This window comes from Streptococcus sp. 1453 (assembly GCF_013276955.1).
Classification (GTDB): Bacteria; Bacillota; Bacilli; order Lactobacillales; family Streptococcaceae; genus Streptococcus.
On sequence record NZ_VMLZ01000003.1, the window covers coordinates 173,015 to 230,685 of the forward strand.

A 57,671-nucleotide genomic window follows, 5' to 3' on the forward strand; every position below is an offset into this window, starting at 1 on the left:
TCCAAAAGCCAACATGGTCCGTTTGATATTCCCTGTCATAAAGGCATTATTGTAAGCAATACCCGACACTTCTCCAAAAGCAGTTGTCACCAGTCCCATACAGAAGGCCAAGGGCGGTACTAGATAGATATTATCTACAGTTTGCGGCACAAAACCAATAATAATTGATAAGATTGCCAAAGGAATCAGTGACAGAATTGGCTTTTTCACAATTCTCAATTTTTCCTTATAAATCGTTAGTAAAAAAACTCCCAGCATAAATGCTATTAAAGTTAAAAGCTTATCCCTAACATCCGAAACATTATTTTGTATTAGCTCTACCGAAAGAAAGACAACATTTCCAGTTTGTCCAGCTACAAGGGTATTCCCGCGAACAATAAAAGTGTAAGCATCCACATATCCAGCACAAAAGGTCAAAAAAAGTGCTAACCTTTTAGACTGACGTGATATTTTTCTTATAGGTAATAACCTCATTTTCCCTCCTATTGTATTTTCTCTTAGAAATATTGTACCATTTTCTTTCTAAAAAATCGTAGGCTACCATTTAGATTTTACTATTAGCATAAAAATAATAACAGACAACTATTTATCCAAAAATAGATAGAGGTAACATGTTTGTAAACAAAGCATACGAACCTTTAGTAAAATCATTTCCATGAAACTAGAATAGAGCCCCTCTTAGCAAAAATCATTATTTTAATTTATGTCTAATCACTCCTTGACATAAATAACTCTCACCAATAAAAGACTATGTCTTAAAAAAATGGTATAATAAAATCAATACTTGGGCTTGATGGCTATGCTACTAATAACAATTAGGAGAGAAAATCAGGCACTTGTTAACAACAAGGATTATCCCCTTGAGATGAAAGGAATTTTAGAAATCTTATGATGAACATGCAAAACATGATGCGTCAAGCACAAAAACTTCAAAAACAAATGGAACAAAGCCAGGCCGAACTTGCTGCCATGCAATTTGTTGGCAAATCTGCTCAAGACCTTGTCCAAGCGACCTTAACTGGAGATAAGAAAGTTGTCAGCATTGATTTCAATCCAGCTATCGTTGACCCAGAGGACGTTGAAACTCTTTCTGATATGACCGTTCAAGCCATCAACTCTGCTCTTGAACAAATCGATAAAACTACCAAGAAAAAACTGGGTGCTTTCGCTGGGAAATTGCCATTCTAAAAACAAGGAGCTAGAAAACAATACTTGTCGATAACAAAGGCTAAGAAAGGTGCAAAAATTATAAAAAACGCATAATAGCAGGTGTACAAAAAACACTCAATATTATGCGTTTTCTCATGAAAAAATTCTCTTTTCATACTCATTTAATACTCTTCAAAAATCAAATTCAAACCATATCAGCGTCGGCTTGTCGTACTCAAGTACTGCCTGCGCCTAGCTTTCTAGTTTGCTCTTTGATTTTTATTGAGTATAAAATCCAAAAGGGAATTTATCGTTTTACGGACATGTATATTACAGATTTCTATAGGTCGTATATAGACAGGATATCATCGCTTGGAAGTTGTCCTTTTTGACACCAATCAGTAATTTAGTTCTCAGGAGTTAATGGTAGTGCTTTTCGTACATAGTTTCATAACTACAGTATAGCATAGTATATCGCTTTATAGTTTTCACTATTGATGAACAGCTTGAGCTGCTGTGATAAGGGTCAACTTGTACACATCATCAGCATTACATCCACGAGAGAGGTCGTTAACAGGCTTGTTCAAACCTTGTAAAACAGGTCCTACAGCCGCAAAGTCACCAAGACGTTCTGCCATCTTGTAGCCGATATTTCCTGCCTCGATACCTGGGAAGATGAAGACATTTGCTTGACCAGCTACCGTACTTCCAGGAGCTTTCAGAGCTGCAGTTTCTGGAACAAAGGCTGCATCAAATTGCAACTCACCGTCGATTTCGAGGTCAGGACGCAAGTCGTGAGCAATTTTAGTTGCTTCAACAACCTTATCAACACTTTCACCAAAGCCTGAACCTTTACTTGAATAGCTCAACATAGCAATTTTTGGTTCTATACCAAACATCTTAGCTGTGATTGCTGAGTTGATGGCAATCTCAGCCAAAGCTTCCGCGTCTGGATTGATGTTGATGGCACAGTCTCCAAACAGGTAACGTTCCGTACCACGAACCATGAGGAAGGCACCTGAAGTACGAGTCACATTTGGACGAGTTTTAATGATTTGTAGGGCTGGGCGAACTGTTGAAGCAGTTGAGTGAATCGCACCTGACACCATTCCATCAACCAAGCCCAAGTAAACCAACATAACACCAAAATAGTTGACATCTTCAACCAAAACCTTGCGTGCATCTTCTTCAGACATTTTGCCCTTACGACGCTCCACCAAGGCAGCAACCATTTCTTCAAATTGAGGATAATGTTGAGGGTCAATGACTTCATAACCATCCATGATCCCTTCAATTTCAAGATAAATTTTAATTTTTTCAGGATTTCCTAACAAAACAGGAATCACTTCTGTTTCTTTTACCAAACGTTTAGTCGCTTGAAGAATACGCGGCTCTTCCCCTTCAGGGAGAACGATACGAGCATTTTTACCAACAAGGTTGGCTTTTAGACTTTCAAAAACTTCCATGAGTTTTCTCCTTTTAGATAATAATTATACTCTGAATCAGTTTTTATAGAGTATTAGTTGATAACTGGGTAATAAGGTTGCTGAAATCATCCGGCAAGGAACTGTCTAACTGCAAGTCTTGCTCTAAAAATGGATGATAAAAGGATAGGTAATGGCAATGCAGGGCCTGACGTTGGATGCCGTCGTCCAGACTACCACCGTACAAATCATCGCCCAACAAAGGAAAACCAATATGAGAAAAATGGACTCGGATTTGGTGGGTTCGACCAGTATGCAAGCGAATGTCGACCAAGTGAATATTTCCATAGGAAACGACAATCTTATATGATGTATGGGCATACTTTCCACCTTTAGCCACCCGTCTAGTGATAATAGAGTCTTCATCACGCGCAATCGGAGCAATAATTTCCCCCTCTGGCTCCAAGTATCCATCACCTTTAACCAAAGCAAAGTAGCGTTTCTCGATAGACTTTTTCTGCAACTGCTTGTCTAATCGTGCATGGGCATAGCCGTGTTTTGCAAAGAGCATCAGGCCAGAAGTATCTCTATCAAGTCTGGTCACAATGTGAACCTGCTGATTTTCATAATTTTGCTTGACGTAGTAACCCTTGATAAAATTGGCAATGGTATTGGAGTGATTGACACTAGGAATAGAAGCCACTCCATAGGGTTTATTCAAGACTAGAAAATGGTCATCCTCATAGAGAATATCCAGTGGGCGCTCTATAGCTTCCAGAGTTTCAAAGCCTTCCTCAGCAGGAATATCAATGGTAACGCGGTCTCCAAGATCCAATAGATACGTTGCATTTTGCGGTTGGTCATTGACCAGAATAGCCCCACCTCGAAACTTAATCTTGGCCAAAAGTCCCTTAGAAACCTCGTGCTTTTTCAAAAAGGTCTTAACCTTGACATGTTCATCTGCGATAAATTCAAACCTCATTCGTCCACCTCACCGATAAAGGCATCCTTAACGCGGTTCCAGAAACTGGTATGGCTAGGAGTCGCGACAAAGTGAATCTTATGATGATCAATTTGATACTCGATTCGCTCGATACTACGGAAAGAATAAACGCTATTGTCAACCGAAATGGTGTGGTAATCATTTCTTGTTGGAATGAGTTCAATCTTATCCTTCTTAGGCACAATAATGGAAGAGCCCAGCGTTCGATAGACACGATTATTGAGGCTGGCAATTTCCGTCAACTGAAGAGCTTCAATGGTAGGGTGTAAAACAGCACCACCAAGAGACTTGTTATAGGCAGTACTACCAGTCGGTGTCGAAACTGTTAGCCCGTCTCCACGAAAACGTTCAAAGGGAACACCATTGATGACAATATCTGCCACCATGGTTCGATCGGATCTGCGAATGCTGGCTTCGTTGAGGGCACGAAAAATCTTGACATCTCCATTTCCAAGAAAAACCTTCACATTTAGAACAGGGTAAGAAACCCTTGCTCCGGTATCTAGCTGCAAATTGGTCATTAACTTATCCAACTCAAAATCACGATAATCGGTATAAAAGCCCAGATGTCCTGTATGAAGACCGATAAAGCGTACCTTATCAAGTTGGTCTTCGTACTTATGAAAGGCCGACAAGAGCATGCCATCTCCACCAATGGAAATGACAATATCCGGACTGCTATCATTGAGTATAAACTGATTTCTCTTCAAACGATCTCGCAATTCATACAAAACCCTTTGACTCTGCGGTTTTCTATTGGCTATCAAGTCAATTCGTTTACCTGTATTCTTCATCTGTATCGTCACTGTTTCCTACACCGTCATTTAATTTTCTACTCAAGGGATCAAAAAGTGCCTGGGCTTCTTGGATATCATCACGAATTTTACCCATTTCTTCATCCAACTGATGGGCGATTCTAGCTGTAATTTCCAGTCGCTTCTTAATCTCCTCTGGGAAATCCCCTTGGTACTTGTAGTTGAGAGAATGTTCTATCGTTGCCCAGAAATTCATGGCCAAAGTACGAATTTGAATTTCTGCCAAAATAGTCTTAGCTCCATTGATTGTATCAACCATATATTCTACTACCACATGATAGGAACGGTAGCCTGAAGCCTTTCGATGAGTAATGTAATCTCGCTCCTGTATGATACGCATATCCTGACGCTTACGCAAAATTTCCACTACTTCCTTAACGTCATCTACAAACTGAACCATCACACGTAAGCCAGCAATATCCTGCAAATCGTGTTCCAAGGTCTCATAAGTAATGCCACGACGAGCCATTTTTTCCTTGATACTCTCAATTGGCTTGACTCGACCAGTCACAAACTCAATCGGAGAATGTTTATTTTGCTTACGATATTGCTTACGAATACCACGAAGTTTAATCTTTAACTCACCAACAGCTTGAATGTAAGGATCTAGAAATTCTTCCCATTCTAAGGTCATATATTCTCCCTTATTCTCATATTATCCTTCAAAAATATCTTTGATTTTTTCTCCAGATTCATATACAATAAATACAATGCTTATTATACCATAAATCCGCTTTCAACGATAAAGAAAAGGTAAGAAAAATGAAACATTTAGAAATTGAATTGAAAACACTCTTGAAAAAAGATGAATATAACCGTCTAAAAGACCAGTTCACAGGTGTCACTCCTGTTCTTCAAAAAAATTACTACATAGACACGCCTGATTTTGAACTGCGAGAAAAGAAAGTCGCTATGCGCATTCGAACCTTTGAAGACTGGGCTGAGTTGACACTCAAAGTCCCACAAAGTGTCGGAAACATGGAATACAATCAAAAATTGCAACTAAAAGATGCTGAAAACTATCTGATCAAGAAAGAACTTCCTCAGGGGCTGGTTCTTGATGAATTAGCTAAACATGGTATCCAAACTAGTGAATGGCAGGTTCTTGGTTGTCTCACAACACTTCGCTATGAAATGAAGACAGCTATTGGCCTCATGGCACTGGATGAAAGTCAGTACTTTGATATGACAGATTACGAATTGGAGCTTGAAGTGGAAAATCACGAGCAAGGGAAACAGGATTTCCAGCAATTTTTAGAGGAAAATCAGATTTCTTATCAAAAAGCTCCTTCAAAATTGGTTCGATTTGTCAAAAGCATGAAAAATAGCTGAAATAATCTCCATTTTTTGGTAAAATAGAAAAGATAAAAATACACGAATCCCAGTTCATATATGTAAGGCAAATATCACTAGGATTTAAAAAGTTTACAGAGGACGGTCTATAATGTCAGATAGAAAAAACATGAAACTTTTCGCACTCAACTCTAACCAAGAGATTGCACAGAAAATTGCTCAAGCTGTTGGTGTCCCACTTGGAAAACTATCATCACGTCAATTTTCAGACGGAGAAATCCAAGTAAATATCGAAGAAAGTGTCCGTGGCTATGATGTTTACATCATCCAATCAACAAGTTTCCCTGTCAACAACCACCTAATGGAATTGTTGATCATGGTTGATGCTTGTGTTCGTGCAAGTGCCCACAGTATCAACGTTGTCCTTCCATATTTCGGCTATGCACGTCAAGACCGCATTGCTTCACCACGTGAACCACTTACAGCGAAACTAGTTGCCAATATGCTGGTTAAGGCTGGGGTTGATCGTATCCTGACTCTTGATTTGCATGCCGTTCAAGTTCAAGGTTTCTTTGATATTCCAGTGGATAATCTTTTCACTGTTCCCCTATTCGCAAAACATTACTGCGATAAGGGCCTCCTTGGCTCAGATATTGTTGTTGTTAGCCCTAAAAATTCAGGTGTGAAACGTGCTCGTAGCTTGGCTGAGTATCTTGATGCTCCTATCGCCATTATCGACTACCCTCAAGACGATGCAACTCGTAACGAAGGTTATATTATTGGTGATGTTGAAGGTAAGAAAGCCATCTTGATTGACGATATTCTTAATACAGGACGTACCTTCTCTGAAGCTGCTAAAATCGTTGAACGTGAAGGGGCTACAGAAATTTATGCTGTTTCTAGCCACGGTCTCTTCGTTGAAGGTGCTGCTGAACTTCTTGACAATACTAAGATTAACGAAATTCTTGTGACTGATTCAGTAGCAACAAAAGAAAAAACTCCTAAAAACGTATGCTACATCACTGCTAGTGAGTTAATTGGTGATGCCATCGTCCGTATCCACGAAAGAAAACCAGTCAGCCCACTCTTTGCTTACAACAAAAAGAAATAAGGTGATTCTTTGATTTATTTGGACAATGCTGCGACGACTCCTATGTCAGCAGTTGCTATTTCAGCTATGACCAAGGTGATGCAAGAAACCCATGGAAATCCTTCTAGTATTCATGGGCATGGTCGTCAAGCTGGCAAACTCTTGCGAGAAGCCCGTCAGGAACTAGCTCAGTTACTGGGGACAAAACCTCAACATATCTTTTTCACTTCTGGTGGGACTGAAGGAAACAATACTGCCATCATTGGCTACTGCCTTCGTCACCAGGAACAAGGAAAACATATTATCACAACTGCTATTGAGCACCATGCTGTCCTTGAAACAATTGATTACTTGGTTCAACACTTTGGGTTTGAAGCAACCATTATCCAGCCAGAAAATCAAGAAATCACCGCCCAGCAAATTCAAGAGGCCTTACGTGACGATACGATTTTGGTTTCTACCATGTTTGCCAATAATGAGACTGGAAACCTACTGCCCATTGCTGAAATTGGCCAAATACTCAAGCAACACCCAGCCGCCTATCATGTCGATGCAGTTCAGGCTATTGGTAAAATCCCTATACACCCAGAAGAATTGGGCATTGATTTTCTCACTGCTTCTGCCCACAAGTTCCATGGTCCTAAGGGAATTGGTTTTCTCTACGCATCAAGCATGGACTTTGATTCCTATCTCCATGGCGGAGACCAAGAACAGAAAAAACGAGCCGGAACTGAAAATCTAGCTGCCATCGTGGGTATGGTTGCAGCCCTAAAAGAAGACCTAGAAAAACAGGAAGAACATTTCCAACATGTACAAAATCTAGAAACTGCCTTTCTGGCAGAACTAGAGGGCATTCAATATTACTTGAATAGAGGAGAACATCATCTCCCTTATGTCCTCAATATTGGATTTCCTGATCAAAAAAATGACCTCTTACTCCTTCGGCTAGATTTAGCTGGAATTTCAATCTCTACTGGCTCAGCCTGTACAGCAGGCATTGTCCAATCCAGCCATGTTCTTGAAGCCATGTACAGAGCAAATTCAGACCGCTTGAAGGAATCCGTTCGTATCAGTTTGTCTCCACAAAATACTGTTGAAGACCTACAAACCCTCGCAAAAACCTTAAAAGAAATTATCGGAGGTTAGCCATATGGCATTTGAAAAAACCATTCAGTTAAAAAATTGTCGTTACGACTACACTCTTAGCCCTTCTGTTAAAAAATTCACCCTCAAAGACAATACTTTTTTTGAGACAAAGGTTGGTAACTATGAACTAACTCGCCTACTTGAAAAAGTGCCAAACAGCGGTGAAGGCTTCCAACTTAAAATCATCATTAACAAGGAACTTACAGGGGCTAAAATCAATATCACTGACAAGTTTGGGCTACGTCTAGTTGATATTTTCAAATCAGAAGACCACCACATTCATCAGGAAAAATTCTACTTCCTCATGGATAGCTTGGTAGAACGTGGTGTCTTTACAAAATCAGAAAGATAGAGCTAAAATGTTTGAACTGACCTATAAGGACAGCTATCATGTTGAGCGTACTCTCAAGTATGAGGATTATGAAGCTCTCATGCTAGCTCTGTCAGGATGTGTAACCCTACCAGATACACTGTATGTGACTTCTTTGACTTTTGAGGGACAGGAAGTTTACCAAGGACTGGTCGGAGACCTCTACCGTTTTCTATCACATGCAGATTTTTTACAACAAAACTAAGATTTTTCTTAGTTTTTTCTTGTTTTTGTTGATTTTTTCACAATGTTTCTATAAAATAGAAGAATAGAAAGGTTGTGATTTTGTGAAAGATAAACAGTCTGCTATTCCAAAAGCTACAGCGAAAAGACTCTCTCTCTACTATCGAATTTTTAAGAGATTTCATGCAGAAAAGATTGAACGTGCCAACTCTAAGCAAATTGCAGAGGCCATTGGGATTGATTCAGCGACCGTACGTCGGGATTTTTCCTATTTTGGTGAACTAGGTCGGCGTGGATTTGGATATGATGTCAAAAAACTGATGACATTTTTTGCCGATTTGCTCAATGATAACTCTATTACCAATGTCATGCTGGTTGGTATTGGAAATATGGGCCATGCCCTTCTCCACTACCGCTTCCACGAGCGTAACAAGATGAAGATTATCATGGCCTTTGACCTAGATGACCATCCCGAAGTCGGAACCCAAACTCCTGATGGAATTCCTATTTACGGGATTTCTCAAATCAAGGATAAAATCAAGGATGCTGATGTGAAGACTGCTATCCTGACCGTTCCCAGCGTTAAGTCACAAGAGGTTGCCAATCTCTTGGTTGATGCTGGCGTGAAAGGAATTCTTAGTTTTTCACCAGTCCATCTGCATTTACCAAAAGATGTGGTCGTTCAGTATGTCGATTTGACAAGTGAACTCCAAACCCTCCTCTATTTCATGCGAAAAGAGGATTAGAAAGCGAAAATCATTTTATGAAAAAACCAGTTATAGGGATTACAGGAAACGAAAAAACTCATCCTGATGATGACATCATGATGAGCTACGCAGCAAAAGGCTTTGTTGAAGGCGTTAAAGACGCTGGAGGGATTCCCATCATCCTACCGATTGGTGATCAAGAAATGGCTAGCCACTATATCAGTTTGATTGACAAGCTCATCTTGACAGGTGGGCAAAATGTTGATCCAAAATTCTATGGTGAACCAAAAACTATTGATAGCGATGACTACCACCTTCAAAGAGATATCTTCGAACTGGCCCTCATCAAGGAAGCTATTAAACAGAAAAAGCCAATTTTTTCTGTCTGCCGTGGAACACAACTCTTTAACGTTGCCATGGGTGGAACTTTGTACCAAGATATAGAAGACCATTGGCAGGATTGTTCGGCTGAGTACACAACCCAACGCTTGGTGACAGAACCAGATACTGTTCTCCGAGAAATCTATGGAGAAATCTCCCATATCAACTCCTTCCACCATCAGAGTATTAAGGATTTAGCACCTAACTTAAAGATTGCAGCTCATGATCCTAAGGATGGTATCATTGAAGCTGTCATGAGTACGGATGATGTCGCCTTTCTCGGTGTCCAATGGCATCCAGAATTTCTATTTGAAAATCGTCCCAAAGATAAAAACCTCTTTGACTATGTCGTTAATGAACTTTAGATTAAATCCGTCTTTTCACGATAACTAAAGTAATTAGAATGAGAGACAATCAAATGGTCCAAGAGGACAATCCCCATCAGTTCGCAGGCTTCTTTGACAAGTTTAGTGACATGATCATCATTTCGGCTAGGGGCTACCGCTCCTGAAGGATGATTGTGAACTAAGATGAGAGAGGTCGCCATATGCTTGATGGCATAGTGAAGAATCTCTCGCGGTTCAGCGATACTACGAGTTGCAGAACCGATAAAAATGGTCTGTTGATGGATGATTTGATTTTGAGTATTGAGATAGAGCGCCACCAGGTGCTCTTGTTTTTTATCCCCCAATTCCTGTTGCATCTTCTTGGCCAACTTTTGGCTACTAAGAATACTTTCCATCTCAAGGGTCTCATGTTTATGAATACGATGGCCCAGTTCAATCATAGCTTGTAATTCTATTGCCTTAACACGTCCGATACCAGATAGGCTCTGCAATTCCTGCAGGGTCATTTTTTTCAAATCCGTTAGGCTTGAAAGATTGCTCAAGACTTTCTGGGCAATTTCAAAAACGCTAGCCTGACGTGTCCCTGTCCTGAGTAGAATAGCTAGCAACTCTTGATTACTAAGCGCTTCTACTCCTTCCTTGGCCAGTCTTTCTCTTGGTAATAGTGAATCTTCTTGGAATGAAATACTGTACATAAAAATCCTCCTCACTTTATTATTCGTGAGAAGGATGAAAAATTAGATTTTTTTCTCAATTGGGGCTACACTAGCTAAAAGTTTTTTCAAACCTACTTCTGGGAAATTGATTTTTAATTCCTGCGTAGCACCGCTACCTGAAACTTCCAAAACAGTTCCCTCTCCCCATTTCTTGTGGAGAGCAATGTCACCAATAGACCAATTTGCTTCACTAGACGCTGATTTTGCTCCTGCTGTAAATTGACCAAATGGGAGACCGCTTGATTGGATAGTTCTTGGGGCAGCACTACGTTTACGATCTTGAAGAGCTTGAGCCAGGCTCATACCTTGACCGAAGGCAAGACCACCACTGCTATATGCTGCCTTAAAGCTTGAATTTGCTGGACGGGCTAGACCTTGGTACTCAAGCAAGTCTGAACTGATTTCGTTAATAAAACGAGTCGGACGATTGTAGTTGGTACGACCAAAAAGCAGGCGCGAATTGGCATTGGTCAGATAGAGGACTTTCTCTGCACGCGTAATTCCTACATAGGCTAGACGGCGCTCTTCTTCTAGTTCATCTTGATCTTCAGCTGCACGGCTAAGCGGGAAGACATTTTCTTCCATCCCAATCAAAAATACAACTGGAAACTCGAGACCTTTGGCAGCATGCAGGGTCATTAGGGTAACTTCTGATGTCTCCTGACTACCTGAATCTGTGTCGGCAATCAAGGCCAAGTCATTTAAGAAATGACTCAGTTTATCCAAACCAGTTTCCTCTTCTGGATCATCAGAGGTGTCATCAAAGTTCTTCGTAACAGAAAGAAACTCTTCGATATTTTCAACCCGAGCCTTGCTTTCTAGAGTCGCTTGGGCATTAAGAATATCAACGTAACCTGTTTTTTCTAAAACAGCCTCAACCAGCTCAGTAATGCTTAAGTGGTCCAGTTGTTCCCGCAAATCCAGAATCATATTGGCAAAATCCCAGATAGACTGGGCTGTTTTACCCTTGATACCAGATAACATGATATTGGCTGAAGCATCTAGCATGGACATATTTTGCAAATTTGCAAAGTCACGGATTTTCTCAACCGTACCTGGGCCAATTCCACGTTTCGGTTCGTTGATAATACGCTCAAAACTGATATTGTCACTCAAATTAGCAATGAGGTTTAGATAAGCGATAATATCTCGGATTTCCTTACGGCTGTAGAACTTGGTTCCTCCAACCATTGTATAAGGGATGTTAGATTTGAGCAGAGCTTCCTCAATAGTACGAGACTGGGCATTTGTACGATAGAGAACTGCAAAATCCTTGTGAAGAAAGTTTTGACTGCGACTAAGTTCATCGATGGTTTTGGCTACAAATACAGCCTCATCTAGCTCATCATCGGCACGATAGTAAACGATTTGCTCCCCATCAGCATTTTGAGTCCAGAGATTCTTAGGACGGCGGTTTTTATTGTTTTTAATGACCTCGTTGGCCGCTTGAAGAATGGTTTTGGTTGAACGGTAATTCTCCTCCAACAAAACAACCTTGGCTTGGGGATAATCCTTTTCGAAGTCCAAGATATTCTGCATATCAGCACCACGCCAACCGTAGATAGACTGGTCCGCATCCCCAACCACACAGATGTTTTTAAAGCGCGAAGCCAAGAGTTTGACCAATTGGTACTGAGCGTGGTTGGTATCTTGGTACTCATCAACGTGGATGTATTGAAACTTCTGCTGGTAATAAGTCAAAACATCAGGATTTTGATCAAAGAGACGCAAGGTCAGCATAATCAAATCATCAAAGTCAACCGACTCCGACTGACGCAGTTCTTTCTGATAGGCTGTATAACACTGGGCCACGATTTGCGTATACATATCTCCAGCTTGGGCAGCATAGGCAACATCATCAATCAGATCATTCTTAGCATTGGAAATAGTTCCTAAGATACTCCGTTCATTCCATTTTTTAGGATCCAAGTTCAACTGCTTGAGAATGCGTTTCATAAGAGTTCGCTGTTCACCAGAATCCACAATAGTAAAATTACGGTTGTAGCCAATATGGTCCGCATCGCGACGCAAAATACGCACACACATGGAGTGGAAGGTCGCAATCAGACAGTCCTGAGTAGCTGGATTGAGGTTATAAGCACGCTCTTTCATCTCACGCGCAGCCTTATTAGTAAAGGTAATGGCCAAGATATTCCACGGATTGACCAGCTTTTCATCGATTAAATAAGCGATACGGTGGGTCAAAACTCGAGTCTTCCCAGAACCAGCCCCTGCCATGATCAACAAGGGCCCTTCTGTCGTTTGCACAGCCTCAGCCTGACGGTCATTCATTCCATTTAATAATGCGTTCATCTTCTCTTCCTTACTCTTGAAGTCAATATCTCTATTATATCAGAATTCAGGGAAAATAGAAACTTTACAGGGAATAGCAAAATATAGTGGATTGAAACTAAAATACTACACTGTGGGTTTCTAAAACACTCGACTTTTTCACTCAATTTTTTCATAAACTAGCTCAATACCTCAATATAAAAAAGTAAATTTAAGATTGGCAATACGAACGTTAAACAGAATTCCATTTATCTTTTTAAAACCAAAACAACGATATCGTAAAACCTCTACACGAACAATAGATTGCGACACTAAAATATTCTCCCCTAGTTTTGCTTTACTAATAGTATATAGGAGGAGAGCCCTGAATCCTAGATCCTCTGTTATGATGTGGTTACAAACAGAGTTGAAAAAAATCTTAAAATCAGAAAAACGCATTATACCAGGCATTAAAAGCTTGATACAATGCATTTTATTATAAAAAGATCTACTGGATTTTTTATCAAAATAAACTTCCAGTAGTCTTTTCACTTTTTATTAATAAGTTCCTTCTTCACCTTGGCTAGTCAAGATAACAGGACCATCTTTCGTAATGACAAATTGGTGTTCATATTGACAAGATAGGCCACCGTCAATAGTCTTATGGGCCCAACCAGTCTTCATATCTGTATCGATTTCCCAGTCACCGGTATTGATCATTGGTTCAATGGTTAAGACCATTCCTTCACGGAGACGAAGCCCACGACCAGCAATACCATAGTTAGGAACCATTGGTTCTTCGTGCATAGTTGGGCCAACACCATGACCAACCAAATCACGCACTACACCGTAACCACGACTTTCAGCGTATTCTTGAATGGCTGCACCAATATCACCGATACGATTTCCAACAACAGCTTGCTCAATACCCTTGTACATGGCTTCTTTGGTTACATCCATCAAGTTTTTGACTTCTTCGGACGGTGTACCAACAGCATAAGCCCAACAAGAGTCTGCAAGACCACCAGAGTAACTCTGGGTGTATTTTTTCATTTGCTCAACATTGTTGAAGTTTAATTTTGAGACATTTAGGTCAGATTTAGCAATGGGACCTCCCAAAACCATGTCAACCTTGAGCAAATCACCATCTTTCAAGGTATAGTGACGAGGGAAAGCGTGAGCCACTTCATCATTAAGAGAGCAGCAGGTAGCATAAGGATAGTCCATCATGGCACCATCAACCCCAATCTGAAGCGGAAGGAAATTTTCTTCCTTGCAACGACGGCGGACATACTCTTCAACTTCCCACATATCTACGCCAGGCTTAATCAAATCACGTAAGCCTATATGAATACTTGCTAGAAAATCACCAGCCTTGTCCATAGCTTCGATTTCACGAGCTGATTTTAATGTTATCATTTTTTCTCCTAGTTTCTAATTAATTTTAACGGTCACATTTGCCTTTGAAACAATCTGGTGACCATGATAAATATCGTAATCAATAATAGCTGACCGTCTCGTATGGTGGATGATGCGTGCTTGAATGCGCAATATATCATCTATCTGCACAGCCTGCAAAAAGTAGATCAGCATTTGTTCGATGATGAGATTGCGACCACTATTCACAACTAAATCTTGGGTCATATGAGTCAGTATCTCCGCCAATACACCATTAGCCAAAACACCGTTCTTCTCTAGCATAAAGGGTTCCACTGTAATGACTACTTCATCATGGTGATAAGAAAGTTTTTGACCAATCTGCTCAGAAAAAGTCGGTAGAGCCGAAACTTGGGAACGACTCATCTTCTCCATGACATCCCGTCGTGTCACAACTCCAAGCAAGGTTTGATTATTCCGAACAACCGGTACCATTTCAAAGTCTTCTGCGATCATCCGTTGACTCACATTGGCAATATTTGTTGATAATCCAACTAAAAATAGACTACGAGACATGACTTTATCAATTGTGGTACTTGGTGACTTATCACCCGCATCTCTCATAGTAACAACCCCAACAACGACCTGATGTTGATTGATAACAGGGAAACGACTGCTACGATTCTTACGAACTAAGTCCAAATAATCTTTGACTGTGTCAGTCTCTCTCAGAAAACCATATTCATGACTTGGACGATAAAGTTTCTCAACTGTCAAAATATCAGTCTTGATTTGGACATTTGACAAGGCTTTATTGATCATAGTCGCGACGGTGAAAGTGTCATGCTTGCTTCTTAGAACTGGAATTCCTTTTTGATTGGCCAGTTTAAGAACATCATCATGAACATGAAAACCACCTGTAACCAAGACTGCATTTTCATTTTCAAGCGCTAATAATTGAATACGAGTCCGGTCTCCGACAATCAAGAGTCCCCCATCATGAAGGTAAGACAAGATATTTTGTTCAGTCATAGCACCGATTGAGAACTTACTAAATTCTCTTTCTAAACCTTCTTGCCCAGCCAGAACCTCAGAAGAAGTCACTTCTGCAATTTCTGCAAATGTTAATCTTTCAATCGCAACTTTCTGGGATTTGACGCGGATTGTTCCACTTCTAGGACGGGTCTCCACAATTCCACGGTTTTCAGCTTCCTTGATAGCGCGATAGGCAGTTCCATCACTGACTCCCAGATGGTTTGAAATGCTACGAACACTGACCCTTTTACCTACTGGTAATTCCTCCAAATAGCTTAGAATTTCTTGGTGTTTACTCATTAACTTCTCCCTTTACATACCGAAATTCAACATAATCCCGCATTTTTCTTGTGTAACGATCACTTCCCTTAAACTGACGAAACAAACTAAATCCAGACTTAAGAGCAACTCTTTGGCTAGCTTCATTTTCAAGGTGGGTAATGATAGATAATTGTTTTAATCCAAATTCCTCAAAAGAAAGTTGACAAATCTTTCTAACAACCTCTGTCATAAATCCTTGCGACCAAGCATCTTTTCTCAAAAAATAGCCAAGCTCAGCTTCTTTTTTGATTTCATCTAACTTTTCAAACTTAACAGAACCAATCATTTTTTCAGTTTTCTTGTCACAAATAGCCCACACTCCCAAAGGGGACTTCATAAAGTAATTGGCCAACGCATATTGGCTCTCTTCCAGACTTGCCTGAGTCGGGAAAATAAATTGAAGATTTTCTGGATTCGAAGCTATCTCATGGAAGTCCTGACTATCACTAAAAAAGAAAGGACGCAAATACAAGCGATCCGTTTCAAAAAAAGAAAACATTGCTAATTTGGTCCAAATATTCATAAACACCTCTACGGTTTAATCCTCAACAAGTGTAATATCCGCTCCTAGATTACGTAATTTTTCGATAATATCAGAATAACCACGTAAGATAAACTCGATATTGGTAATTTCAGTTTGTCCCTCGGCCATCAAACCAGCAATAACCAAAGCTGCACCAGCTCTTAAGTCGGTCGCTTTAACACTGGCCCCACGCAAATCACGTCCACCTGTGTACAAAATATGACCATTTGTTGTCGAAATGTCCGCATCCATCTTTGCTAGTTCAAAAACATGATTTACACGTTTTTCGTAAATCGTATCAACAATTGTACCACGACCATTCGCTCTTAGTAAAAGCGGGGTAATCGGTTGTTGCAAATCAGTTGCAAAGCCTGGGTAAGGAGCTGTCTTAATATTGATTGCTTTCAAATTAGACTGCTCTTCGACAAAAATGCTGTCTTCAGATACAGTCATTCGAACTCCCATTTCTTCCAGCTTAGCAATAAATCCTTCTAGGTGTTCGTAAAGAACATTATTGATACGAATTCCCTTACCAACTGCGGCAGCTAAAGAAATATATGTTCCAGCTTCGATACGGTCTGGAATCACCTGATGACGGGTTCCATGTAATCTTTCAACACCATCAATAATGATGATATTAGTTCCTGCCCCACGGATATGGGCACCCATATTATTCAAGAGAGTAGCTACATCGATAATCTCAGGCTCACGGGCTGCATTTTCAATAATAGTACGACCATTCGCTTTAACTGCAGCAATCATCGTATTGATCGTTGCCCCTACACTAACCGTATCCATGTAAATACTTGCACCGTGAAGTCCTGTATCTTTGACAGATAACTTCATGTTATCTCCCTCGTAGCTAACAGTAGCCCCCATAGCTTCAAACGCCTTAAGGTGTAAGTCAATCGGACGAGGACCAAGATCACATCCTCCCGGTAGACCAACTGTCGCTTCACCAAAACGACCCAAGAGGCTCCCATAAAAATAGTAAGATGCACGAAGACTATTGATTTTTCCATAAGGCATTGGAATATTTTGAACACCTCTTGGATCAATCTCCAATACATCGTCATAACGCTTAACAGTAGCTCCCATCAATTCCATAATTTCGACAAGACTCGCTACATCCGAAATATCTGGAACACAATCCAAAGTCACCACATCATCAGCCAAGATAATAGCCGGAATTAAGGCCACAACACTATTTTTAGCACCACTAATAGTGATTTCACCTTGTAGTGGTAATCCACCATTGATAACAATTTTTCTCATTCTAAGTTTTTAATACTCTTTCAAGATTTCTAATAAGGTCTTTAAAATAAATTATATCATAAATGCAACCTTTTTTCCATCCTTTTCAATTTTATTGGATAAATCAAAGTTGACGAGTTAGTAACTGAATTACTAATATTCAATGAAAATCAAAGAGCAAACTAGGAAACTAGCCGCAGGCTGCTCAAAACACTGTTTTGAGGTTGTAGATAAGACTGACGAAGGCAGCTCAAAACACTGTTTTGAGGTTGCAGATAGAACTGACGAAGTCAGTAACACATATATACGGCAAGGCGACGCTGACGTGGTTTGAAGAGATTTTCGAAGAGTATAATCTTTCTCGAAGCGCTATTACCCCTTTTTTGTCCCCTGAAACCAAGTAGGAGCTAAGACTAGCTCCCTTATCTAAGTATCGGAATACGGCTGTTCAACTAAATTTTAGCAAGAACTTCTCCCCCTTCTCTCAGTTCACAAAAGCGTTTTATACATACCGTCCTATATTTCATAAACAAGACGTTTTCAGGCTATCATCCTATCAGACAATCTATTTTAAAGATAACCGTGACTCAGGATCACTTCTATCTGTCGTTTTCTCTTTATAGTGATAGACCTCACGGGATAAGTCGTACATCTATCCTCGTTTATACAAGATATGAGGACGTTAAAAGGTTACAGTGAAAATAGGAAATCTTAGTACGAATTCAATTACTCTCGTGCTTTATGTATATAGGTTACGACTACCTTTTTGGAATTTAGAGTTTTGAGCCCCCTTATCTACTATATACGCCTTACTATCACGTTCCTGTTCGTAGAGCCACGATTTCGCTATCCCTTCCTCTGACGATTCTTATTTCCAGCATCAGACTTAAAACGGTCTATCCCTAGACCGTTTTAATCCGCTACCTCACGATAGTCAGGCTTGGGAATCGCTATTTGACTCGCCGAGAACTTTGACATCAGATATACTATAACAAAGTGAAATAAGAATTAAACAATTTAATTTTGAAATTCAAATCAATTGATAACAATATTTTAGAAGATATGCTGTGCTATTCCAGATTCAGTTTGCTATACATCCCGTCGTACCACAAAATCCCGTATCTGATGAGGCACGGGATTTTTTAGCTTCTTTACTGAGATGGATTGTCTTTTTTAGTTCGTGCCAATCTCAGAGCACGATTTGGATTGAGACGATTAAACAGTTCTTCCAATTTCTTTTCATTCCAAACGTCTGCGGCGGAAACAAAATTGCCATCCGCATCTCGGAAAGATATCGGTTTATCTCCCATACCAGTCTCCTAGTCTACAAATTCAAACTCAAATTTACCAATTCGGACCAAGTCACCATCTTTAGCACCACGCGCACGAAGGGCTTCATCAACCCCCATACCACGAAGTTGGCGGGCAAATTTCATGACTGATTCGTCACGATCAAAGTTGGTCATATTAAAGAGTTTCATGAGTTTTTCACCAGAAAGTACCCATGTCGCATCGTCATCACGGCTAATTTCAAAGGCTTTCTCTTCCTCGTCAAATCCATAGTAAGCTTCTTCTTCCATATCTGACTCGTCGTAGAGCAAGAATTCTGGTGTCTTGTCTAACAATTCAGCTGTCGCATCCAAGAGCGTTGCCAAACCTTGCTTGGTCAATCCAGAAATCGGGAAGATAGCTGGTAACTCTTCAAATTCATCGTAGTTTTCAGCCAATTTTTTCTTAAAGTCTTCAAGATTTTCCTGACTCTCAGGCATGTCCATTTTGTTGGCTACGATAATCTGTGGACGCTCCATGAGGCGAAGATTGTAAGACTCCAGCTCTTTATTGATAGCTAGGTAATCCTCATATGGATCACGGCCTTCGCTAGCTGACATATCAATAATATGAAGGATGACACGGGTACGCTCAATGTGACGGAGGAACTGAGTTCCCAAACCAACACCTTGACTAGCCCCTTCAATCAAACCTGGCAGATCGGCTACTGCAAAGGATTCGCCTGATTGGGTACGAACCATTCCTAGATTTGGCACAATTGTCGTAAAGTGGTAGGCTCCAATTTTAGGTTTAGCAGATGTGATAACACTTAAAAGTGTTGATTTCCCTACAGATGGGAATCCAACTAAACCAACATCTGCCAAAATTTTTAGTTCCAATTGTAACTCACGTTCCTGACCTGGTTCTCCATTTTCAGAGATTTCCGGTGCAGGATTTTTTGGTGTCGCAAAGCGGATATTTCCACGTCCACCACGACCACCGTGGGCAACGATAAATTCTTGCCCGTGTTCAATCAAATCTGTCAAGACCTTGCCTGTCTCAGCATCACTCACAGTCGTACCTTGTGGCACTCGAACTCTAAGGTCCTCAGCTCCACGACCATGCATCCCTTTGGTCATTCCTTTTTCCCCAGAATCAGCCTTGAAATGGCGATTATAGCGGAAATCCATGAGGGTACGTAGACCTTCATCTACAAAGAAGACGACATTGCCTCCACGACCACCATCACCACCCCAAGGACCACCATTAGGGACATATTTTTCACGGCGAAAGGCAACCATGCCATCACCACCATTACCAGCCTTGACCTTGATCTTAGCTGTATCTAAAAACATACTCATTTTTTCTTCTCACTTTAAAAAAGGGCTGGGAAATCCCAGTCACTAAATTTTCTTGAATCTATTTTATAGATTACTGAGGGCACCAATTGCAGTTGCAAAAATTCCCAATAAACTTGCTACTAGCATGATAATCACGATAAACAAGGTTATTTTCTCAAACATAGTTTTTTTACGATTTCCATTATCTCCAAATGCCATTTTTCTCTCCTTCGTTACATTCTATTTTCTATTATCTTAGCATGAATTGAGCTAGTTTTCAATAGTCAGTTGCTACAGGTGCTATAATCCATAAAATGATATAAGCTACAATTCCCGCTCCGTAACAGCAAGCAAGAACACCCCATATTACGCGAACAATAGTAGGATCCATATCAAAATAATGGGCTACTCCAGCACAAACACCAGCAATCTTTTTGTCACGCCCACTTCTCATTAATTGTTTTTTCATAGCTGTTCCTCTTTCTATTCTTCATGGTCTTTCCAATAATCTCTTATACTGATCAACTGTGTTTTTGAAGCCTTCAACATCCGTCTAGAACCTTTTACAGGCACAGCAACCACCTTTTGCGGTAGATACAAAACTGTCTTAAAGATACGCTGACTAACCGTATCATCTTTAGCCAAATCTTTCTGGAAGTTATTTGAAATAATGGCATCCAGATAAAACTCATGTACTCTTTTTCCAAAGTTCTCAGCTGAAATCTCATATAATTTCTCTGATAAGGTATGCTCATTCATATCTGGCGTTGCAATCAGGGCTTCCAAAATAGCGCCAGCCAAGTCATGTTCTCCATAGTACAAGGTTCCAAACATTTTATCACTGATAAGATTGTCCAGATAAGGATTTCCATGAGCAATGACAGGCGTTCCACTGGCTAAGCTTTCCAAGTAGGTCAAGCCTTGGGTTTCACTTGTCGATGCCGAGATGAAGAAATCTGCCGCCTTATAGTAAAGAGCCGTCTCACTAGGAGCAATCATACCTGTAAAGATAACAAAGTCTTGAATCTCTAGTTTCTGGGCCTGCTCTTTGAGGTCATCCAGATAAGGACCGTCCCCAGCTACCACCAGTTTAACCTTGTCTTCTTCTTTCAGAACTTCTGCAAAAGCTGCTAAAACTGCTTGAATATTTTTTTCATAGGAAATTCTCGAAAGACTCAGCAACATCTTTTCACCATCTTGAATCCCTAGTTTACTACGCAGTTCTTTCAAATTTTCCTGCTTGATTTCCGGACGTTCAAACTTGGCTAATTCAATCCCAGTTGGAATGACTCGTTTTTCAACCTTAACCTTATAGTCAGATAGCAAGTCTCGGACAATCTCACTCGGGCAAATCACCCCATCCACATCATGCAAAAAACCTCTAACCAGATACTTGACCATACTAGGACGAATCAACATCCCCTTAGCAATATAATGCACATAGTCTTCGTACTGGGTGTGATAGGTATGGATGACTGGAATCTTCAATTCACGCGCAATCCAAATCCCCAACAAGCCAAGAGAAAATTCTGTCTGGGTATGAATAATATCCAGCTGATACTGCTTGGCAATTTCAAGCGCCTTGCTGAATCCTCGATAGGCAAAACGGCGATCCTTAAAAGCAAAGAAGGGAACACTTGGAATGCGGATGATTTGCCAATCTTCATAACGATTGACATCCTTATCTGTTGTCGTAAAGATAAAAACAGCATGTCCCTGCTTTTCAAGTTCTGTTTTCAAGGTTCGAATACTGGTCGCAACACCTGAAACCTGAGGAAAATAGGTATCTGTAAATAAACCAATTCGCATAGATTACCTCACTTTTTACTTTCTCCCTAAAGCGGCTTGTTTCTCATAAAAGTCCAACCAGATTTGTAACAGGTGCTCTTCTGAATATTCTCTGGAAATATTCTTAGCCTTTTCTTTGAGGTCTTTTAAGGCAGCAGGATTTGCTTGATACTTCAGAATAGCCTCTTTCATCTCTTCTCTATCTGCTGTTGCCCGATAATTTCCCTCCAAAATCACCTTATAGAGATCTAAATCACGCAACATAATAGGAGCCTCACAACTAGCAGCCTCTAAAATCGTCATCGGAAAGAGCTCATTATAACTAGGCAACAAGAAAAGGTCCGCTAGGGCATACAATTCACGCATCCGCTCTGGTGATACAATTCCTGGAAAAATCAAATTTTTAGGAGGATTCTCCATCATTTTCTTGTAACGCTCATAACCATCTGTCATACCACCAAAAGAGAAACCACCGGCCCAAATAAAGGTAATTTGCGGCAATTCCTCAGCCAGACGGATAAAGTCATCAATCCCTTTGCGTTTCTGAACTTGACCAGCACCTACTACGATAAACTGATTGTCACTAAGACCTAGCTCTGTTCGCAGTCTGACTACCTCTTCTTGTGGAAGGGGGTGCCATTTTTCCTTGTTGACAAAGTTAGGGATATAGGTCACTTTTTCACGTGGAATACCAGCTGCCACCAAATCCTCAATGAACATAGGATTGACCACAACCAAGTGCTCCATCCGGTTGTAAAAAGAAAATACATAACGTTTGACAATTCCCTTTAAGAAAAATGGAATTTTCAAACTCCCCTCAAGTGTATCAGGCAAGAAATGTACATAGCCAATTTTCCTTCCTGAGCGTTTCTTTTGGAATGTTGATAAATAATAGGGGAGATCAATTGTATGAAAGTGAGTCACATCTGCCTCTATTGGAAGATTTTCTGTAACAATCAATTGGTCCTTGGCATCACGATGAAGAAGACGAACTAATTCACGGTAGGCACCTGAAACTCCTTGTCCTGCTACTTTCTCACTTGAACTCAACATATTGATGCGTAATTTCTTTTTTTCCATAACTACCATTATATCATTTTCTTTGAATAAAATCAGCAAAAGAAAGGAGAGACTAGAGGAAAAGAGGGGAAATTTCCTCACTTTTCCAGCGGTCTCTCACATGCTTTTATATGTTCACTTAATGCCTAGGGCAATGCGGGCATAGCGACTCATTTTTTCAACAGTCCAGGCTGGATACCAGACTAATTTAACCTCAGTATCCGTTACTTCTGGCACCTCTGTCATAGCATCATAAATCTGATCCGTCAAAAGGTCTGCTAGAGGACATCCCATAGTTGTCAAAGTCATATCAATCTCTGTTTGCCCTGTGTCGTCGTCAAAACGAATCTCATAAATCAAACCAAGATTGACAATATCGATTCCCAACTCAGGGTCGATGACTTCTTCCAAGGCTGTTAAAATTCGTGTTTTGATGTTTTCAATTTGCTCTTCTGTATAAGCCATATTTATCCTCACTCTTAGTCTTCAATAAAATCACGAAGCGGTTTGCTACGACTTGGTTGACGTAGTTTTCTCAAAGCCTTTGCTTCAATCTGACGGATACGCTCACGGGTTACGTTAAAGACTTTACCCACATCTTCAAGGGTACGCATTTTCCCATCATCTAATCCAAAACGTAGACGCAAAACATTTTCTTCACGGTCTGTAAGAGTATCCAAGACCTCATCCAACTGCTCACGCAAGACGATACGAGTTGTATAATCCACTGGATTTTCAATCACTTCATCTTCGATAAAGTCCCCAAGGTGACTATCATCCTCTTCACCAATTGGAGTTTCAAGGGATACCGGTTCTTGAGCAATCTTCAAGATTTCACGAACCTTATCAGGTGTCATATCCATACGTTCAGCGATTTGTTCTGGTGTTGGATCTTGTCCCAATTCTTGAAGGAGATTCCGCTGTTCGCGAACCAATTTATTGATGGTCTCAACCATATGAACTGGGATACGGATGGTACGAGCTTGGTCCGCAATAGCACGAGTGATAGCCTGACGAATCCACCAAGTTGCGTAAGTTGAGAACTTGAATCCTTTAGAATAATCAAACTTGTCAACAGCCTTCATCAAGCCCATATTTCCTTCTTGAATCAAGTCAAGGAACTGCATACCACGACCGACATAGCGTTTGGCTATAGAAACAACCAAACGAAGGTTTGCTTCCGCAAGACGTTGTTTGGCTTCGATGTCACCCGCTTCAACAGCCAGTGCCAATTCTTTTTCCTCTTCATTGGTCAAGAGAGGAACGACACCAATCTCTTTCAAGTACATACGGACAGGGTCATTGACCTTAGCCGAAGTTGACCCAATCAAGTCCTCATCGCTGAGTTCTGGTTCTTCTTCAGTACTAAGAACACGCGCACTTGGATTTCCTTCGTTATCTGTAATCGAAATTCCTGCATCTTGAATCCGTTGCAAGAGATCTTCAATCCCATCAGCGTCCAAGGTAAAAGGAACGACAAGACTAGCATTGATTTCATCATCTGTTGCTGTCCCTTTTTGCTTATGATTACGGATAAATTCTGCTACTTGTACGTCAAATGTTGTTACTTCTTTTTGTTTTGTTGCCATTATTACTCCATTCTTCTCTTTTGGGAAATTAAACGTTCCAATTCTTCTAGGGCTGTGTCTGTATCTCCTACATGGCTAGCTTCCTGCACCTTCTTTTTGATTCTCATATTGTCCTGATTCAAGAGAGCCTTGTTTCGAGTCATTTCTACTTCACTAAGTTCCTGCGGTGACATATCAACAGGCAAATCCTGAGCTAAGACTTGGTACCAAGCTCTTTCAATTTCCTCTGTCTGCTCTGCTAGAACTTCTGGAGGAAGATTGCCATACTGGCCAAGCAAATCATATAAGACCTGAAATTCAGGTGTATCAAATGCAAAATCTTCTCGTAAACGGTAATCGTTCAAAACAAGAGGAGATTCCATCATTCTATAAAGTAGATGAGCTTCTGCCCTCATAATAGCTGATAACTGCTTGGTGACAGGCATAGTGATTTGCGTCGGTCTGGAAACCCCTTCCATGCGATTCTGCCTTTGCGCCTGACGACTCTCATTAACAATCTGCTCAATCTGGGCATAATCAAAGGACGCCAGACTGTCAGCTAAAATATGAATATAGCTGTTTTGAGCAGTAATAGACTTTTCTCGAACAATCAAGGGAGCTATTTTTTCAATAAACTCAATCTGAGCCTGCAGATTTTCACTATTTTCAGGCTTGTACTGATGAATGTAAAACTCAATCGGACTAATACGAGTTTTCGTTAATAGATAGGCCAAGTCTTCTGGTCCATTTTTTTGTAGATACTCATCTGGATCCAAGTTATCAGGCATGCTGACGATCTGCACAGGCATATCACCAATTTCGTCCAGCGCTTTCAATGTCGCAGCTTGCCCAGCCTTATCGCCATCGTAAACAAGGACTAACTTCTTGGTTAACCTTTTCAGATGCTCAACATGCTCTCGACTCAAGGCTGTTCCCATAGACGCCACAGCGTTTTCGATTCCAGCCCGATAGGCTGCGATGACATCCATGAACCCTTCCATGAGGTAAATCTCACTGGCTTTACCAGAAGATTTTTTTGCCCTATCCATATGATATAATTCGTAACTTTTGTTAAAAATTGCAGTCGATCGGCTATTTTTATACTTAGAAGTTTGTGAATCCGTTTTCTGCCAGATACGACCTGAAAAGGCAATGACCTTTCCCTGGTCATTTGTCAGGGGAAACATAATCCGATTGTGAAAGGTGTCTACAAATTGATTTGCATCCGAAAGATAAAACAGTCCTGAATCTAGGAAATCCTCATCACGATACTGACCAGACAAACGTTGATAGAGATAGTTTCGTTCTGGAGGTGCCAAACCAATCCGAAAATGTTTGAGCACTTCATCTGTCAAACCACGCTGATAAAGGTAATTTCTCGCCTCTTCACCCATCGTAGTTGTCATGAGAATAGCATGATAAAATTTGGCTGCATCTTCGTGCATATCATAAAGAGCTTGGTGAGGCAAAACTTGCTTCTGCTCACTATAAAGCGGTTTTTCTACCTCTATCCCAACACGCTGACCTAAGATTTGGACAGCCTCCATAAAGGGAACCCCTTGGTACTCCTCGATGAACTTAAAGACATCACCAGAGCGACCACAACCAAAACAGTGGTAAAACTGCTTGTCCTCTACAACGTTAAAAGAAGGTGTTTTTTCACCATGAAAAGGACAGAGCCCTAGATAGTTCCGTCCTGCCTTTTGTAAAGAAATCACATCTCCTATGACTTCCACAATGTTGGCATTGTTTTTGATTTCTTCAATGACTTGTTTGTCAACCATACACAATACCTCCATGTTATCATAGTTTACTTTATATAGTATACTTTATTTCAGAAAAAAAGTAAACTATTTCACTCATTTTCCCTACTTTATTCAAAGAGTTGATAATAATCAGAGATTTTCATTTTTGCTTTTTCTTCTTGGTTCAAATCTTGGATAATCCGTCCTTCTTTCATGACAATCAAGCGATTGCCATACTTAAGAGCATCTTCCATGTGGTGAGTAATCATAAGGGCTGTCAGCTGATCTTTCTTGACAAATTCATCTGTCAATTCCATGAGGGCGACACTAGTCTTTGGGTCAAGAGCTGCAGTATGCTCGTCTAACAAAAGTAATTCAGGACGCTTCAAGGTTGCCATCAAGAGACTCAAGGCTTGTCTTTGTCCACCTGATAAAAACTCAATCGGTGTATTCAAGTGTTTCTCAAGACCATTTCCCACTTTTTCAATGGTTGCCTGAAACTCATCTTTATAGCTAGCCAGACGTCTCGGAAACAGTCCACGCTTTTCACCACGAAACTTGGCAATCAAAAGATTTTCAGCCACCGTCATACGGGGAGCTGTCCCCATCTTTGGATCTTGGAAAACACGTGACAGATACTTGGCTCTCTTCTCTGGTGAAAACTTGGTAACATCTTCACCCAAAATACGGATAGTTCCACTGGTTAGTGATAAGGTTCCTGCAATAGTGTTAAAGAGGGTTGATTTCCCAGCACCATTTCCACCTAAAATCGTGATGAAATCCTGTTCAAAAATTTCTAAGGAAACATCATTTAAAATAATCTTTTCTTCATCAAAGCCATTTTTAACGACTTTGGTTGCATTTTTTAATTCTACAATTGCTGTCATTTGCTTAATTTGGCTCCTTTCAAGATTGTTTGCTTAAATGTTGGAATCATGAGGCAGACTGCTAAAATCACTGCACTATATAGACGAAGGTAACTTGTATTAAAGCCAAGCGCGATAACTGCCCACACTAAGAATTGATAAGCGATAGAACCTACAACGATGGTAACCAGACGTTCTGCCAAGCTCAAACTCTTGAAAATAACTTCTCCAATAATCAAACTTGCAAGCCCCACAACGATGACACCAATTCCTCGAGACACATCGGCATAGCCTTCTTGCTGGGCAATGAGGGCACCTGCAAGGGCAATCACACCATTTGATAAAACCAAGCCCATAAGCTCCATGCGTCCAGTATGAATCCCGAAACTTCTAGCCATATCAGGATTGTCACCTGTAGCAATGTAGGCTTGTCCGAGTTTAGTGTCCAAGAAAAAGAGCATGAGAGCAATGACAAGACTAACAAAAATGAGACCTGTCAAGAGTTGATTTAAATCCGATTCAAAAGGCAAGGCATCCTGGATTTGTTTGGTTCCAAGTAAGCCTAAATTTGCACGTCCCATAATCAAGAGCATGATAGAATGACAGGAAGTCATCACCAAAATCCCTGATAACAAGGTGGGGATCTTCCCTTTTGTATAAAGAAGTCCTGCTGCCATACCAGCCAAACAACCTGCTCCTACAGCAACAAGTGTCGCTAAAAAAGGGTTCACGCCTTTGGTTATCAGAGTGACAGCAACAGCTCCGCCAAGAGGGAAGGAACCTTCTGTCGTCATATCTGGAAAGTTTAAAATCCTAAATGTCATAAAGATTCCCAGACCTAGAATAGCCCAGACAAATCCTTGAGAAATAATGGAAACAATCATATTTTATTTAATCCTTTCTATATTCATCTTTTTAAAAAATGGGAAGAGTTTCCTCCTCCCTACCTTATTTATTCGATGACTTGTCCTGCTTCTTTGAGAACAGACTCAGGAATCGTAATACCTAGTTCTTGTGCTATTTTTTTATTGATGACTGACTTACCAGTTGAAAAGACATTGACTGGGGTATCAGCTGGTTTCGCACCTTTCAAGACTTGTGCAATCATTTTTCCAGTTGCCACACCAAGGTCATGTTGGTCAACTACAACTGATGCCAAACCACCTACTTCTACCATAGCTGTGGCACTTGGATAAATTGGTTTCTTAGAACTTTGATTGCTAGAGACAACCGTTGGAAATCCTGATGCAATAGTGTTATCAATTGGAACCCAAATAGCATCTACCTTGCTAGTCATAACAGTAACAGTTGAGGCAATTTCATTTGTTGAAGGAACTGCAAATGTTTCCACTGTCAGACCTGCTTTTTCAGCATAAGCCTTAAATTCTTCGACCTGTGTTTTTGAATTGTCTTCGCTACTTGAGTAAAGAGCTCCGATTGTTTTCACATTCGGTGTCAGAGCCTTGATGAGTTCAACTTGTTGTTGAGCTGGATTGTGGTCAGATACCCCTGTAATGTTGCCACCTGGTTTTTTCAAATCTTTAACCAAGTTAGCACCGATTGGGTCAGTAATAGCGGCCATGATAACCGGTAGGTCTTTTGTTGCACTAGCCAAGCCTTGGGCTGCTGGTGTTGCGATACCAACCACAAGGTCATTGCCATTTGCAACCAATTGTTTACTCATTGTCGCAACCTTACTTTGGTCACCTTCTGAGTTCATAAAGTCGATCTTCAACTGGTCATCTTTATATCCTTCTTCTGCAAGTCCAGCTTGAATCCCTTTATAAATCAAATCAAGAGATGGATGACTCACAAATTGAAGCACACCAATCTTGGTTATTTTCTTCTCATCCTTATTATTCTGAGCTTCTGATTTATTCATTGAAGAGTAAATCAAGCTTCCTGCTACTAGGACTGCTAATGCAGCGACAATTCCAATTAAACGTTTATTTTTCATTCTGTTTCTCCTTTTTAATTCCTTTAAAATACTTCACTTATCTAATACTCTTCGAAAATCTCTTCAAACCACGTCAGCTTCACCTTACCGTAGCTATGGTTACTGACTTCGTCAGTTCTATCCACAACCTCAAAGCAGTGCTTTGAGCAACCTGCGGCTAGCTTCCTAGTTTGTACTTTGATTTTCATTGAGTATAAACAAGCGACGCCATCGTTTTCTTTCCATACTAACCTCCATCAAAAAAGTCCTCACACAAAAAACTTGTGTGAGGACGTCGATGCGCGGTACCACCTCAATTATAGGGAATTTCCCTATCGCTCTGTCTCGCAATAACAAGATGCACTGTAAGGTGTGCTCACCGAATTTTTATGATTTCAAATTCTAAATAGCATTCAGCCCAATTTTCATCATCGCCACTTATCTGTTTTCAGCTACCACAGACTCTCTTGAAAGTTTGTACGATTACTTTTCTGAATGGTTAAATTATATCATTTTTAAACTACTTGTCAATAGTCTATTAGAATTTTTTTCATCTTCACTTTTGAAAATGATTAGCCTGAATTACGCAAGCCTGTCGCAATTCCGTTGATGGTGATATGAATCAATCGTTCTTGATCACTAGACAATTCTCCACGACGTTGGCGTTTAATCAACTCTAACTGAATATAGTTGAGAATATTAAAGTAAGGCATACGGTAATCCAGACTAGCTTTTAGATATGGATTGTCAGCTAAGAGTTCGTCATGTCCTTCAATAGCCAAGATAACGTTCTTGGTAACTTGCCATTCATTTAAAATAGTCTCATAGATGGCCTTAACTTGCTCGTCTTCACAAAGTTTAGCATATTCAAAAGCAATATTCATATTTGATTTTGACAAGACCATATCAACATTTGAAAGAAGCGATTGGAAGAAAGGCCAATTTTGGTACATATCTCGTAAGATAGCAATATTCTCTGGATTTTTATCGATAAATTCCTTGAAGCTTGAACCAACCCCGTACCATCCAGGGAACATAACACGACTCTGTGACCATGAGAAGACCCAAGGGATGGCACGCAAACCACCGATTTCAGTAATCGTCTTACGAGCGGCTGGACGAGAACCAATATTAAAACTTGAAATAGCCTTGATTGGACTTGACTCGAAGAAATAATCATAGAAATGCTCATTACCAAAGACCAAATCACGGTAGATATCGTAACTACGATCCACTACTTGATCCATAATGGCTTCATAACGATTTGAGGTGTTGGTATCGCTCTTCTTCTGAGTAATCATACGGTTAATAGCTGCCGATACTAGCATTTCAAGGTTATAGTAAGCGGCGTCTTTGTTACCGTATTTATTCCCAATTACTTCACCCTGCTCCGTCAAGCGGATACGATCCTTGATAGACTTGAGCGGTTGGGATGTGATGGCTTCATAGGTTGGCCCACCACCACGACCGACAGTACCACCACGACCATGGAAGAAGGTAACCTTAACGCCAAATTCATCTCCAATAGCAGTCAATTGTTGTTGAGCCTTGTAGAGGGTCCAACATGATGACAAGTAACCGCCATCTTTATTACTGTCAGAGTAGCCAAGCATGATTTCTTGGTAGTTATTTCGTGAGGCAATCCATTTTTTGGCAAGGCTAAGAGAAAGATATTTTCTCATTGTTTCCTCTGAATGATCCAAGTCTTCAATTGTTTCAAAAAGGGGAACAATCTGAACACGCGCCCTTTCCGTATCCACCAGTCCTACTTCTTTTAATAGGACAGCTAATTCTAGCATATCAGAAAGGCTGGTAGCATGTGAAATGATGGTCTGACGGATGACATCATCTCCCAACTTATCTTTCAAAACACGAGCCGTCTTAAAAATAGCTAGTTCTTTTGCTAATAATTCTGATTTTTCTGCGTGAGTCGCAGAAAGAATTCGGGGATCTTTTTCTAACTCTTTCAAGAGAAGATCGCACTTTTCTTCTTCGCTCAACTCGCTATAGCGAGAATGAATTCCTGCTGATTTCAAGAGTTCTGCCACACAGGCTTCATAGACGCTAGAGTCTTGTCGCATATCAATTGATGCTAGGTAAAAACCAAATATCTCTACTGCCTGCAATAATTCCACAAAATCACCTGAAATCAAGGACTCGCCCTTATTTTCTAGTAGAGAATCTCGAATGGCAATCAAATCCTTGTAGAAATCATTGGCGGTTTCATAGCGAGTCCCAACTTCCTTATCCTCAATCAGATAGGTTTTAGTTGCTTGAATTTTTGATTGAATATCAAACAAGGCACGACGGTAAAGCTCTTTTTCGCGGTAAATCGAGTTATCCTTGGATTGACGAGCCATTTCTCTGACTTGCTTGCTGACGTTGACAATGCTAGTTGAAAGAGAAAATTCACGATAAAGTTGGTAAATCTTTTCATCATAGTAGTTCATGATGACTTCACACTGAGTGAGTGCAGACTGCTTCAAGGTCTCTGCTGTAACAAAGGGATTTCCATCACGGTCACCACCTATCCACATACCCATGGTGATTGGTTTAGCTTGTTTTAAATCCAGACCATGGGCTTGCGCTAAGCGCTTATACTCCGTCGTCAAATGAGGTACAGCTTTCAAAAAGGAACTGTTGTAGTATTCCATAGCATTCGTGATTTCGTTAGTCACTTTTAATTTTTTCTCACGAATCATGTCTGTCTGCATGATAATTTCGATGTAACGGCGCAAATCATTGTGCCATTTTTCTTTATTGATCAACCCCAACTTAACATCACGGTATTTACGCAAAAGACTATGAATATGATTTGTTAAATCCAACATACTTTTGCGTTGCACTTGTGTTGGATGGGCTGTCAAAACAGGGACAACATTCAAGTGTTCTAGGATCTCAACGGCATTTTCTTTTTCAGCAACCATTTTGATCGTTGTTGATAATTTACCTAAATAGTCCTGATCAATATTATTTTGATGATTGATTTCATAAGCTAAATCCACATCCTCTGAAATATTAATCAAAAGAGGCAAGATAGAGAAATAGCGTGAAATATAGACCATTTCATCATTTGATAAGCTAGTCACTAGACGGTTTAGACCTTGATAATCTTCCTGCGTTGATAATTCTTTCAACTGCATGATTTTTTCAAAGGTCTCTGGGGCAAGCATATTTTTAGTAATATCTTCCAGCAATTCTGTTAGAATCAATACTTCTTCTTGCACAACACTTTTATTACTATAATTTTCTAATTTTTGAAGAGACATAGACTATCCTTTCTTTATTCTACTTCACAGAAGGTTCATTGTTTGATTTTCCAATTCTCGGTACAACTTAGCGCGTTTTTCACTGGCATCAATATTTAAGACAAAGGCCACTGCCACTGATAAGACTAGAAGACTATTTCCACCCTGGGATAAGAAGGGAAAGGTTACTCCTGTAGATGGAATCAAGCCCGAAATCCCTCCGATATTGACAAATACCTGAACCAACATCATCCCTCCGACACCGAGTGCAACCATGGCATTGAAAGGATTCTCCGCTCGGATACCGACCAAGATAATCCGCAAAATCATGAAAAACAAGAGAGCTAAAATAAGACTGGCACCAACAAAGCCAAATTCTTCAATCACGATAGAAAAGACAAAGTCTGTATGAGCCTCTGGTAAATAACCTCGTTTTTCAATCGAGTTCCCAAGACCTAGACCAAACCAACCACCATTGACCATGGCAAAATAAGAATTAGATAACTGGTGACCCGCATCCGCACGATCGGCAAAAGGATTAAAAAAGGCACTAAAGCGCTTGGCTACATAGCCAAATACTGGAATTCTTGAAAAGGTCTCAACACCGATTAGGCTGATAGTGGTCAAGAAAAAGACAGAAGCGGCAGATACGAGCGCCAGAATGGTTGAAAACCAGCGATAAGCGATTCCACTAACTGTATACATAATCAAGGAAACCAAGACTAAAATAGTCGCATTCCCTAAATCAGGGAAAATTCCCAAACTTCCAATCAGAACTAGGAGAACGAATCGCCAATCATTAAAAGCACGAGGAAGCCATTGATTTTGAGTCAAAACTTGAAAATCATAAATAGCTATTTCTTCTTGCTGTTTGGAGAATCGGTGAGCCAAATACCAAATAATAATGATTTTTAAGTACTCAGCTGGCTGAATAGTTACTCCTGCAACCGAAATCCAACCGTATGCCCCGTTTACGGAAATACCAATAAAACGAGCCAAGAACAATAAAAGCATTTCTATCAATATAACTAAAATGATTAGTCGCTCATTTCTCAAAAAATCTAGTCTCAATTTATAAATTAAGGCAATCAGTATCAAACTAACAATCCAAAAGATTCCTTGGTTTCGAACCAATTGCAAGGCGCTCTTGCCTTCTTCAATTAAAATAGCACTAGTGGTCGAATAGACCACAATCAAGCCCAAAATAGATAAAAGCAAGTAGGGAATCAAGATGGAATAATTTAATAAGTGCCTCTTACTAATCTTCATAGTATCACCACTCTACTAGGATACAGACAAATCTGTTCCAAATTCCGTTTTATTTTCTAGTTTTGATTGCTATTATACCATTTTTTCAGAAAGAAAAAAACTCTTACCTTACAATCCTTCGAATTTTACTGTTTTTACAGAATTAAGGCAGAATTTGAAATCCTAAAACCATTTTGAATAAGAGTTGCTTCAACCCATTGACTCCGACGAATTAAGTTGCTTTCGTGAATGCCAAAATCAGCCACAATTTGTTCATAAGTGCGCTATTCTCGCATGTATTGAATAGTTACCATGAGGAGATCGTCTAGGCTTAATTTGGGTTTTAGTTCACCTTTTGCGCGTTTACGTTGATAAGCTGTTTTTAACACAGATAACATCTCTTCAAAAGTCGTGCGCTGAACACCTACAAGGCTCTTGAAACGGCTATCGCTTAATTGCTGACTTGCTTCAGAATTCATAGTTTTATTGTATTATATTTTGTTTCTCAGAAAGTCTATTATTCCTTTCGTTCAAAGGTTTCTAGGCTTTTACCAGTAAAGCCACACACTCAACATGATGCGTCTACGGAGCTCAAAAGATTCAGTGAATCTTTTGAGGATTAACTGCGTTTCACTAACAAACTCACACACTCAACATGATGAGTTTGAGGGAATAAGTCAACCGGCTGGACTTTCTTCAATTCATATCCCAATTCTTGGTAGAGTTTGATATCACGCGCCATGGTTGCAACATTACAGGAGATATAGGCAATGCGGTCTGCTCCTGTTTGGCTACTTGCTTTGATAAAGCTCTCAGTGAGTCCTTTTCTTGGTGGGTCCACTAGGATAAGGCTTGGTTGAATTCCATCTTTAAGCCAATTCTTCATGGCATTTTCGGCTGTATCACAGACATAGTGGGCGTTTGAAATATTGTTCAGTTGAGCATTCTTCTTACTATTCTCAACCGCTTCTGGAATTACTTCAACACCATAGACTTCTTTGACATGTTTCGCAACAGAGAGGCCAATCGTCCCGATACCAGAATAGGCATCAATGACCACATCATCTTCTTTTAATTCAGCAAAGTCAATGGCTGTCTGATAGAGTTTCTCAGCCATTTCAGTATTGACTTGGTAAAATGCTGGTCCAGCGATTTGGTAGTCATTTCCCAACATCTGGTCAGTAATAAAGTCTTGTCCATAAAGTGTGCGCCATTCCTTACCAAAAATTGCATTGGTGTTCTGATCATTGATATTTTGCATAACCGACACAATCTCTGGGAACTGCTTGGTTAATTGTTCAATCAATTGGTCAACACGGAAAACTTTAGGTCGAGTTGTTACCAAAATAACCATGATTTGTCCTGAGTAATGCCCACGACGTACCACAAGGTTTCGAATCAAGCCAGATTGTTCCTTTTCATCATAAGGTTTCAAATCATAACGGCGGAGCAAGTCACGTAGACCTACTACTACCTCATCAATCACAGGATCTTGGATAAAGAAATCTTCCAGTGGCATGAGATCGTGGGAATTCTTACGGAAAAATCCAGTTTCTAAGATACCATTCATTCGACGAACAGGCACCTGTGCCTTGTTGCGGTACTTGATTGGATTTTCCATACCAAGTGTTTCAGCAACCTCTACATCAGCAATTCCAGCAATCTTGTATAGACTGTCCTTGACTTGCTTAGTTTTAAACTTGAGCTGTTCTGGATAAGCAAGATGACCTAAATCAGCGATTCCTGAACGCAGGTAAGCCAAATCTAGATCTTGATTACGATGTGGTGACTGGATAAGGTATTCTTCAACTTTCCCAAAACCAATCTTTTTATTGACCTTGAGGACACGCATAAGGATTTTTTCACTCGGTAAAGCATTCTCAACAAAAAATACCAAACCATCCACCTTGGCAACTCCTGCCCCTTCATGGGTCAAGTCAACAATCTCAACTTCTACAATATCATTTTTCTTTAACATTATTTTCTCTTTCTATTGGCCGACAAAAAAGACGGCAACGTTAGGGTTACCATCTATTATACCATGAAATTTCTTAAGAACCAAAACTCTTGAAGAAGTTGACAATGGCTTGCCAGAGGGAACTTAAGAAGTTCCCACCGTCCTCTAGCGCCTTATCAGCATCAAAGTTAAGGTTGATATTTTTAAAACTATCGCCAGCTTGTGATACGATGCTTTGTTTCAGGTCATTTAGAGTTTTAGTGAAGTCTGTATTGCTAAGAATATCACTTTTTGAGAGATTCAAAGCAAAATTGATGATGATATTGATTTGGTTTCCTGTTATAACCTGATCGAGTTTGTAATTTTTTAAGGTATCTTCAACGATTTTGCGGACATCTTCCTCCGTCAGATTTCCCTTACTTTCTTTAGCTTTGGCGAGTCCTGACTTGATATCGGCTAGGGCAACATTTAATTTATTAGCATCATAGCCAGTTTTGTCCTTGTTTTCAGCATTGATATCGGACAAAGCCTTTAGCTCTTCTTGAGCCAACTCTTTGTTGGCTTGTGGCACCTTGGCTCCATTAGCCTCTAGCGAATAGTAAATCCCTGCTAGGGCGCTCTCACCTGTAACTGGAATAGGGGCTGCTACAGTAATTTTGGCATGTTCCACACCCAAGGTTACGGCTGCGTTTCGGTACATATCCTGCGTCACCTTAGTGATATTTTCTGGTGTTTCAATCTTGACCTCAAGTGGCGACTTGTCACCTAGCTTTTGAATCTTGGCTGATGAATACAACTGTAAGCTAGAGTCATTGGCCACATTCATAATCTTAGAATAGACATCAGGTGTCATTGTCTTGAGTTCTTTGGTGTCTGTTGAGGCATTATAGCCTAGTTTTTTAAGGGTTTGATTTTTTTGATCTTCAGACAATGATGAACCTAGGACATATTCAGGTTGGACATAGGTTTCGTCGATGACTTTTTGAACATCAGTTGCTGCATGGGCGCTATTCATAGCTGTTACTGCCCACAAGACCGCAGCACTGGTCAGAAAGAGTTTCTTTCTCATAGGGAATTCCCTCCTTTACTTTTCTAGAGTAATATATCTATCTTAAAGAAAACTTATAACAAAAACACCTGGGCTAGCCAGATGTCGAAAAGAGAGTGAAACATTTGATGATGTAAAGGTTGAGATGAACCTGCCTAGAATAGTAATAATTTCCTCCATTTACATAGAGTTCGGCTCCATGAAAAATGGAAATGGGATGAATATAACTATAAGTCTTTCCAGTAGTATTACCCAGCAAGGGGGCAACAGTCTCACGAGAGTACTGTTTGGCCAGAGCCAAGGTATTTTCCTTGCCATTTTGGGCGATAAAATCGATATAGGCAGGTCCAAAATTATAGGCTTGAACAGCGGTCCAGACATCAACACCCTGCTTCTGGGCTAGATAGAGATTGTCTGTCAGAGTTTGAACGCCTTGCCGAATGCTAGAGGCATTATCGTTGATGGTATTGGTTGAACCACTAGCAGACTCACTAGACTGCATAACATCGTCTTCTTTTCCTTTTGTTTCGGTATAAATCATAGCGAGCACAAGCTCTTCGTTTGCTGGGGTGTCTTTTTCACTCAAGATTTCTCGCACCATGGGTTGATAGGTCATGACTTGCTTGACATCTTGGTGAACGCGGTAAGCTTTATAGCCAGCAAAAAGGAAGACTGCTAGTACAAGCACTCTTCGAATTCGTTTAAACATTATTTACTTTGGATATCCTCGATATTTTTGATTAAGATAGAGTAGGTTCCATTGTCATTTTGGATAAACTCAACAGACTCAGCGTCTTGATAAACATTATTGGGAACGATGAGCTCAATTCCATTTGACAAGGAGAGTTTTTGGTTTTCAAATTTCTTTAATTGGCGACTGGCATCAATTTCATCAAATTGAACAGGCTCTGGTACAGCTTCCTTGACTTGATCAATAAAGCTCAAACGAGCCGTCAGATTATTATCAAAAAGGTCGTTGGCCAATTTTTCAGGTGACAATTCATTGCTTTCTTCTAGGTTGTTGAAAATCGCTGATTTGACCTTGGATTGAAATTGAAAATCATCTGTGTTAAAGGTTTCAGCAATTCTCTGGGCTGTCTTTTCCAGTTCCTTGATGGATTTCTTGGGTGAAATCTTAGGGGCGACGGCAAGAAGATTTTCTGAAAAATAGTTCAAGAAAGCCCCGTTGTACTTGATTCGTTTTTCAATCAGATGATACTTGCGACTCTGAAGATTGACTACCAAGGCCTCATCAGCCCCTGTTCCAAATCCAGGCAGGTTATTCTGAGTCAGCTTGATTGGATTATCAACTTCTCCTCCGAGGTGGGTCAAGGTCTCTCGCAGGGCAATTCGTAAGAAAGCGAAATGTTCCACACCTTCTTTAGAAAATTGCACAAAAATCAAGTCATTGGTCTTGAGATTTTCAGAAATGCTAAACTCCTCTTTCCAGAGATTAGCCAGTGTTACTGATGTCTCCAACAAATCGTCTGTGATGTGATTGAAGAAGGGATTTTCTTCCTCGAAAATCCCAGTCTTGGCTTCATCTGAATACACACGTTCAATTTTTTTACGCAGGTATTCTTCGATTTTTGGAGTAATATTGAGAAGCTTATCCGCTAGGAACAGCTCGGTATCAGCCGGACTGAACTGGTGAATAATGGCTTTCTTAATATAAATGTCCATAAAAGTTTTAGTCCTCGTATAATGGGAAGGCGTCTGTCAACACTTTGACTTCACTTCTCACTTCTTCTAAGACAGCTTCATTTTCTGCATTCTTAAGGGTTTTAATGATGAGTTCAGCCACTTTGCGACTCTCTTCTTCACCAAATCCACGCGCAGTAATGGCTGCAGATCCGATACGAATCCCACTTGTCTTGAATGGTGACAAGGTTTCGTAAGGAATTGAATTTTTATTTAGGGTAATATTGACTTCATCCAGCAAGTTTTGAGCAACTTTTCCGTTTTCTACAACCTTAGTCACATCAACAAGGAAGAGGTGATTTTCAGTCCCACCAGAAATAATACGGAAATCAGGGTCTTGCAAGAAGACATCTGCCATAGCTTTGCTGTTTTTGATAACATTGGTAGCGTATTCCTTGAAGGCTGGATCCAAAACTTCTTTAAAGGAAACAGCCTTGGCAGCTACAATATGCTCCAAAGGTCCACCCTGAATACCTGGGAAAATAGCTGAGTTAATCTTCTTGGCAAGTTCTTCGTCATTAGTCAAAATCAAACCACCACGAGGTCCACGAAGGGTTTTGTGGGTCGTTGTTGTTGTGATATGGGCGTATGGAACTGGGCTTGGATGTAGACCAGCTGCAACCAAACCAGCAATATGAGCCATATCTACCATGAGTTTAGCCCCAACAGCATCCGCAATTTCACGGAATTTTGAAAAGTCGATAATTTGAGAATAGGCTGAAGCACCTGCTACGATCAATTTTGGTTTTACTTCTTGGGCTTGTTTCAAGATAGCATCAAAATCCAAGAGTTCCGTTTCAGGGTCAACACTGTAAGAAACAAAGTTGTAGGTTTGACCTGAGAAGCTGACAGGAGCTCCGTGGGTCAAGTGTCCACCTGCTGCCAAATCCATCCCCATGACGGTATCACCTGGCTCAATCAAGGCCATGTAAGCCGCACAGTTGGCTTGGCTGCCTGAGTGAGGTTGGACATTAGCGAATTTAGCGCCGAAAATTTCTTTTGCGCGTTCAATGGCTAGAGATTCTACCACATCTACTACATCCGTTCCACCATAATAACGGTGTCCTGGGTAACCCTCGGCATATTTGTTTGTCAAGATAGACCCTTGAGCTGCCATAACAGCCTTGGAAACTACGTTTTCCGAAGCAATCAACTCGATATTATTCTGTTGGCGTTCTTCTTCTTTGGCAATAGCATTCCAGAGATCAGCATCGTATACTTTAAAATCATCTTTGTCAAAAATCATAGGTCTTCTCCTTTATTGTGTGACTAGTCCATTAGTTTGATTTTACAATAAGAAAATAAACTAAAAGATGCGAATAAACCGTTTCTGCATTTTATCACAAGTATAACCAACTTTTTCATAAAATGCATGAGCTCCCAGACGATGATCGGCAGAGTTTAAGCGGATAAACCCATAACCACGTCTTTTTGCTTCTTCTTCCAACCCTTGTAGTAAACTTTTACCAATACCTTGACCTTGCGCTTGAGGTGAAACTGCCAAAGCTAAAATATTAAATCCTGCTTTAGAATAAAGTGATTCATAGACCTCAGCGTGGACATATCCAAGTAAGACATGACTAACTGCATCCTCATAGCCAAGTAGGAAATGATGGGAATCCTGAGACAGTCTAGCTAGTTGACTAGCTGTGTCCTCTGGACTAAAAGAATAACCCAAAGCATCTTGGTTGATCTCACATATCGCTTTCACATCAGTTTCTCTTAAACCTCTTAGCATCTCATTCCTCCTCAAAAGAAATCTCTGGCAACTGAGCAAGAATATCTTCTCGCTTAATAACCCCTTGGCGTAAGATTTTCACCTTGTCTCCAGACAAATCCAAAATAGTTGAATCCTGTCCAGTTAGAAAAGCATCGTCTTCCAGACCCAGAACTTCTTGGTCAAAATACTTCAGAATTTGTTCAAAGGTTACCCCACTTGCCTGACCTGAGATATTGGCAGACGGTCCAATCAAGGGCCCCGTCTCTCTAATCAAATCCAGCGTGATAGGATGACTGGGCATCCGAAATCCCACCGTTGCAAGGCCAGAATTGACCCAATAGGGAACTCGGTCATTGGCTTCGAGAATAATGGTCAAGGGACCTGGTAAAAAGGTCTCTACAAGTTTTTGAAGATAAGTTGGCTGATTCTTTGAAAAGTACAAGATGTCCTCTAAAGAGGCAATATTGAGATTGAGTGCCTTATCTCTAGGACGACGTTTGAGTTGGTAAACATGGTCAACTGCTTTTTCATCTAAGGCCTTAGCAAAAAGACCGTAAACTGTCTCTGTAGGTAAAACGACAGCTCCACCATTTTCCAACTCTTGTTTAATCCTGTCCATCATCAACCACGACCATCCTATCTTGACCAAATTGGTCCTTGAGTGTTCGTACTCGCTTTTCAGGAAGATGTTTCCTAAAAAATTCGGGAACACTTTGACCTTGCTTGTATCCAATTTCAAGGTAAATCTTACCACCATCTTTGAGATAGTCTTTTGCATCTTCCGCAATTCTACGGTAAATAGCTAGGCCATCCTCATCTGCAAAGAGAGCTAGATGAGGCTCCGAATGCAAAACATTCAAGCCGACCTCTGACTCATCTTCACGAGAGATATAGGGTGGATTGGAAACAATTATATCATATTTTTCAGAAATTTCTGTAAAACAGTCAGATTTTTTTAAAAATATTTGAAGATTTTGATTTTTAGCATTTTCGCTGGCTACATCTAAAGCATCTTGGGAAATATCTGCTGCTGTCACTGACCAATCTGGTCTGTTTTTTGCTAAGGCGAGAGCAATAGCTCCACTACCTGTTCCAATATCCAGAACAGATAGATTCATCCCAGGATTTTCAGCCAGGATAAGCTCCACTAACTCCTCTGTCTCTGGACGAGGAATCAAAACCCGCTCATCAACTTTTAGCTGCATTTCATAAAAATCTGCCCTACCTATAATATACTGGGCTGGTTTATAAGCTGCTAACTGTTGGAAAATTCCTTTTACAAATACTTCTTCCTCTTCCGTCACTTCCTGCTGCAGAGCAAAGACAAAGTCCGTAAAAGAGAGATTTTTCAGGCTACGATAGACAAAAGAGAGGCTTTCAGCTTCCTCTCCTTGTCTAACCAACTCTTCTTCAAAATCTGAAAATAATTGAGCTAATTTCATTATTTGTTTAATTCTTCTAGTTTTTGCGTTTGGTCATAGAGCACCAAGGCGTCCACAACCTCATCCAACTTACCAGACAAAATGGTATCTAGTTTTTGGAGGGTCAAGCCGATACGGTGGTCCGTAACACGGTTTTGTGGGAAGTTATAAGTACGAATCCGTTCTGAACGGTCACCAGTACCGATTGTCGACTTACGCTCAGCGTCTTGTTCATCTTGGGCAATCTGAGCAAAGTGGTCAGCAACACGCGCACGGATGATTTTCATGGCCTTCTCACGGTTCTTCTGCTGGGTACGTTCTTCCTGCATCTCAACCTTGATATTGGTTGGCAAGTGAACGATACGAACGGCTGTCGCAACCTTGTTGACGTTCTGTCCACCAGCACCAGAGGCGTGATAAATGTCGACACGAAGGTCTTTTGGATCAATGTCGTATTCAACCTCTTCCACTTCAGGCATGACAAGAACTGTCGCTGTCGAAGTATGTACACGGCCTTGGCTTTCTGTCACAGGGACACGTTGCACACGGTGGGCACCAGATTCATACTTGAGTTTAGAGTATACAGACTGACCAGAAACCATAGCAACCACTTCTTTGAAACCACCGACACCATTCATAGAAGCCTCCATGACTTCAAAGCGCCATCCTTGGGCTTCTGCATACTTTTGGTACATGGTTAGAAGGTCACCCGCAAAAAGTGCTGCTTCATCTCCACCAGCTGCTCCTCGGATTTCAAGGATGATGTTCTTGTCATCGTTCGGATCCTTTGGAAGGAGCAAGATTTTCAGTTTTTCTTCGTATTCTTCTTTTTCATCCTTGGCATCTTTGAGCTCTTGCTTGGCCATTTCTTCCAAGTCCGCATCTCCACCTGATTCCTTAATCATCTCTTCGGCATCAACGATGTTTTGAAGGACTTGTTTGTACTCACGGTAGGCTGTTACCGTATCACGAGTTGAAGCTTCTTCTTTTGAAAGCTCCATAAAACGTTTGGTGTCAGAGACCACATCTGGGTCACTGAGCAATTCTCCTAGTTCTTCATAACGGTCTTCTACAGCTTGTAGTTGATCATAGATGTTCATTTTTCTTCATTCTCCTTATTGATTTCATGGGCAAAATAATGTTTACGGCAAACCGAGATATAGGTTTCATTGCCACCAATCTGGATCTGTTCTCCATCGTAAACGGGCAGTCCATCCTGTGTTCGCAAAACCATAGTCGCCTTTTTCTTACAATACTGACAGATGGTCTTAATCTCATCGATTTTATCTGCTAAAAGCAAGAGATATTTTGAACCTTCGAATAGTTCATTGCGAAAGTCGTTTTTCAAACCAAATGCCATAACGGGTATGTCTAACTCGTCTACAACACGAGCTAGGTCATAAACATGATGACGTTTGAGAAACTGGGCTTCATCGACCAAAACACAGTATGGTTTCTCAGGTAAATCTCGGATAAATCCAAAGATATCCGTCGTTTCCTCAATCGCAATGGCAGGGCGTTTCATACCAATCCGACTCGACACATAGCCAACACCGTCACGCGTATCCAGAGCCGAGGTCATAATCACAACACCTTTTCCCTGCTCCTCGTAGTTATAGGCCACTTTGAGAATCTCAATCGTTTTACCAGAGTTCATGGTCCCATAACGATAATACAACTGTGCCATGTTTCTTGCTTCACGTCCATTTCTAAATTTTTGCTACATTCTAGTATATCATAATTTTCTTAAGCTTTAAACGGCAAAATGTGGTAAAATAGAAGAAATCAAAACTAGTGGAGGAAGCTATTATGCCATTTGTACGCATCGATTTATTTGAAGGACGCACGCTCGAGCAAAAGAAGGCTCTTGCTAAGGAAGTAACGGAAGCGGTTGTCCGTAACACTGGAGCACCTCAATCAGCTGTTCATGTCATCATCAACGACATGCCAGAAGGAACTTACTTTCCACAAGGGGAAATGCGTACCAAATAAGCTAGCTTAAGCAGAAATGCTTAGGCTTTTTCAATCTCCAAGTAGCATCCATTGAAGAAATAGCCTAAATTTGTTACAATTTGAAAGGATACTTGGAAAAATTTCCAAGAAAAGAGCTATTAATTAAAGGAAACATTATGATTACACGTGAATTTGATACCATCGCTGCTATCTCTACTCCACTAGGTGAAGGGGCTATTGGTATTGTCCGCCTGAGCGGAACAGAAAGTTTTGCGATTGCGCAAAAGATTTTTAAAGGAAAAGACTTGAGTCAGGTTGCTAGCCATACCCTTAACTACGGTCACATTGTTGACCCTCAAAATGGTAAGGTCATGGACGAGGTTATGGTTGGAGCCATGAAGTCTCCAAAGACCTTCACTCGTGAGGATATTATCGAGATTAACACCCACGGTGGGATTGCGGTGACCAATGAGATTCTCCAGCTAGCTATCCGTGAAGGAGCTCGGTTGGCAGAACCTGGTGAATTTACCAAACGTGCCTTCCTAAATGGACGTGTTGACTTGACTCAGGCTGAAGCCGTTATGGACATCATCCGTGCTAAGACAGACAAGGCTATGAACATTGCAGTTAAACAATTAGACGGCTCCCTTTCTGACCTGATTAACAATACCCGTCAAGAAATCCTCAATACACTTGCCCAAGTCGAGGTGAATATTGATTATCCTGAGTACGACGATGTTGAGGAAGCCACTACTGCTGTGGTCCGTGAGAAGACTATGGAGTTTGAACAATTACTAACTAATCTCCTTAGGACAGCCCGTCGTGGCAAAATCCTTCGGGAAGGAATTTCTACAGCAATCATCGGCCGTCCCAATGTTGGGAAATCTAGCCTTCTCAACAACCTCTTGCGTGAGGACAAGGCTATCGTTACAGATATTGCTGGTACAACCCGTGATGTCATCGAAGAATACGTCAACATCAATGGTGTTCCTCTCAAATTGATTGATACAGCTGGTATCCGTGAAACGGATGATATCGTTGAACAAATCGGTGTTGAGCGTTCGAAAAAAGCTCTTAAGGAAGCTGACTTGGTTCTGCTAGTACTAAACTCTAGCGAGCCCTTAACTGCCCAAGACCGACAACTTCTTGAGATTAGCCAAGATACAAACCGTATTATTCTTCTTAATAAAACCGACCTGCCTGAAGCGATTGAAACTTCGGAACTACCTGAAGACGTCATCCGCATTTCAGTCCTTAAAAACCAAAACATCGATAAGATTGAAGAGAGAATCAACAACCTCTTCTTTGAAAATGCTGGTTTGGTTGAGCAAGATGCCACTTACTTGTCAAATGCCCGTCATATTTCCTTGATTGAGAAGGCTGTTGAAAGCCTACAGGCTGTTAATGAAGGGCTGGAACTAGGTATGCCAGTTGACTTGCTTCAAGTTGACTTGACTCGTACTTGGGAAATCCTCGGAGAAATCACTGGGGATGCTGCACCAGATGAACTCATTACCCAACTTTTTAGCCAATTCTGTTTAGGAAAATAAGAAAAATCCATGATCGTTCGTGCGGTCATGGATTTTATTGTCTTATTAGTAATCTGGTCTTAAGACACCTGTTACAGTTGCCTTGGTCGCTTCGTAGTCGCCATCTACGACGACTTTGATAATGCGTTTGGCATCTTCTTCTGGTGCTGGAACTAGAGGTAAGCGTGTTGGTCCAGCTTCAAATCCCATATAGTTCAGAACAGCTTTAACTGGAGCAGGACTTGGATAAGAGAAGAGGGCATTAACCTTAGGAATGAATTTACGCTGAATAGCTGCCGCTTTCTTCATATCGCTTTCTGCAATGGCAGTAAACATCTCGTGCATCTCATCTCCATTTGTATGGGATGCAACAGAAATAACCCCATCAGCACCAAGGTTCATGGCATGGAAAGCATCTCCATCCTCACCAGTATAGACCAAGAACTCTTCTGGTTTGTGCTCAATCAAGTAAGCCATATTAGCCAAACTAGTACATTCTTTGACACCAATAATATTTGGATGGTCAGCCAAGCGAAGCATGGTTTCTGGAGTCAATTCGACAACCACACGCCCAGGAATGTTATAGATAATAATTGGTAGGTCAGAAGCATCTGCAATGGCTTTAAAATGCTGATACATTCCTTCTTGCGAAGGTTTGTTGTAGTAAGGAACAATAGCAAGTCCAGCAGCAAAGCCGCCAAATTCTGCTACTTCTTTGACAAACTCAATAGAGTCACGCGTATCATTAGTACCTACACCCGCAATCAAAGGAACGCGTCCATTGACAATCTTTTGTACAGCCGCAAAGAGTTCCAACTCCTCATCGTGGGTCAAAGTTGGACTCTCAGCAGTGGTCCCTGCGAGGAGAATTCCGTCTGTATGATGCGCTAACAGATGCTCAATCAAGGCTGGAATAGCGTCAAAGTTGATAGAACCATCCTCATGGAAGGGGGTAATAAAAGCTGTGATGATTTTACACTCTTTTAAATCTTGATAAGACATGAAAACACCTCTCTATTTCAAAGAAGGAGTTCATCTGAACTCCTAAACGATATAACTATTTTAATTCAAATTTCAATTCAGCTGTTGGACGAACCAATCCACGTTCGTGAAGAGTTTCTGCAATCTGAACTGAGTTCCAAGCAGCACCTTTGAGAAGGTTATCTGAAACAACCCACATGTGGATTCCTTTTTCAGCATCCAAGTCTTTACGGATACGACCAACAAAGGTATCACGCGAACCCACTGCATTGATGGCTTGAGGATAAATTTGATGAGCGACATCATCTTCAAGGACAGCACCTGGGAAAGCTGCGATAGCTGCTTTTACTTCTTCGATTGGAGCCACTTCTTTTGTTTCGATGTAAACAGACTCAGAGTGAGCTGACAAGACTGGAATACGCACACATGTTGCAGATACTGCAATGCTATCATCTTCCATGATTTTCTTAGTTTCCTTGGTCATCTTCATCTCTTCGTATGTGTAATCATTGTCAGTGAAGACATCGATTTGTGGAAGAGCGTTAAAGGCGATAGGATAATGTTTCTTGTCACCGCCTGAAGGTAAGATTTCCGCATGCAAATCACGTGGTTTCACACCATCATTCAAGACTTCACGAAGTTCACGTTGTGTTTCAAGAATTGCTCCCATACCAGCACCTGAAACTGCTTGGTAAGTTGAAACGATGATACGATCCAAGCCCCATTTTTGACGGACAGGTTCAAGCGCCACCATCATTTGGATTGTTGAACAGTTAGGGCAAGCAATAATCCCGTTGTGGGCATCAAGTGCATGAGCATTGACCTCTGGAACAACCAAAGGAACGTCTGGATTTTGACGGAAGTAAGATGTATTATCAACTACTACCGCTCCAGCTTTAACTGCGTATGGTGCATACTTAGCTGATGTAGAACCACCTGCTGAAAAGAGAGCAATATCAACTCCTTCAAAAGCTGTTTCAGTCGTTTCTTCAATTGTAATATCTTGATCTTTAAATTTCAAAGTCTTGCCTGCTGAACGTGCAGAAGCAAGTAAACGGATTTTATCGATTGGAAGTGTTGATTCTTCCAACATTTTTATCATCTGAGCACCGACAGCACCTGTCGCGCCGACTACAGCAACTGTATATCCCATAAATAACCTCTTTCGGAATTTTCTAAAAATTTCTATAATAGAAGTATTATACTACTTTTTCCATGAATTGCAAAGCTTTTTCATCATTTTTTGAAAAATAAAAATCCCCAGTCGCTAGACTAGGGACTAAGAGGCATCTTCATGTGATGAGCAGGTTCACACAACTCATCAAGGTCCGCTCCTGCGTTATGACCTCCTTATGCTCAATAGTAGTCCGAAGACTACCTATCGACTCATCGCATCTTCTATTCTACTAAAGAGAATGACTTTTGTCAACAGCCAAAACGCTTTAACTTCATTTATACAGGTCAATAAGAAAAACCTTGGTCTCCCAAGGTCATTTTGTTTCTATCATGCTAATTGCCGGGATTGAACCGGCGACCTCATCCTTACCATGGATGCGCTCTGCCAACTGAGCTAAATCAGCTTACTTAAGAAGTATACTATAATCAGAAAAACTTGTCAAGTTTCCTTAGAAATTTTCTATAAGAAAAAGCCAGGTAAAGGCTACCTAGCTTGTCTTCTTCTATTTGCTCAAATCGATTCGACGAGCAATTTTACCAATAATAATCGCTCCAATAATCAATGAGGCAAATTCACCGATACCTGTTGTAAACCAAGTAAGGAAGAATGGTAATTCTGCTACAATATTTAGCTCTGCAGCGATAGTAAACATGGAAATTGAAAAGAAGATTGAAAAGAAGAAATGATCTTTTCGAATCAATCCGTTAAAGAGGTAATCCTTGCTATATTTTGCAAAAAGCCAAACACCTAAACTGAGGAATACCAAGGTTGATCCGCCACCAACAAAGACATCTAGGAGTCCGAAGCTAAAGAAATTAGCAATCATACAACCGATAGTAACTCCGATGATATACTTGGGATTGTAAAAAGCCATAAAGTTCATCATTTCTGAAATACGGAACTGATAAGCACCATAGCTAATGGCATTTAGAGGCGGTGTGACAGTCAAAACGACATAGATAGCAGCGACGATTGCAATATCTGCAACATCACGAATAGTTAATTTTTTCATCTTTTCTCCTTTGGCGGTTATCCGCGTGTAATATGCTTGGTGAAAGAAGCTAAGCACCAAGGGTTGCTTTATTCAACCTTACTAGTATAGCACAATAGCCTGCTTTATGCTATACTTAAAACATGAAAATTCGTATTCAAAAATTTTTTAACAATGAAATCTTAGCCTATCTCTTTTTTGGCCTTGCAACAACTCTAGTTTCGATTCTCTCACGACTAGTCATTTATCAACTAAGTCATCAGGAACTCCTTGCTACTGCCCTAGCAAATATTATTGGTATCCTCTTTGCCTTTATCACAAATGATAGGCTTGTATTTAAGCAAGCAAGGAAGAATCGGCTTATCCGTTTAGTGAAATTTTTTCTTGCCCGCCTTTCTACTTTTCTGTTAGATTTGTTTTTAACTTTTCTCTTTGTAACTCATTCTCCTCATATCATAGGGCAATTTGTAAACGAAAATCCTGATAAGATAAATGCTATTGAAACAATAATTGCACAAATACTCATTATTATCATCAATTATATCTTGAGCAAGATCTATATTTTTAGAAAATAATGCTCCATTTATGAGCCTTTTAATTGCCTTCTATAATGATTTAGGATACAATGAAACACGAAACGTTGAAAGGAAAACAGTATGTTAAAAAATCTAAAATCATTCTTGCTTCGAGGAAATGTTATTGACCTTGCTGTCGGTGTTGTCATTGCCTCTGCTTTTGGTGCTATCGTTACTTCACTTGTAAACGACATTATCACTCCTCTTATTTTAAATCCCGCTTTGAAAGCTGCTAAAGTCGAACGTATCGCTCAACTTTCTTGGCATGGAGTCGGCTATGGTAACTTTTTAAGTGCTATTATCAATTTTATCTTTGTGGGTACCGCCCTCTTCTTTATTATCAAGGGTATTGAAAAAGCACAGAAACTCACTGGCATAAAGGAAGAAAAAACTGACGAAAAAAAACCAACCGAGTTGGAAGTCCTTCAAGAAATCAAAGCCCTTCTTGAGAAAAAATAATCGATTAAAAGGATCTAGCGCCAAGCTAAATCCTTTTTCTTTACTCTTTTGGTAACTTACCTGCTTTCTCAATCATTTTCTTGATCAAATAAGGCATCTTAACATTTTCACGACCTTTTTTCTCAATCAATTTTTTCACAAATTCTGGCATTTGTAAATCTTCAGATTCAGCCAAAATGTTTTTAGTCTCATCTGAAGGAACTAACTCATCAAAGGTTTCTTCTTCTGGGAGAAATTCCTTAAACTCTTTGTCCTCATTAGCTCTGACTGTATTAACCAAGGCATCAATCAAACGAGAATCTGTATTTGGCATTAGTGGACGATGGTAGTTTACCCCAAATTCCTGACATAAGTCATAACATTCCACATCATTGTCAAACAAGACTTCAATATGCTCGCTAATGAAGCTGATAGGAACAAAAATATAATGGTCTGGATGTTCTGTCTGTTCTCTGAGATATTCTAATACATCTGGCTTAATCCATGGAATCCCAATATCACTCTCACTTTGCCAGGTATTTGTATATTGTTCTGAACTCAAGCCTAGTTTTTCAGCAACTAGCTTGCTATTTTCGAAAATTTGGTCAATATATGGGTCACCAAAATCCAAGGCAAAAATGGGCACACTGTGGGCTGAAAAGAAGAAGTAAAGCTATCCTGCTTTACTTCTTCTTTTAAAATCTTAGCAATTTCATCTGCCCAATAATTTAATAGCGCTTCTTCTTGATACCAGTCCTTAATGACCAAAAATTGAATTTGCTTGCTTTCTAAAAATTTCTCATAACCCATAACAGAGTAAAAAGAATAATGGGGCTCTAAAATCAAGCAAATACACTGCTCGATTCCGTCTGCTTCCATCTGACCAATCACATCTGGGATAAAGGGTCTAGAAAACTTATTAGCAAAATAAACACTATACTCATTCCCCAGCCTAGTTTCTACCAAAGCAACCTCTTCACGGGTAATTTTTTGCAGAGGAGTGCCGCCAATTCGTACATAATTATCATAGAGAGTTTGAATCTCGTGGTCTTGAGGTCTCACTCCACGACGAATATTTGTGAAAAAATCAGCCACACCTTCAAAGGTAATCTCTTCTGGCGAACCGAAAGTCATCATTAAAATTGCTTTTTTCATAATCGCTTCCTTGTGATATTTTTATCAAGTTTATTTTATCATGAATTCGTTGATAAGTAAACGCTAACATTGTAAATTCCCCTAACTTCTGTCTTTTGTTTTTCTCTTCTTTCTATGATACAATGGAAAAAATGAATTCAAAAGGAGTTTTTTATGACTTATCCAAATCTCTTGGACCGTTTCTTAACCTACGTTAAGGTCAACACGCGCTCTGATGAACACTCTACTACTACTCCAAGTACGCAGAGTCAGGTTGACTTCGCAACCAATGTTCTTATTCCTGAAATGAAACGTGTTGGGCTGCAAAATGTTTACTATCTACCGAATGGTTTTGCGATTGGGACCTTACCTGCCAACGATCCAGCTTTAACACGAAAAATTGGCTTCATTTCCCACATGGATACTGCTGACTTTAATGCCGAAGGAGTCAATCCTCAGGTGATTGAAAACTACGATGGGGGTGTGATTGAACTAGGGAATTCTGGTTTCAAACTGGATCCAGCTGACTTCAAGAGTCTGGAGAAATATCCAGGACAAACGCTCATCACAACTGATGGAACAACCTTGCTAGGTGCTGATGACAAGTCAGGGATTGCTGAAATTATGACTGCTATTGAATATCTGACTGCCCATCCTGAAATCAAACACTGTGAGATTCGTGTTGGTTTTGGTCCAGATGAGGAAATCGGTGTTGGTGCCAATAAATTTGATGCAGAAGATTTCGATGTGGATTTTGCCTACACAGTTGATGGAGGACCACTAGGGGAACTTCAATACGAGACCTTCTCAGCAGCTGGGGCTGAATTGCATTTCCAAGGACGTAATGTCCACCCTGGAACTGCCAAAGGTCAGATGGTCAACGCCCTTCAGCTAGCAATTGATTTTCATAATCAACTTCCCGAGAATGATCGCCCTGAGCTAACAGAAGGTTACCAAGGCTTCTATCATCTTATGGAAGTGACAGGTAGTGTTGAGGAGGCGCGTGCAAGCTACATCATTCGTGATTTTGAAAAAGATGCCTTTGAAGCGCGTAAAGCAGCCATGCAGTCTATCGCTGATAAGATGAATCAAGAACTTGCTAGCGACCGTGTCACCCTAAACCTGACAGATCAGTACTACAATATGAAAGAAGTCATTGAAAAAGATATGACTCCAATTACCATTGCTAAGGCCGTTATGGAAGATTTAGGTATCACGCCTATTATTGAACCAATCCGTGGCGGAACAGACGGCTCTAAAATTTCCTTTATGGGAATCCCAACTCCAAATATCTTTGCGGGTGGCGAAAACATGCATGGACGTTTTGAATACGTCAGCCTTCAGACTATGGAACGTGCAGTTGATACCATCATTGGTATCGTAGCTTATAAAGACTAAAAAGACGAGGTAGCTCAGCTACTTCGCCTTTCTTTTTATTCTGCTGGTTTTTCTTAGTTTCCAGTACTTGTTGCAGATTCTACTGTTTCATTTTCTGAAGTTGATTCAGCAGGTTTAGAATCTGTTGCGTTGCTTGGTTTGTTTTCGTCGCTGGCAGTTTCACTGTTAGATTCTGCAGTTGCGTTTGGTTGGTTCTCAGCACTGGTGTTAGCACCATTTGCTTCAGCATTTCTTGCTGGACTTGTTTCTTCACTTGAGCTAGCTTTTGACTGGATTTGGTGATTCAAAACTAGAATAGCTTTTGTCAATTCAAGTAAAGCTGCTTTGTCTTTACTCTTAGCAGAAAGTTGATCTAGTAATGCATCCACTTTATCAAAGTCCTCATCAGAACCATTATTACTTTCTAAATAAGAGTGAAGCGATATGAGAATATCGTAGAGTTTTTGATAGAGTACAAGTGTCTGAGGATCTTGTTCAGCATTTTCCTTCTCTTGTTGAAGGGCGCTAGCGATACGAGTCAAGACATCTTTTACCTGGCTGTTTACTTCATCCAAGTCTGCATCAGCCTTGTTTGTGGCAGCTTTGAGATTTTCTACTTCTTCTGCCAAGGATTGTCTGATTCCTTCTTCTTGGAGTTGTTCCAAGAGTTGATTTGCCTTGCTCAAAAGACTTTCTACTTCTTCCTTGCTGACATGATTGACATGCTCTTCTTTTTTAAGATCAGGATAAAGATCTTTCAAAAATTCATAAATCGCTTGCTTAGCAGATTGGTTATCAACTTTTTCTTTATCTAAAACTGTTTCATTTACTTTTGCAGTAGCTGGCTGATTTTTCAAAGCCTCTTCTACTTCTTGTTTTGTCTGGTAAATGCTTGGGAACAGTTTATTCAAGTCCACAGCCTTACGGAAGGATTGAGATTGATATAAAGTAAAAGTCAAATTAGCTACTTTATTACGAAGCTCATCACTTAAACGACCATCGTTTACATGCTCATAGAAGTACTTGATGTATTCCACTGTTGTATCACCAGTACGGTCATTAAAGTCTTGAAGAGCTTGAAGTTGTGATTCAACCGCTGCTAGAGCAGCCTCATCTTTTGCCAACTTAGCCTCTTGGAGTCGAACGAGAAGGTCTTTCTTTGGAAGTCCATAAGAGTCTGTATCCAAGGTATTGATTTTATCAATCAAGGCCTGATATTTCTTATCTAAAGCACTTGTTTCAACAGGTTTGACACTTTCATCAATATGGATATATTGCTTATCAAAGAGATCCAGTGTCGCAAGATAACCTACTGTAGAGTTAGTTGCCAGTTTCTTCATATTTTCAGTAAACTGACCCAAGGCTAACTCAATCTGTCTTTGTTTGATTGGATCGTCTTTATAGACGTTTCGACTTTCAGCAAGAAGTTGATCTACTTTTTCCAAGACTGCCTTCTCATCAAAGGCTCCAGGTTGATAATTGGATTGTAGGGCTGGAATCTTGTTTTTCAAAGCTACTTCATAGCCCTTAGTTTGAACCTTGATGTAGTGATTGTGGTCGCCATGAGGAATCACAAAACTACCATTCTCTACCTGCAAACTATAAGGAGATACACCATCACGTAAGGCAGTCGTATAAAGTTCATTTAGGAAATCAAGTTCAGGATTTCCAGTTTGGAGTGGAAGTCGAACGTGTTCCTTACGAACAGCATAGGGATGGATATGAGTTGGATCGTAGGCTTGGTCTGGATTTCCAAAAACAAAGAATCCGTTTGAAATTCTAATCGCTTCAAGTGGAACTCCGTATGTTTTAGAAATATAAGCAATTTTTTCTTCATCACTAGCATCTCTTGAGAAAGACTCTACCGTTTTAGCAAGAGGTTTTACAGGCTCTGCATCATGATGTGCTTTCAAATGATCCTGTGCGGCCTTAATTTGCTCTGCTGTCAAATCTTTCTTGAAGAAGTAATGATTGTGGTCTCCGTGACTCATGACAAATCCTTGATCATCCTCACTAATGACACGATCGGCATCAAAACCGTGATCATGGTCTTCCCCATGATGGTGGTCATGCTCATCATCATCGTGATCATCATGAGCTGGATTTGGTGTAGCTGTATTTGCCCCTTTCAAGTGGTCTTGCGCTGCCTTAATTTGCTCTGCTGTCAAATCCTTCTTGAAGAAATAATGATTGTGGTTACCATGAGTCATGACAAAGCCTGCCGCATCTTCCGCAATAATACGATTAGCATCAAAGCCGTGTCCATCTTCTTCATGCTCCTCATGTGAAGTTCCTGGATTGATTGGAAGAGATGGCGAAGGTGTTGTTAGACTATTATTTGGAAGAGTCGGTTGTCCAATTTGATTCGCCTTAGGAATGTAATGGAAATGGTCACCATGTCTTACAATATAAGCTGTTGCTGTTTCCTCAACAATATCTTTAGGATTAAAGATATAACCATCAGATGTTGAAGAGAGTTCCCTACTTGTCGTTGAAGAAGATGGATTCCTTGAAAGACTTCCTAGACTAGACGCTACTTCATGAGGTTTTTCATTTATAGAAACTGTAGAACCAGTTCCACTGATAGGCACCATTCTGGCAATCTTTTCTTCTAAAGGAGAGAGCTTGCTGTAAGGAATAAAGTGATAATGGTCGCCATGCGGAATCGCAACTCCATTTGGTGTACGACTGATAATCTTAGCAGGGTCAAAGACCAGACCGTCTGATTCACTGTAACGTTGATCACTAGGTGAATCATAGAGTTCCTTCAAAAGACTCTGGAGATTTTCAGATTTATTTGCTGGCTTGCTAGTTGATCCTTCTGCTACAGATTGCGTGTTATTGTCATTAGCTGCTGAAGAATAGCTTAACTGACTCGGTTGCGTATTTTTACCAGCTAGATGAGCTTTTGCAGCTGCTAACTCACTAGCAGACAAATCACTTTTTGGAATGTAGTGATAGTGACCTCCGTGGGGAACGATATAAGCATCACCAGTATCTTCGATAATATCAGCTGGATTAAAGACATAACCATCATCTGTCGTATAACGTCCCTGAGACCTTGCTACAGCAACATTAGAGTTGACCTTCTCATTATCTTTGGCATGTTCTTGTTTTTGACGATTGATTTCATCCTTGGTTCGAACATTATCAGCATGAGCTACATCTTTCAGGTAAACATAATATTTTCCATCGACCTTGATGATATAGCCACCCTTGACCTCATTGACAATATCAGCGTCTTTAAGTTGATAGTTTGGATCCTTCATCAAGAGTTCTTCACTAAAGAGGGCATCATAAGGAACTTTCCCATTATAGTAATGATAGTGGTCACCGTGTGACGTCACATAGCCCTGATCTGTAATTTTGATGACAATTTGCTCAGCCTGAATTCCTTCTTTCTGGCTAACCTGGTCTGGTGTCAGGTTTTCAGTTTTCTGACTTGACTGGCTACCATCCACATAAGAGACACGATTATTGTCCTTATTTTCCTGCGATCGATGCTGGTTCAATGCATAGGCGCAAAGACTCAAGGATACGATAACAGCTGATCCAGCTGCTATATACTTTTTACTGAATTTCATAAATCCCTCATTTCAATAAATGATGAAGCTTTTTCTTAACTTCTTTTTCTCGGTTAAACAATTTTTTCTAAACTGGTTATTTAACCATTTAATTAACCAGTAAATAGTTTACCTTTTTTAAGTTTATCTGTCAAGATTTTTATATCATTTAAAAAAATAAAAGCCAGTATTGCTACTGACTCTTACATCATCTTGATTTAATAGGATAAACTTATGCTTCTGGCTTCGTCTCAATTGACTCACTACCTTTTAACAAAGCAAGTAATTTTTCTGCCTCTGTCATGATGTCATTATTATCCATGGTTTGCAGGCTCAAGTTACCTCGTAAACTAGCCAGGGTTTCAGTCGCAGTAGCTTTCAGACTAGCATCCGTTACTTTATCAAGTAAAGCTTCTACTTCTTTGAGTTTAGCTTCTACTTTTGCAGTCTCTACTTGATGGACTTCTGGCTCTTCTGTAGTATCTTCAGCTTCTTCCTCTGTCTCGTCTTCATCAGTGCTCGGTTTATAAAGATTATCTGCTGAAGGATTTAAACCAGCGTGATTCTCTTTTTCATCAGATTCAGAGCGAGTTGGCTCACTTACTTCATCATGTTCCTTATTTTCATCAGGTTTACCGTCTTGGTCTGCCTTATTTTTACGAACATGGTCGCTAGCATTACCCCAACCATTATCTGAATGAGGACGTTGGTCCGGATGTTCAACGTAGTATTTTACAGTCGCAAATAAATCTTCTAAGGTATAACCCTCAGGTGCCTTATAGAGTCCTTCGTCAAACCATGCAAACTTAAGATTATGATAGTGATCAAAGTGAGGAATTATAAAGTAACCATTCTGTACAGCTACAGTATACTGTAAATGATTTGGTATTTTTTCTAATGGTACCTTGTTCTCAGCTCTTACGCGGTTATAGATAGCTTCTGTCCCTGTTGCCTCTGGTTTTGCTTCAGTAGAATTTGGAGCTTGTAAGCCTTTTTCTTTAGCATAAGCCTGAGCTGCTGCCCTTTCAGCTTCAGATAAGCTGTCTTTTTTAATCCAGTGGCTATGGTTCAAGTGTGGAGTGACGTAGGCATTTCCTGCATCACTTTCAATATCATGTTCGTCAAAAATGTAGCCATCTGAGGTTGTATATTTACCTGCTAATTTCGCTAATTTAATTTCATCGTTTGTATAGGCAATTTGAGCATTTGGTTTGCCAAGGCGTTCTGGGTGGGTAATCGGTGCTAGAAATGCCAATAAATCATCTACCAATTTTACTTTATTATTAGAAGATTCATTATTCAAGCGTTCTGCTAATTTGTCTAAGGCTTGAAAATCAACAGCACGCCCCTTATTTTCAGACAAGGCTTTATGAGCCTGGGTTAACAGATTATAAGCTTTATCATAAAATTCTTTGTCACGAGAAGAGACGTTTTCTTTCTTCGCAACTAGAGCATGTGTCTCTTGAGTTTTCTTAGACAAGAGATTTTCAATAGCATCAATCTTATCCTTAGCCAAGTCTTTAGCAAAAACATAGTGACTGACACCAGCAATTTCCACAACATAGCCTTTCCCAACTTTTCTAACAACCTGTTCTACTGCAAAATTAGTTTGTTTTTTCTCAGTTGACGGTTGAGCTTGCGGTTTTGGTGCTGGTTTCAAATAATGCATTCCTGGCACGACTGCACCATTTTGCCCTTTTAACAGAATCATTCTTGCAATCTTCTGCTCTAAATCAGACATTTGTGAATAAGGGATAAAGTGATAATGATTTCCGTGAGGCACAGCAACACCATTTGCTGTACGATCTGTTATTTGTGCTGGGTCGAATACCAAGCCATCCGATTCCACATGTCGTTCTGACAAAGGTTTGGCATACAATTCACGTAAAAGGCTTGAAATATCTTCCCCTTGATTCTGATGATAAGTTGGAGTGACAGTTAGATTGTGGTTCTCTGACAAGCTTGGTTGAGCTGGATTTGCATTATGACTAGAACTTGAAGAAGGACGAGACCCCTGCTTCCCATTCCAATAGGCTTGGGCTGCAGCCAATTCCCCTGCAGACAAAGCGCCTTTTGGTATATAGTGGAAATGATTGCCATGCGGTACAATAAAAGCGTCTCCTGTATCTTCAATCACATCTGACGGACTAAAGACATACCCATCATCCGTTGTATAAGCGCCTCCAGTTGCTCTATTCGGTGCCGGCGTATTGAGATTAAAGTTTGGTTTAATGGTTGAACTTGGTTTCGCAGGACTGCTTGATTTTGTATTATCAGCATGACCTTGAACTGGCTGACCTCCAATTGGTAGATTTCGAGCTAATTTTTCTTCCAAAGTAGACATTTGCGAATAAGGAATGAAATGGAAATGATCCCCGTGAGGAACTGCCACACCATTGGCTGTACGTTTTATAATCTGTGCTGGGTCAAATACTAATCCATCAGACTCCACATGACGTTGGCTAAGTGGCAAAGCGTACAATTCTTGAAGAAGACTAGCTAAATCCTCACTTTGACTTTCAGAATCTGTTGCAGGATTTTGAGGTGTCTCAGATTGACTCGTTCTCACACTAGATCTTGTTTCTCCCCTGCTTGAACGATATGCAACCGTACTTAATTGACCACCTTTTCCAG

General features: G+C 40.3%; 55 protein-coding genes, 1 tRNA gene, 2 pseudogenes, 1 riboswitch and 1 other annotated feature (2 of these 60 running past the window's edge). Of the genes and pseudogenes, 14 read left to right on the forward strand and 44 right to left on the reverse strand.

Annotated features, from left to right (window positions below; all coding sequences use genetic code 11):
- On the reverse strand, positions 1 to 474 hold the 5' portion of the coding sequence (locus HW098_RS02710; RefSeq protein ID WP_176139210.1) for a YoaK family protein. It extends 213 nt beyond the left edge of the window; 474 of the gene's 687 nt are visible here — the first part of the coding sequence; it begins with the start codon at positions 472 to 474; its stop codon lies off the left edge, out of view.
- A 414-nt stretch (positions 475 to 888) separates the two neighbouring features.
- On the opposite strand from HW098_RS02710, the gene HW098_RS02715 reads away from it, so the two are divergent.
- Entirely contained in the window at positions 889 to 1,188 is a 300-nt protein-coding gene (locus tag HW098_RS02715; protein ID WP_176139211.1) for a YbaB/EbfC family nucleoid-associated protein, read from the forward strand.
- A 452-nt stretch (positions 1,189 to 1,640) separates the two neighbouring features.
- On the opposite strand, the gene pta is transcribed toward HW098_RS02715, so the two are convergent.
- Genes pta through HW098_RS02735 form a run of 4 tightly spaced genes read right to left on the reverse strand, consistent with a single transcriptional unit; the run spans position 1,641 to position 5,025 of the window.
- Positions 1,641 to 2,615 carry a phosphate acetyltransferase gene (pta, locus tag HW098_RS02720; RefSeq protein WP_176139212.1) on the reverse strand — a complete coding sequence of 325 codons (975 nt, stop codon included), beginning with the start codon at positions 2,613 to 2,615 and terminating at the stop codon, positions 1,641 to 1,643.
- Positions 2,616 to 2,658: 43 nt separating this feature from the next.
- Positions 2,659 to 3,555 carry an RluA family pseudouridine synthase gene (locus tag HW098_RS02725; protein WP_176139213.1) on the reverse strand — a complete coding sequence of 299 codons (897 nt, stop codon included), beginning with the start codon at positions 3,553 to 3,555 and terminating at the stop codon, positions 2,659 to 2,661.
- Positions 3,552 to 4,370 carry an NAD kinase gene (locus HW098_RS02730; RefSeq protein WP_176139214.1) on the reverse strand — a complete coding sequence of 273 codons (819 nt, stop codon included), beginning with the start codon at positions 4,368 to 4,370 and terminating at the stop codon, positions 3,552 to 3,554. The genes HW098_RS02725 and HW098_RS02730 overlap by 4 nt, the downstream gene beginning before the upstream one ends.
- Entirely contained in the window at positions 4,354 to 5,025 is a 672-nt protein-coding gene (locus tag HW098_RS02735) for a GTP pyrophosphokinase family protein (protein ID WP_176139215.1), read from the reverse strand. Before HW098_RS02735 ends, HW098_RS02730 begins: the two co-directional genes overlap by 17 nt.
- A gap of 128 nt (positions 5,026 to 5,153) precedes the next feature.
- Here HW098_RS02735 and HW098_RS02740 point away from each other — a divergent pair, with 128 nt between their 5' ends.
- From HW098_RS02740 to HW098_RS02770, 7 genes are all read left to right on the forward strand, one after another.
- Positions 5,154 to 5,723 carry a CYTH domain-containing protein gene (locus HW098_RS02740; protein ID WP_175879945.1) on the forward strand — a complete coding sequence of 190 codons (570 nt, stop codon included), beginning with the start codon at positions 5,154 to 5,156 and terminating at the stop codon, positions 5,721 to 5,723.
- A 112-nt stretch (positions 5,724 to 5,835) separates the two neighbouring features.
- Positions 5,836 to 6,795 carry a ribose-phosphate diphosphokinase gene (locus HW098_RS02745; protein WP_175879946.1) on the forward strand — a complete coding sequence of 320 codons (960 nt, stop codon included), beginning with the start codon at positions 5,836 to 5,838 and terminating at the stop codon, positions 6,793 to 6,795.
- A 9-nt stretch (positions 6,796 to 6,804) separates the two neighbouring features.
- On the forward strand, positions 6,805 to 7,920 hold the full coding sequence (locus tag HW098_RS02750) for a cysteine desulfurase family protein (RefSeq protein WP_176139216.1): 1,116 nt from the start codon (positions 6,805 to 6,807) through the stop codon (positions 7,918 to 7,920).
- A gap of 4 nt (positions 7,921 to 7,924) precedes the next feature.
- Positions 7,925 to 8,272 (forward strand): DUF1831 domain-containing protein, encoded by a 348-nt coding sequence (locus HW098_RS02755; RefSeq protein ID WP_000863540.1) that lies wholly within the window; start codon positions 7,925 to 7,927, stop codon positions 8,270 to 8,272.
- 7 nt (positions 8,273 to 8,279) lie between these two features.
- Positions 8,280 to 8,495 carry a DUF4649 family protein gene (locus tag HW098_RS02760; protein WP_176139217.1) on the forward strand — a complete coding sequence of 72 codons (216 nt, stop codon included), beginning with the start codon at positions 8,280 to 8,282 and terminating at the stop codon, positions 8,493 to 8,495.
- A gap of 82 nt (positions 8,496 to 8,577) precedes the next feature.
- On the forward strand, positions 8,578 to 9,219 hold the full coding sequence (locus HW098_RS02765) for a redox-sensing transcriptional repressor Rex (protein WP_000653417.1): 642 nt from the start codon (positions 8,578 to 8,580) through the stop codon (positions 9,217 to 9,219).
- A gap of 17 nt (positions 9,220 to 9,236) precedes the next feature.
- Positions 9,237 to 9,926 (forward strand): gamma-glutamyl-gamma-aminobutyrate hydrolase family protein, encoded by a 690-nt coding sequence (locus tag HW098_RS02770; RefSeq protein ID WP_176139218.1) that lies wholly within the window; start codon positions 9,237 to 9,239, stop codon positions 9,924 to 9,926.
- Here HW098_RS02770 and radC read toward each other — a convergent pair.
- The 6 genes from radC to HW098_RS02800 form a co-directional block, all read right to left on the reverse strand.
- Positions 9,923 to 10,603, reverse strand: coding sequence for a DNA repair protein RadC (radC, locus tag HW098_RS02775; RefSeq protein ID WP_176139219.1), 681 nt, complete (start codon positions 10,601 to 10,603; stop codon positions 9,923 to 9,925). The two genes, HW098_RS02770 and radC, sit on opposite strands and share 4 nt — an antisense overlap.
- 42 nt (positions 10,604 to 10,645) lie before the next feature.
- Positions 10,646 to 12,937, reverse strand: a complete 2,292-nt coding sequence (gene pcrA, locus HW098_RS02780) for a DNA helicase PcrA (protein WP_176139220.1) — start codon at positions 12,935 to 12,937, stop codon at positions 10,646 to 10,648.
- Between the two features lie 516 nt (positions 12,938 to 13,453).
- Positions 13,454 to 14,314, reverse strand: coding sequence for a methionyl aminopeptidase (locus HW098_RS02785; RefSeq protein WP_084953909.1), 861 nt, complete (start codon positions 14,312 to 14,314; stop codon positions 13,454 to 13,456).
- A gap of 15 nt (positions 14,315 to 14,329) precedes the next feature.
- Positions 14,330 to 15,607 carry a CBS-HotDog domain-containing transcription factor SpxR gene (spxR, locus tag HW098_RS02790; RefSeq protein ID WP_000033820.1) on the reverse strand — a complete coding sequence of 426 codons (1,278 nt, stop codon included), beginning with the start codon at positions 15,605 to 15,607 and terminating at the stop codon, positions 14,330 to 14,332.
- Positions 15,600 to 16,151 carry a GNAT family N-acetyltransferase gene (locus HW098_RS02795; protein ID WP_176139221.1) on the reverse strand — a complete coding sequence of 184 codons (552 nt, stop codon included), beginning with the start codon at positions 16,149 to 16,151 and terminating at the stop codon, positions 15,600 to 15,602. The genes spxR and HW098_RS02795 overlap by 8 nt, the downstream gene beginning before the upstream one ends.
- Before the next feature lie 15 nt (positions 16,152 to 16,166).
- Positions 16,167 to 17,426, reverse strand: a complete 1,260-nt coding sequence (locus HW098_RS02800; protein ID WP_176139222.1) for a UDP-N-acetylglucosamine 1-carboxyvinyltransferase — start codon at positions 17,424 to 17,426, stop codon at positions 16,167 to 16,169.
- Positions 17,427 to 17,568: 142 nt separating this feature from the next.
- Between HW098_RS02800 and HW098_RS10450 the strand changes: the two genes are divergently transcribed.
- Positions 17,569 to 17,739 (forward strand): chlorohydrolase, encoded by a 171-nt coding sequence (locus tag HW098_RS10450; protein WP_240149448.1) that lies wholly within the window; start codon positions 17,569 to 17,571, stop codon positions 17,737 to 17,739.
- An 817-nt stretch (positions 17,740 to 18,556) separates the two neighbouring features.
- On the opposite strand, the gene HW098_RS02810 is transcribed toward HW098_RS10450, so the two are convergent.
- From HW098_RS02810 to HW098_RS02935, 26 genes and pseudogenes are all read right to left on the reverse strand, one after another.
- Complete coding sequence (locus HW098_RS02810) at positions 18,557 to 18,715, reverse strand: hypothetical protein (RefSeq protein ID WP_007284777.1); 159 nt, start codon at positions 18,713 to 18,715, stop codon at positions 18,557 to 18,559.
- Between the two features lie 9 nt (positions 18,716 to 18,724).
- Positions 18,725 to 20,035: a GTPase ObgE gene (gene obgE, locus HW098_RS02815; protein ID WP_176139223.1), complete on the reverse strand. Its 1,311-nt coding sequence runs from the start codon at positions 20,033 to 20,035 to the stop codon at positions 18,725 to 18,727.
- Positions 20,036 to 20,098: 63 nt separating this feature from the next.
- Complete coding sequence (locus HW098_RS02820) at positions 20,099 to 20,233, reverse strand: DUF4044 domain-containing protein (protein WP_000863859.1); 135 nt, start codon at positions 20,231 to 20,233, stop codon at positions 20,099 to 20,101.
- A 58-nt stretch (positions 20,234 to 20,291) separates the two neighbouring features.
- A complete protein-coding gene (locus HW098_RS02825) occupies positions 20,292 to 20,468 on the reverse strand; it encodes a PspC domain-containing protein (RefSeq protein WP_176139254.1) in 177 nt (58 codons plus the stop codon).
- A gap of 29 nt (positions 20,469 to 20,497) precedes the next feature.
- On the reverse strand, positions 20,498 to 21,823 hold the full coding sequence (locus HW098_RS02830; RefSeq protein ID WP_176139224.1) for a glycosyltransferase family 4 protein: 1,326 nt from the start codon (positions 21,821 to 21,823) through the stop codon (positions 20,498 to 20,500).
- 15 nt (positions 21,824 to 21,838) lie between these two features.
- Positions 21,839 to 22,963: an alpha-galactosylglucosyldiacylglycerol synthase gene (cpoA, locus tag HW098_RS02835; RefSeq protein WP_176139225.1), complete on the reverse strand. Its 1,125-nt coding sequence runs from the start codon at positions 22,961 to 22,963 to the stop codon at positions 21,839 to 21,841.
- Positions 22,964 to 22,996: 33 nt separating this feature from the next.
- Positions 22,997 to 23,326, reverse strand: a complete 330-nt coding sequence (locus HW098_RS02840; protein ID WP_176139226.1) for a metal-sulfur cluster assembly factor — start codon at positions 23,324 to 23,326, stop codon at positions 22,997 to 22,999.
- Positions 23,327 to 23,340: 14 nt separating this feature from the next.
- A complete protein-coding gene (gene rpoD, locus HW098_RS02845; protein ID WP_000201907.1) occupies positions 23,341 to 24,450 on the reverse strand; it encodes an RNA polymerase sigma factor RpoD in 1,110 nt (369 codons plus the stop codon).
- 2 nt (positions 24,451 to 24,452) lie between these two features.
- Complete coding sequence (dnaG, locus tag HW098_RS02850; protein ID WP_176139227.1) at positions 24,453 to 26,213, reverse strand: DNA primase; 1,761 nt, start codon at positions 26,211 to 26,213, stop codon at positions 24,453 to 24,455.
- Between the two features lie 89 nt (positions 26,214 to 26,302).
- The gene (locus tag HW098_RS02855; RefSeq protein ID WP_020901797.1) at positions 26,303 to 27,061 is read right to left on the reverse strand and encodes an ABC transporter ATP-binding protein; all 759 of its coding nucleotides are present in this window, start codon (positions 27,059 to 27,061) and stop codon (positions 26,303 to 26,305) included.
- Positions 27,058 to 27,924 carry an ABC transporter permease gene (locus tag HW098_RS02860; protein ID WP_176139228.1) on the reverse strand — a complete coding sequence of 289 codons (867 nt, stop codon included), beginning with the start codon at positions 27,922 to 27,924 and terminating at the stop codon, positions 27,058 to 27,060. Before HW098_RS02860 ends, HW098_RS02855 begins: the two co-directional genes overlap by 4 nt.
- Before the next feature lie 68 nt (positions 27,925 to 27,992).
- Entirely contained in the window at positions 27,993 to 28,997 is a 1,005-nt protein-coding gene (gene trpX / locus HW098_RS02865) for a tryptophan ABC transporter substrate-binding protein (protein ID WP_176139229.1), read from the reverse strand.
- A gap of 41 nt (positions 28,998 to 29,038) precedes the next feature.
- A complete protein-coding gene (locus HW098_RS10455; protein ID WP_000695828.1) occupies positions 29,039 to 29,185 on the reverse strand; it encodes a hypothetical protein in 147 nt (48 codons plus the stop codon).
- Between the two features lie 76 nt (positions 29,186 to 29,261).
- Positions 29,262 to 29,479, reverse strand: a binding site (T-box leader).
- 69 nt (positions 29,480 to 29,548) lie between these two features.
- Complete coding sequence (gene ppc, locus HW098_RS02875; RefSeq protein WP_176139230.1) at positions 29,549 to 32,245, reverse strand: phosphoenolpyruvate carboxylase; 2,697 nt, start codon at positions 32,243 to 32,245, stop codon at positions 29,549 to 29,551.
- Between the two features lie 24 nt (positions 32,246 to 32,269).
- Positions 32,270 to 33,493 (reverse strand): FtsW/RodA/SpoVE family cell cycle protein, encoded by a 1,224-nt coding sequence (locus HW098_RS02880; RefSeq protein ID WP_176139231.1) that lies wholly within the window; start codon positions 33,491 to 33,493, stop codon positions 32,270 to 32,272.
- 167 nt (positions 33,494 to 33,660) lie between these two features.
- Positions 33,661 to 33,951, reverse strand: a pseudogene (locus HW098_RS02885) (transposase family protein); the annotation flags it as partial.
- A gap of 140 nt (positions 33,952 to 34,091) precedes the next feature.
- Complete coding sequence (gene rlmD, locus HW098_RS02890; protein ID WP_176139232.1) at positions 34,092 to 35,450, reverse strand: 23S rRNA (uracil(1939)-C(5))-methyltransferase RlmD; 1,359 nt, start codon at positions 35,448 to 35,450, stop codon at positions 34,092 to 34,094.
- Between the two features lie 73 nt (positions 35,451 to 35,523).
- Positions 35,524 to 36,498: a DUF1002 domain-containing protein gene (locus tag HW098_RS02895; protein WP_176139233.1), complete on the reverse strand. Its 975-nt coding sequence runs from the start codon at positions 36,496 to 36,498 to the stop codon at positions 35,524 to 35,526.
- A 73-nt stretch (positions 36,499 to 36,571) separates the two neighbouring features.
- Positions 36,572 to 37,186 (reverse strand): cell wall hydrolase Pmp23, encoded by a 615-nt coding sequence (pmp23, locus tag HW098_RS02900; protein WP_054385313.1) that lies wholly within the window; start codon positions 37,184 to 37,186, stop codon positions 36,572 to 36,574.
- Entirely contained in the window at positions 37,186 to 38,160 is a 975-nt protein-coding gene (locus tag HW098_RS02905) for a nucleoid-associated protein (RefSeq protein ID WP_176139234.1), read from the reverse strand. Before HW098_RS02905 ends, pmp23 begins: the two co-directional genes overlap by 1 nt.
- A gap of 7 nt (positions 38,161 to 38,167) precedes the next feature.
- Positions 38,168 to 39,424, reverse strand: coding sequence for a serine hydroxymethyltransferase (glyA, locus tag HW098_RS02910; RefSeq protein ID WP_176139235.1), 1,257 nt, complete (start codon positions 39,422 to 39,424; stop codon positions 38,168 to 38,170).
- Between the two features lie 60 nt (positions 39,425 to 39,484).
- The gene (locus HW098_RS02915; RefSeq protein WP_176139236.1) at positions 39,485 to 39,916 is read right to left on the reverse strand and encodes a GNAT family N-acetyltransferase; all 432 of its coding nucleotides are present in this window, start codon (positions 39,914 to 39,916) and stop codon (positions 39,485 to 39,487) included.
- 1 nt (position 39,917) lies between these two features.
- Positions 39,918 to 40,520, reverse strand: a complete 603-nt coding sequence (locus HW098_RS02920; protein ID WP_054385309.1) for an L-threonylcarbamoyladenylate synthase — start codon at positions 40,518 to 40,520, stop codon at positions 39,918 to 39,920.
- Positions 40,504 to 41,340 carry a peptide chain release factor N(5)-glutamine methyltransferase gene (gene prmC, locus HW098_RS02925; protein ID WP_176139237.1) on the reverse strand — a complete coding sequence of 279 codons (837 nt, stop codon included), beginning with the start codon at positions 41,338 to 41,340 and terminating at the stop codon, positions 40,504 to 40,506. The genes HW098_RS02920 and prmC overlap by 17 nt, the downstream gene beginning before the upstream one ends.
- Positions 41,340 to 42,419 carry a peptide chain release factor 1 gene (prfA, locus tag HW098_RS02930; protein WP_125456463.1) on the reverse strand — a complete coding sequence of 360 codons (1,080 nt, stop codon included), beginning with the start codon at positions 42,417 to 42,419 and terminating at the stop codon, positions 41,340 to 41,342. The genes prmC and prfA overlap by 1 nt, the downstream gene beginning before the upstream one ends.
- Entirely contained in the window at positions 42,416 to 43,006 is a 591-nt protein-coding gene (locus tag HW098_RS02935; RefSeq protein WP_176139238.1) for a thymidine kinase, read from the reverse strand. Before HW098_RS02935 ends, prfA begins: the two co-directional genes overlap by 4 nt.
- A 122-nt stretch (positions 43,007 to 43,128) precedes the next feature.
- Here HW098_RS02935 and HW098_RS02940 point away from each other — a divergent pair, with 122 nt between their 5' ends.
- Both HW098_RS02940 and mnmE read left to right on the forward strand, forming a co-directional pair.
- The gene (locus tag HW098_RS02940; RefSeq protein ID WP_001117401.1) at positions 43,129 to 43,311 is read left to right on the forward strand and encodes a 4-oxalocrotonate tautomerase; all 183 of its coding nucleotides are present in this window, start codon (positions 43,129 to 43,131) and stop codon (positions 43,309 to 43,311) included.
- Between the two features lie 137 nt (positions 43,312 to 43,448).
- Positions 43,449 to 44,822 (forward strand): tRNA uridine-5-carboxymethylaminomethyl(34) synthesis GTPase MnmE, encoded by a 1,374-nt coding sequence (gene mnmE, locus HW098_RS02945; protein ID WP_119919540.1) that lies wholly within the window; start codon positions 43,449 to 43,451, stop codon positions 44,820 to 44,822.
- 45 nt (positions 44,823 to 44,867) lie between these two features.
- Here mnmE and dapA read toward each other — a convergent pair whose 3' ends face one another.
- The 4 genes from dapA to HW098_RS02965 form a co-directional block, all read right to left on the reverse strand.
- Positions 44,868 to 45,803, reverse strand: a complete 936-nt coding sequence (gene dapA, locus HW098_RS02950; RefSeq protein ID WP_000121608.1) for a 4-hydroxy-tetrahydrodipicolinate synthase — start codon at positions 45,801 to 45,803, stop codon at positions 44,868 to 44,870.
- 55 nt (positions 45,804 to 45,858) lie between these two features.
- A complete protein-coding gene (locus HW098_RS02955) occupies positions 45,859 to 46,935 on the reverse strand; it encodes an aspartate-semialdehyde dehydrogenase (protein ID WP_000542462.1) in 1,077 nt (358 codons plus the stop codon).
- A 354-nt stretch (positions 46,936 to 47,289) separates the two neighbouring features.
- Positions 47,290 to 47,362, reverse strand: a tRNA-Thr gene (locus tag HW098_RS02960).
- A gap of 99 nt (positions 47,363 to 47,461) precedes the next feature.
- Complete coding sequence (locus HW098_RS02965; protein WP_176139239.1) at positions 47,462 to 47,971, reverse strand: QueT transporter family protein; 510 nt, start codon at positions 47,969 to 47,971, stop codon at positions 47,462 to 47,464.
- Positions 47,969 to 48,065, reverse strand: a riboswitch (PreQ1 riboswitch). Its footprint overlaps the gene before it by 3 nt.
- 28 nt (positions 48,066 to 48,093) lie before the next feature.
- Here HW098_RS02965 and HW098_RS02970 point away from each other — a divergent pair.
- Together HW098_RS02970 and mscL are read left to right on the forward strand one after the other, a co-directional pair.
- The gene (locus HW098_RS02970; RefSeq protein WP_176139240.1) at positions 48,094 to 48,525 is read left to right on the forward strand and encodes a GtrA family protein; all 432 of its coding nucleotides are present in this window, start codon (positions 48,094 to 48,096) and stop codon (positions 48,523 to 48,525) included.
- A gap of 81 nt (positions 48,526 to 48,606) precedes the next feature.
- On the forward strand, positions 48,607 to 48,984 hold the full coding sequence (gene mscL, locus HW098_RS02975) for a large conductance mechanosensitive channel protein MscL (protein WP_000916792.1): 378 nt from the start codon (positions 48,607 to 48,609) through the stop codon (positions 48,982 to 48,984).
- A 40-nt stretch (positions 48,985 to 49,024) separates the two neighbouring features.
- Here mscL and hemH read toward each other — a convergent pair.
- Positions 49,025 to 50,118 (reverse strand): annotated as a pseudogene (gene hemH, locus HW098_RS02980) (ferrochelatase).
- A 153-nt stretch (positions 50,119 to 50,271) separates the two neighbouring features.
- Here hemH and pepT point away from each other — a divergent pair.
- Positions 50,272 to 51,495, forward strand: a complete 1,224-nt coding sequence (gene pepT, locus HW098_RS02985) for a peptidase T (RefSeq protein WP_176139241.1) — start codon at positions 50,272 to 50,274, stop codon at positions 51,493 to 51,495.
- 53 nt (positions 51,496 to 51,548) lie between these two features.
- Here the strand turns inward: pepT and HW098_RS02990 are convergent, their stop codons facing one another.
- Both HW098_RS02990 and HW098_RS02995 read right to left on the reverse strand, forming a co-directional pair.
- Positions 51,549 to 55,058, reverse strand: a complete 3,510-nt coding sequence (locus HW098_RS02990; RefSeq protein WP_176139242.1) for a pneumococcal-type histidine triad protein — start codon at positions 55,056 to 55,058, stop codon at positions 51,549 to 51,551.
- A gap of 211 nt (positions 55,059 to 55,269) precedes the next feature.
- Positions 55,270 to 57,671 carry the 3' portion of a pneumococcal-type histidine triad protein gene (locus tag HW098_RS02995; protein WP_176139243.1) on the reverse strand. The gene runs 691 nt beyond the window's last position, so the window shows 2,402 of its 3,093 coding nt (coding positions 692-3,093); its start codon lies off the right edge, out of view — the gene reads right to left on this strand; it ends in the stop codon at positions 55,270 to 55,272.

Coding starts and splice junctions, on each gene's coding strand:
- HW098_RS02715 (WP_176139211.1), top strand. CDS start 889: ATGATGAACATGCAAAACATGATGCGTCAAGCACAAAAACTTCAAAAA.
- pta (WP_176139212.1), bottom strand. CDS start 2,615: ATGGAAGTTTTTGAAAGTCTAAAAGCCAACCTTGTTGGTAAAAATGCT.
- HW098_RS02725 (WP_176139213.1), bottom strand. CDS start 3,555: ATGAGGTTTGAATTTATCGCAGATGAACATGTCAAGGTTAAGACCTTT.
- HW098_RS02730 (WP_176139214.1), bottom strand. CDS start 4,370: ATGAAGAATACAGGTAAACGAATTGACTTGATAGCCAATAGAAAACCG.
- HW098_RS02735 (WP_176139215.1), bottom strand. CDS start 5,025: ATGACCTTAGAATGGGAAGAATTTCTAGATCCTTACATTCAAGCTGTT.
- HW098_RS02740 (WP_175879945.1), top strand. CDS start 5,154: ATGAAACATTTAGAAATTGAATTGAAAACACTCTTGAAAAAAGATGAA.
- HW098_RS02745 (WP_175879946.1), top strand. CDS start 5,836: ATGTCAGATAGAAAAAACATGAAACTTTTCGCACTCAACTCTAACCAA.
- HW098_RS02755 (WP_000863540.1), top strand. CDS start 7,925: ATGGCATTTGAAAAAACCATTCAGTTAAAAAATTGTCGTTACGACTAC.
- HW098_RS02760 (WP_176139217.1), top strand. CDS start 8,280: ATGTTTGAACTGACCTATAAGGACAGCTATCATGTTGAGCGTACTCTC.
- HW098_RS02770 (WP_176139218.1), top strand. CDS start 9,237: ATGAAAAAACCAGTTATAGGGATTACAGGAAACGAAAAAACTCATCCT.
- radC (WP_176139219.1), bottom strand. CDS start 10,603: ATGTACAGTATTTCATTCCAAGAAGATTCACTATTACCAAGAGAAAGA.
- pcrA (WP_176139220.1), bottom strand. CDS start 12,937: ATGAACGCATTATTAAATGGAATGAATGACCGTCAGGCTGAGGCTGTG.
- HW098_RS02785 (WP_084953909.1), bottom strand. CDS start 14,314: ATGATAACATTAAAATCAGCTCGTGAAATCGAAGCTATGGACAAGGCT.
- spxR (WP_000033820.1), bottom strand. CDS start 15,607: ATGAGTAAACACCAAGAAATTCTAAGCTATTTGGAGGAATTACCAGTA.
- HW098_RS02795 (WP_176139221.1), bottom strand. CDS start 16,151: ATGAATATTTGGACCAAATTAGCAATGTTTTCTTTTTTTGAAACGGAT.
- HW098_RS02800 (WP_176139222.1), bottom strand. CDS start 17,426: ATGAGAAAAATTGTTATCAATGGTGGATTACCACTACAAGGTGAAATC.
- HW098_RS10450 (WP_240149448.1), top strand. CDS start 17,569: ATGAAAATCAAAGAGCAAACTAGGAAACTAGCCGCAGGCTGCTCAAAA.
- HW098_RS02810 (WP_007284777.1), bottom strand. CDS start 18,715: ATGGGAGATAAACCGATATCTTTCCGAGATGCGGATGGCAATTTTGTT.
- obgE (WP_176139223.1), bottom strand. CDS start 20,035: ATGAGTATGTTTTTAGATACAGCTAAGATCAAGGTCAAGGCTGGTAAT.
- HW098_RS02820 (WP_000863859.1), bottom strand. CDS start 20,233: ATGGCATTTGGAGATAATGGAAATCGTAAAAAAACTATGTTTGAGAAA.
- HW098_RS02825 (WP_176139254.1), bottom strand. CDS start 20,468: ATGAGAAGTGGGCGTGACAAAAAGATTGCTGGTGTTTGTGCTGGAGTA.
- HW098_RS02830 (WP_176139224.1), bottom strand. CDS start 21,823: ATGCGAATTGGTTTATTTACAGATACCTATTTTCCTCAGGTTTCAGGT.
- HW098_RS02840 (WP_176139226.1), bottom strand. CDS start 23,326: ATGGCTTATACAGAAGAGCAAATTGAAAACATCAAAACACGAATTTTA.
- rpoD (WP_000201907.1), bottom strand. CDS start 24,450: ATGGCAACAAAACAAAAAGAAGTAACAACATTTGACGTACAAGTAGCA.
- dnaG (WP_176139227.1), bottom strand. CDS start 26,213: ATGGTTGACAAACAAGTCATTGAAGAAATCAAAAACAATGCCAACATT.
- HW098_RS02855 (WP_020901797.1), bottom strand. CDS start 27,061: ATGACAGCAATTGTAGAATTAAAAAATGCAACCAAAGTCGTTAAAAAT.
- HW098_RS02860 (WP_176139228.1), bottom strand. CDS start 27,924: ATGATTGTTTCCATTATTTCTCAAGGATTTGTCTGGGCTATTCTAGGT.
- trpX (WP_176139229.1), bottom strand. CDS start 28,997: ATGAAAAATAAACGTTTAATTGGAATTGTCGCTGCATTAGCAGTCCTA.
- HW098_RS10455 (WP_000695828.1), bottom strand. CDS start 29,185: ATGAAAATCAAAGTACAAACTAGGAAGCTAGCCGCAGGTTGCTCAAAG.
- ppc (WP_176139230.1), bottom strand. CDS start 32,245: ATGTCTCTTCAAAAATTAGAAAATTATAGTAATAAAAGTGTTGTGCAA.
- HW098_RS02880 (WP_176139231.1), bottom strand. CDS start 33,493: ATGAAGATTAGTAAGAGGCACTTATTAAATTATTCCATCTTGATTCCC.
- rlmD (WP_176139232.1), bottom strand. CDS start 35,450: ATGTTAAAGAAAAATGATATTGTAGAAGTTGAGATTGTTGACTTGACC.
- HW098_RS02895 (WP_176139233.1), bottom strand. CDS start 36,498: ATGAGAAAGAAACTCTTTCTGACCAGTGCTGCGGTCTTGTGGGCAGTA.
- pmp23 (WP_054385313.1), bottom strand. CDS start 37,186: ATGTTTAAACGAATTCGAAGAGTGCTTGTACTAGCAGTCTTCCTTTTT.
- HW098_RS02905 (WP_176139234.1), bottom strand. CDS start 38,160: ATGGACATTTATATTAAGAAAGCCATTATTCACCAGTTCAGTCCGGCT.
- glyA (WP_176139235.1), bottom strand. CDS start 39,424: ATGATTTTTGACAAAGATGATTTTAAAGTATACGATGCTGATCTCTGG.
- HW098_RS02915 (WP_176139236.1), bottom strand. CDS start 39,916: ATGCTAAGAGGTTTAAGAGAAACTGATGTGAAAGCGATATGTGAGATC.
- HW098_RS02920 (WP_054385309.1), bottom strand. CDS start 40,520: ATGATGGACAGGATTAAACAAGAGTTGGAAAATGGTGGAGCTGTCGTT.
- prmC (WP_176139237.1), bottom strand. CDS start 41,340: ATGAAATTAGCTCAATTATTTTCAGATTTTGAAGAAGAGTTGGTTAGA.
- prfA (WP_125456463.1), bottom strand. CDS start 42,419: ATGAACATCTATGATCAACTACAAGCTGTAGAAGACCGTTATGAAGAA.
- HW098_RS02935 (WP_176139238.1), bottom strand. CDS start 43,006: ATGGCACAGTTGTATTATCGTTATGGGACCATGAACTCTGGTAAAACG.
- HW098_RS02940 (WP_001117401.1), top strand. CDS start 43,129: ATGCCATTTGTACGCATCGATTTATTTGAAGGACGCACGCTCGAGCAA.
- mnmE (WP_119919540.1), top strand. CDS start 43,449: ATGATTACACGTGAATTTGATACCATCGCTGCTATCTCTACTCCACTA.
- dapA (WP_000121608.1), bottom strand. CDS start 45,803: ATGTCTTATCAAGATTTAAAAGAGTGTAAAATCATCACAGCTTTTATT.
- HW098_RS02955 (WP_000542462.1), bottom strand. CDS start 46,935: ATGGGATATACAGTTGCTGTAGTCGGCGCGACAGGTGCTGTCGGTGCT.
- HW098_RS02965 (WP_176139239.1), bottom strand. CDS start 47,971: ATGAAAAAATTAACTATTCGTGATGTTGCAGATATTGCAATCGTCGCT.
- HW098_RS02970 (WP_176139240.1), top strand. CDS start 48,094: ATGAAAATTCGTATTCAAAAATTTTTTAACAATGAAATCTTAGCCTAT.
- mscL (WP_000916792.1), top strand. CDS start 48,607: ATGTTAAAAAATCTAAAATCATTCTTGCTTCGAGGAAATGTTATTGAC.
- pepT (WP_176139241.1), top strand. CDS start 50,272: ATGACTTATCCAAATCTCTTGGACCGTTTCTTAACCTACGTTAAGGTC.
- HW098_RS02990 (WP_176139242.1), bottom strand. CDS start 55,058: ATGAAATTCAGTAAAAAGTATATAGCAGCTGGATCAGCTGTTATCGTA.